Source organism: Amycolatopsis acididurans (genome assembly GCF_012328925.1).
Taxonomy (GTDB): Bacteria; Actinomycetota; Actinomycetes; order Mycobacteriales; family Pseudonocardiaceae; genus Amycolatopsis_E; species Amycolatopsis_E acididurans.
Map to the genome: position 1 here is coordinate 1 of NZ_JAAXLS010000040.1, position 56,042 is coordinate 56,042.

Annotated in this window: 55 protein-coding genes and 2 pseudogenes (1 of these 57 running past the window's edge); 32 read left to right on the plus strand and 25 right to left on the minus strand. The window is 67.9% G+C overall.

Annotated features, from left to right (window positions below; all coding sequences use genetic code 11):
* Positions 1–222 (plus strand): annotated as a pseudogene (locus HFP15_RS32840) (IS110 family transposase); the annotation flags it as partial.
* A 210-nt stretch (positions 223–432) separates the two neighbouring features.
* Positions 433–1,791 (plus strand): MFS transporter, encoded by a 1,359-nt coding sequence (locus HFP15_RS32845; RefSeq protein ID WP_168520754.1) that lies wholly within the window; start codon positions 433–435, stop codon positions 1,789–1,791.
* Positions 1,792–1,802: 11 nt separating this feature from the next.
* Here HFP15_RS32845 and HFP15_RS32850 read toward each other — a convergent pair whose 3' ends face one another.
* From HFP15_RS32850 to leuC, 6 genes are all read right to left on the minus strand, one after another.
* Positions 1,803–2,600 carry an IclR family transcriptional regulator gene (locus tag HFP15_RS32850; protein ID WP_168520756.1) on the minus strand — a complete coding sequence of 266 codons (798 nt, stop codon included), beginning with the start codon at positions 2,598–2,600 and terminating at the stop codon, positions 1,803–1,805.
* Positions 2,601–2,662: 62 nt separating this feature from the next.
* Positions 2,663–3,778, minus strand: a complete 1,116-nt coding sequence (locus HFP15_RS32855) for an NDMA-dependent alcohol dehydrogenase (protein ID WP_168520758.1) — start codon at positions 3,776–3,778, stop codon at positions 2,663–2,665.
* Positions 3,779–3,944: 166 nt separating this feature from the next.
* Positions 3,945–4,796: a GntR family transcriptional regulator gene (locus tag HFP15_RS32860; RefSeq protein WP_168520760.1), complete on the minus strand. Its 852-nt coding sequence runs from the start codon at positions 4,794–4,796 to the stop codon at positions 3,945–3,947.
* On the minus strand, positions 4,793–4,948 hold the full coding sequence (locus HFP15_RS32865; protein WP_168520762.1) for a hypothetical protein: 156 nt from the start codon (positions 4,946–4,948) through the stop codon (positions 4,793–4,795). Before HFP15_RS32865 ends, HFP15_RS32860 begins: the two co-directional genes overlap by 4 nt.
* A gap of 432 nt (positions 4,949–5,380) precedes the next feature.
* Positions 5,381–5,986 (minus strand): 3-isopropylmalate dehydratase small subunit, encoded by a 606-nt coding sequence (gene leuD, locus HFP15_RS32870; protein WP_168520764.1) that lies wholly within the window; start codon positions 5,984–5,986, stop codon positions 5,381–5,383.
* The gene (gene leuC / locus HFP15_RS32875) at positions 5,986–7,389 is read right to left on the minus strand and encodes a 3-isopropylmalate dehydratase large subunit (RefSeq protein WP_168520766.1); all 1,404 of its coding nucleotides are present in this window, start codon (positions 7,387–7,389) and stop codon (positions 5,986–5,988) included. Before leuC ends, leuD begins: the two co-directional genes overlap by 1 nt.
* Before the next feature lie 191 nt (positions 7,390–7,580).
* Between leuC and HFP15_RS32880 the strand changes: the two genes are divergently transcribed.
* The 3 genes from HFP15_RS32880 to HFP15_RS32890 all read left to right on the plus strand — a co-directional run bounded on the left by HFP15_RS32880 (position 7,581) and on the right by HFP15_RS32890 (position 13,272).
* Positions 7,581–8,057 carry an Lrp/AsnC family transcriptional regulator gene (locus tag HFP15_RS32880; RefSeq protein WP_168520768.1) on the plus strand — a complete coding sequence of 159 codons (477 nt, stop codon included), beginning with the start codon at positions 7,581–7,583 and terminating at the stop codon, positions 8,055–8,057.
* A 136-nt stretch (positions 8,058–8,193) separates the two neighbouring features.
* Positions 8,194–11,625 carry an indolepyruvate ferredoxin oxidoreductase family protein gene (locus HFP15_RS32885; RefSeq protein ID WP_246272242.1) on the plus strand — a complete coding sequence of 1,144 codons (3,432 nt, stop codon included), beginning with the start codon at positions 8,194–8,196 and terminating at the stop codon, positions 11,623–11,625.
* A gap of 189 nt (positions 11,626–11,814) precedes the next feature.
* The gene (locus tag HFP15_RS32890; protein WP_312871872.1) at positions 11,815–13,272 is read left to right on the plus strand and encodes an MFS transporter; all 1,458 of its coding nucleotides are present in this window, start codon (positions 11,815–11,817) and stop codon (positions 13,270–13,272) included.
* A 675-nt stretch (positions 13,273–13,947) separates the two neighbouring features.
* On the opposite strand, the pseudogene HFP15_RS32895 reads toward HFP15_RS32890, so the two are convergent.
* From HFP15_RS32895 to HFP15_RS32940, 10 genes and pseudogenes are all read right to left on the minus strand, one after another.
* A pseudogene (locus HFP15_RS32895) lies at positions 13,948–14,211 on the minus strand (transposase); the annotation flags it as partial.
* Between the two features lie 204 nt (positions 14,212–14,415).
* On the minus strand, positions 14,416–15,066 hold the full coding sequence (locus tag HFP15_RS32900; protein WP_168520772.1) for a helix-turn-helix domain-containing protein: 651 nt from the start codon (positions 15,064–15,066) through the stop codon (positions 14,416–14,418).
* Positions 15,067–15,106: 40 nt separating this feature from the next.
* Positions 15,107–16,324 carry an allantoate amidohydrolase gene (locus HFP15_RS32905; protein ID WP_168520773.1) on the minus strand — a complete coding sequence of 406 codons (1,218 nt, stop codon included), beginning with the start codon at positions 16,322–16,324 and terminating at the stop codon, positions 15,107–15,109.
* The gene (locus tag HFP15_RS32910; RefSeq protein ID WP_168520776.1) at positions 16,317–16,766 is read right to left on the minus strand and encodes a HutD/Ves family protein; all 450 of its coding nucleotides are present in this window, start codon (positions 16,764–16,766) and stop codon (positions 16,317–16,319) included. Before HFP15_RS32910 ends, HFP15_RS32905 begins: the two co-directional genes overlap by 8 nt.
* Positions 16,766–17,944, minus strand: coding sequence for an NAD(P)/FAD-dependent oxidoreductase (locus tag HFP15_RS32915; RefSeq protein ID WP_168520778.1), 1,179 nt, complete (start codon positions 17,942–17,944; stop codon positions 16,766–16,768). Before HFP15_RS32915 ends, HFP15_RS32910 begins: the two co-directional genes overlap by 1 nt.
* Positions 17,944–19,290, minus strand: coding sequence for an FMN-binding glutamate synthase family protein (locus HFP15_RS32920; protein WP_168520780.1), 1,347 nt, complete (start codon positions 19,288–19,290; stop codon positions 17,944–17,946). The genes HFP15_RS32915 and HFP15_RS32920 overlap by 1 nt, the downstream gene beginning before the upstream one ends.
* Before the next feature lie 13 nt (positions 19,291–19,303).
* A complete protein-coding gene (locus HFP15_RS32925; protein ID WP_168520781.1) occupies positions 19,304–19,984 on the minus strand; it encodes a GltB/FmdC/FwdC-like GXGXG domain-containing protein in 681 nt (226 codons plus the stop codon).
* Positions 19,981–20,892, minus strand: coding sequence for a class II glutamine amidotransferase domain-containing protein (locus HFP15_RS32930; RefSeq protein ID WP_168520783.1), 912 nt, complete (start codon positions 20,890–20,892; stop codon positions 19,981–19,983). Before HFP15_RS32930 ends, HFP15_RS32925 begins: the two co-directional genes overlap by 4 nt.
* Before the next feature lie 56 nt (positions 20,893–20,948).
* Positions 20,949–22,292, minus strand: a complete 1,344-nt coding sequence (glnT, locus tag HFP15_RS32935) for a type III glutamate--ammonia ligase (RefSeq protein ID WP_168520785.1) — start codon at positions 22,290–22,292, stop codon at positions 20,949–20,951.
* 186 nt (positions 22,293–22,478) lie between these two features.
* Entirely contained in the window at positions 22,479–22,877 is a 399-nt protein-coding gene (locus HFP15_RS32940) for an SRPBCC family protein (RefSeq protein ID WP_168520787.1), read from the minus strand.
* Between the two features lie 194 nt (positions 22,878–23,071).
* Here HFP15_RS32940 and HFP15_RS32945 point away from each other — a divergent pair, with 194 nt between their 5' ends.
* The 14 genes from HFP15_RS32945 (at position 23,072) to HFP15_RS44025 (ending at position 33,983) form a co-directional block, all read left to right on the plus strand.
* Complete coding sequence (locus tag HFP15_RS32945) at positions 23,072–24,091, plus strand: DJ-1/PfpI family protein (protein WP_168520789.1); 1,020 nt, start codon at positions 23,072–23,074, stop codon at positions 24,089–24,091.
* Entirely contained in the window at positions 24,088–24,552 is a 465-nt protein-coding gene (locus HFP15_RS32950; protein WP_312871873.1) for a nuclear transport factor 2 family protein, read from the plus strand. Before HFP15_RS32945 ends, HFP15_RS32950 begins: the two co-directional genes overlap by 4 nt.
* Before the next feature lie 15 nt (positions 24,553–24,567).
* Positions 24,568–25,044, plus strand: a complete 477-nt coding sequence (locus HFP15_RS32955; RefSeq protein ID WP_210718185.1) for a nuclear transport factor 2 family protein — start codon at positions 24,568–24,570, stop codon at positions 25,042–25,044.
* A gap of 18 nt (positions 25,045–25,062) precedes the next feature.
* Positions 25,063–26,586, plus strand: coding sequence for a ferritin family protein (locus HFP15_RS32960; RefSeq protein WP_168520791.1), 1,524 nt, complete (start codon positions 25,063–25,065; stop codon positions 26,584–26,586).
* Entirely contained in the window at positions 26,586–26,891 is a 306-nt protein-coding gene (locus HFP15_RS32965) for a toluene-4-monooxygenase system B family protein (RefSeq protein ID WP_168520793.1), read from the plus strand. The genes HFP15_RS32960 and HFP15_RS32965 overlap by 1 nt, the downstream gene beginning before the upstream one ends.
* The gene (locus HFP15_RS32970; protein ID WP_168520795.1) at positions 26,888–27,205 is read left to right on the plus strand and encodes an MmoB/DmpM family protein; all 318 of its coding nucleotides are present in this window, start codon (positions 26,888–26,890) and stop codon (positions 27,203–27,205) included. The genes HFP15_RS32965 and HFP15_RS32970 overlap by 4 nt, the downstream gene beginning before the upstream one ends.
* Complete coding sequence (locus HFP15_RS32975) at positions 27,202–28,212, plus strand: ferritin family protein (protein ID WP_168520797.1); 1,011 nt, start codon at positions 27,202–27,204, stop codon at positions 28,210–28,212. Before HFP15_RS32970 ends, HFP15_RS32975 begins: the two co-directional genes overlap by 4 nt.
* Positions 28,213–28,217: 5 nt before the next feature.
* Positions 28,218–28,565: a Rieske 2Fe-2S domain-containing protein gene (locus HFP15_RS32980; RefSeq protein ID WP_210718186.1), complete on the plus strand. Its 348-nt coding sequence runs from the start codon at positions 28,218–28,220 to the stop codon at positions 28,563–28,565.
* On the plus strand, positions 28,562–29,806 hold the full coding sequence (locus tag HFP15_RS32985) for an NAD(P)/FAD-dependent oxidoreductase (RefSeq protein WP_168520799.1): 1,245 nt from the start codon (positions 28,562–28,564) through the stop codon (positions 29,804–29,806). The genes HFP15_RS32980 and HFP15_RS32985 overlap by 4 nt, the downstream gene beginning before the upstream one ends.
* Positions 29,803–30,555, plus strand: coding sequence for an iron-sulfur cluster assembly protein (locus tag HFP15_RS32990; protein WP_168520801.1), 753 nt, complete (start codon positions 29,803–29,805; stop codon positions 30,553–30,555). The genes HFP15_RS32985 and HFP15_RS32990 overlap by 4 nt, the downstream gene beginning before the upstream one ends.
* 43 nt (positions 30,556–30,598) lie before the next feature.
* Positions 30,599–30,985, plus strand: coding sequence for a nuclear transport factor 2 family protein (locus tag HFP15_RS32995; RefSeq protein WP_168520802.1), 387 nt, complete (start codon positions 30,599–30,601; stop codon positions 30,983–30,985).
* Between the two features lie 58 nt (positions 30,986–31,043).
* Positions 31,044–32,015 carry an AraC family transcriptional regulator gene (locus tag HFP15_RS33000; RefSeq protein ID WP_168520804.1) on the plus strand — a complete coding sequence of 324 codons (972 nt, stop codon included), beginning with the start codon at positions 31,044–31,046 and terminating at the stop codon, positions 32,013–32,015.
* A 105-nt stretch (positions 32,016–32,120) separates the two neighbouring features.
* Positions 32,121–32,870, plus strand: coding sequence for a type 1 glutamine amidotransferase domain-containing protein (locus HFP15_RS33005; RefSeq protein WP_168520806.1), 750 nt, complete (start codon positions 32,121–32,123; stop codon positions 32,868–32,870).
* Positions 32,871–32,963: 93 nt separating this feature from the next.
* Positions 32,964–33,983 carry a DJ-1/PfpI family protein gene (locus HFP15_RS44025; protein WP_168520808.1) on the plus strand — a complete coding sequence of 340 codons (1,020 nt, stop codon included), beginning with the start codon at positions 32,964–32,966 and terminating at the stop codon, positions 33,981–33,983.
* A 433-nt stretch (positions 33,984–34,416) separates the two neighbouring features.
* Here the strand turns inward: HFP15_RS44025 and HFP15_RS33015 are convergent, their stop codons facing one another.
* Positions 34,417–35,034 (minus strand): TetR/AcrR family transcriptional regulator, encoded by a 618-nt coding sequence (locus tag HFP15_RS33015; RefSeq protein WP_168520810.1) that lies wholly within the window; start codon positions 35,032–35,034, stop codon positions 34,417–34,419.
* A gap of 122 nt (positions 35,035–35,156) precedes the next feature.
* On the opposite strand from HFP15_RS33015, the gene HFP15_RS33020 reads away from it, so the two are divergent.
* Genes HFP15_RS33020 through HFP15_RS33030 form a run of 3 tightly spaced genes read left to right on the plus strand, consistent with a single transcriptional unit; the run spans position 35,157 to position 37,109 of the window.
* Positions 35,157–36,347, plus strand: a complete 1,191-nt coding sequence (locus tag HFP15_RS33020; RefSeq protein WP_168520811.1) for an acyl-CoA dehydrogenase family protein — start codon at positions 35,157–35,159, stop codon at positions 36,345–36,347.
* Between the two features lie 2 nt (positions 36,348–36,349).
* Positions 36,350–36,799, plus strand: a complete 450-nt coding sequence (locus HFP15_RS33025) for a MaoC/PaaZ C-terminal domain-containing protein (RefSeq protein ID WP_246272248.1) — start codon at positions 36,350–36,352, stop codon at positions 36,797–36,799.
* The gene (locus HFP15_RS33030) at positions 36,768–37,109 is read left to right on the plus strand and encodes a hypothetical protein (RefSeq protein WP_168520815.1); all 342 of its coding nucleotides are present in this window, start codon (positions 36,768–36,770) and stop codon (positions 37,107–37,109) included. Before HFP15_RS33025 ends, HFP15_RS33030 begins: the two co-directional genes overlap by 32 nt.
* Before the next feature lie 119 nt (positions 37,110–37,228).
* On the opposite strand, the gene HFP15_RS33035 is transcribed toward HFP15_RS33030, so the two are convergent.
* Positions 37,229–38,140: a LysR substrate-binding domain-containing protein gene (locus HFP15_RS33035; RefSeq protein WP_168520817.1), complete on the minus strand. Its 912-nt coding sequence runs from the start codon at positions 38,138–38,140 to the stop codon at positions 37,229–37,231.
* A 103-nt stretch (positions 38,141–38,243) separates the two neighbouring features.
* Between HFP15_RS33035 and HFP15_RS33040 the strand changes: the two genes are divergently transcribed.
* The 8 genes from HFP15_RS33040 to HFP15_RS33075 are packed head-to-tail and all read left to right on the plus strand — an operon-like array spanning position 38,244 to position 47,770.
* Positions 38,244–39,590, plus strand: a complete 1,347-nt coding sequence (locus HFP15_RS33040) for an MFS transporter (RefSeq protein ID WP_168520819.1) — start codon at positions 38,244–38,246, stop codon at positions 39,588–39,590.
* Positions 39,591–39,606: 16 nt separating this feature from the next.
* Positions 39,607–41,589: an oxidoreductase gene (locus HFP15_RS33045; protein ID WP_168520821.1), complete on the plus strand. Its 1,983-nt coding sequence runs from the start codon at positions 39,607–39,609 to the stop codon at positions 41,587–41,589.
* Positions 41,573–42,490: a 4-hydroxy-tetrahydrodipicolinate synthase gene (gene dapA, locus HFP15_RS33050; RefSeq protein WP_168520823.1), complete on the plus strand. Its 918-nt coding sequence runs from the start codon at positions 41,573–41,575 to the stop codon at positions 42,488–42,490. Before HFP15_RS33045 ends, dapA begins: the two co-directional genes overlap by 17 nt.
* Positions 42,490–43,479, plus strand: coding sequence for a proline racemase family protein (locus HFP15_RS33055; protein WP_168520825.1), 990 nt, complete (start codon positions 42,490–42,492; stop codon positions 43,477–43,479). The genes dapA and HFP15_RS33055 overlap by 1 nt, the downstream gene beginning before the upstream one ends.
* 28 nt (positions 43,480–43,507) lie before the next feature.
* The gene (locus HFP15_RS33060) at positions 43,508–44,635 is read left to right on the plus strand and encodes an NAD(P)/FAD-dependent oxidoreductase (RefSeq protein ID WP_168520827.1); all 1,128 of its coding nucleotides are present in this window, start codon (positions 43,508–43,510) and stop codon (positions 44,633–44,635) included.
* Positions 44,632–44,907 (plus strand): (2Fe-2S)-binding protein, encoded by a 276-nt coding sequence (locus HFP15_RS33065; protein WP_168520828.1) that lies wholly within the window; start codon positions 44,632–44,634, stop codon positions 44,905–44,907. Before HFP15_RS33060 ends, HFP15_RS33065 begins: the two co-directional genes overlap by 4 nt.
* Positions 44,904–46,289, plus strand: a complete 1,386-nt coding sequence (locus tag HFP15_RS33070) for an FAD/NAD(P)-dependent oxidoreductase (RefSeq protein ID WP_168520830.1) — start codon at positions 44,904–44,906, stop codon at positions 46,287–46,289. The genes HFP15_RS33065 and HFP15_RS33070 overlap by 4 nt, the downstream gene beginning before the upstream one ends.
* 38 nt (positions 46,290–46,327) lie before the next feature.
* Complete coding sequence (locus tag HFP15_RS33075) at positions 46,328–47,770, plus strand: aldehyde dehydrogenase family protein (RefSeq protein WP_168520832.1); 1,443 nt, start codon at positions 46,328–46,330, stop codon at positions 47,768–47,770.
* Positions 47,771–47,798: 28 nt separating this feature from the next.
* Here HFP15_RS33075 and HFP15_RS33080 read toward each other — a convergent pair whose 3' ends face one another.
* Together HFP15_RS33080 and HFP15_RS44210 are read right to left on the minus strand one after the other, a co-directional pair.
* Positions 47,799–48,314, minus strand: a complete 516-nt coding sequence (locus HFP15_RS33080) for a LysR family substrate-binding domain-containing protein (RefSeq protein ID WP_210718187.1) — start codon at positions 48,312–48,314, stop codon at positions 47,799–47,801.
* On the minus strand, positions 48,311–48,811 hold the full coding sequence (locus HFP15_RS44210) for a helix-turn-helix domain-containing protein (RefSeq protein ID WP_376768915.1): 501 nt from the start codon (positions 48,809–48,811) through the stop codon (positions 48,311–48,313). The genes HFP15_RS33080 and HFP15_RS44210 overlap by 4 nt, the downstream gene beginning before the upstream one ends.
* On the opposite strand from HFP15_RS44210, the gene HFP15_RS33085 reads away from it, so the two are divergent.
* Complete coding sequence (locus HFP15_RS33085; protein ID WP_312871874.1) at positions 48,699–49,487, plus strand: enoyl-CoA hydratase/isomerase family protein; 789 nt, start codon at positions 48,699–48,701, stop codon at positions 49,485–49,487. The genes HFP15_RS44210 and HFP15_RS33085 overlap by 113 nt on opposite strands.
* Positions 49,484–51,055: an acetate--CoA ligase gene (locus tag HFP15_RS33090; RefSeq protein WP_168520834.1), complete on the plus strand. Its 1,572-nt coding sequence runs from the start codon at positions 49,484–49,486 to the stop codon at positions 51,053–51,055. The genes HFP15_RS33085 and HFP15_RS33090 overlap by 4 nt, the downstream gene beginning before the upstream one ends.
* A 19-nt stretch (positions 51,056–51,074) precedes the next feature.
* Here the strand turns inward: HFP15_RS33090 and HFP15_RS33095 are convergent, their stop codons facing one another.
* From HFP15_RS33095 to HFP15_RS33115, 5 genes are all read right to left on the minus strand, one after another.
* Positions 51,075–51,809: an SDR family oxidoreductase gene (locus HFP15_RS33095; RefSeq protein ID WP_168520836.1), complete on the minus strand. Its 735-nt coding sequence runs from the start codon at positions 51,807–51,809 to the stop codon at positions 51,075–51,077.
* Positions 51,806–52,699 (minus strand): dihydrodipicolinate synthase family protein, encoded by an 894-nt coding sequence (locus HFP15_RS33100; protein WP_168520838.1) that lies wholly within the window; start codon positions 52,697–52,699, stop codon positions 51,806–51,808. Before HFP15_RS33100 ends, HFP15_RS33095 begins: the two co-directional genes overlap by 4 nt.
* Before the next feature lie 38 nt (positions 52,700–52,737).
* Positions 52,738–54,111, minus strand: a complete 1,374-nt coding sequence (locus tag HFP15_RS33105; RefSeq protein WP_168520840.1) for an aldehyde dehydrogenase family protein — start codon at positions 54,109–54,111, stop codon at positions 52,738–52,740.
* A 13-nt stretch (positions 54,112–54,124) separates the two neighbouring features.
* Positions 54,125–55,015: a dihydrodipicolinate synthase family protein gene (locus HFP15_RS33110; RefSeq protein ID WP_168520842.1), complete on the minus strand. Its 891-nt coding sequence runs from the start codon at positions 55,013–55,015 to the stop codon at positions 54,125–54,127.
* A 77-nt stretch (positions 55,016–55,092) separates the two neighbouring features.
* Positions 55,093–56,042: the 3' portion of an aldehyde dehydrogenase gene (locus tag HFP15_RS33115; RefSeq protein WP_168520844.1), read on the minus strand. Its footprint extends 523 nt past the window's final position; only the last 950 of its 1,473 coding nucleotides appear in the window; its start codon lies off the right edge, out of view; its stop codon occupies positions 55,093–55,095.

Genomic DNA, 56,042 nt, shown 5'->3' on the forward strand with positions numbered 1-56,042 from the left:
CTCATCGACGCCCTGATGACCCAGGCATTCTCCGCGCTGCGCACCTCGCCCGGAGCTCGCGCCTACTACGACCGGCAGAAAGCCCGCGGCGCCAACCACAACACCGCCCTGCGCCAACTTGCCAACCACCTCGTGGGCATCCTCCACGGCTGCCTCAAGACCGGCACCCGCTACGACGAGGCGACCGCCTGGTCGCATCACGCCGTGAACGTTACGGCTTGACATTTCAGCTCCTGGGATGTCTTTGCTGAAGAAGGTTGGCAACGGATGGAGGTTCGCCCGCCGCGGTCGCTATCGGAAAGGGCGTTTCTCGGTAGGCGAGAACCGAATCGTCGGAGCACATTGCCCATTAAGTGTGATGCTGCATATATTTTTTGCTCTCGCGCCGGTAACCGGCGCATCCCCCCGCTCTCAAGGTCGAGAGGACACGTCGTGGACGTCATCACCACACTGAGAACCTCACGGATGGGCCTGGCCCGATGGTGCGCGGTCGCCCTGTGCGTCCTGTGCAACACGATCGACGGCCTTGACCTGATGCTCATGTCCTACGCGCTGCCGCATCTGCCGCCGGGGTTCGCGACCGGCACGCAGAAGGGTCTGCTGATCAGCTTCGGCTTCCTGGGGATGGGGCTCGGTGCCACGCTGCTGGCGCCGTTGGCCGACCGGATCGGCCGGAAGCGGATGGTCATGTACGGCCTGCTGCTCTCGGTCCTGGCGCTCGCCGCCACGGCGCTTTCACCATCCATGGAATGGATGCTGGCCGCCCGGATCCTCGCGGGCGCGGGTGCCGGAACCTTGACACCGGTCGCGCTGACGCTGGGCGACGAGTTCTCTTCGGCCAAACGCCGGGGGCTCTGTGTCGGGCTTGTCGCCATCGGCTTCGCCATCGGCTCCACGATCGGCGGGCTCATCGGCCTGTTCATCATCACCACGTTCGGTGGCGCGTGGCAGGCGTTGTTCTGGGGCGGTGCGCTGATCAGCGCCGCGGTACTGGTGCTCGCGGCGGCTTTGCCGGAAAGCCCCGCCTACCTGGTGATCCGGGATACCGCCGAAGCCAGGCAGCGCCTTGCCCGGGTTGTGTCCTGGCTCGGGCTGACCGGTGTCGAACTGGCGGAACAGCCTCTTGCGGAACCCGTCGCCACCGGTCAGAAGGCAGGGGTGCTCACCAAACGTTTCCGGGGCCGGACGCTGCTGCTGTGGCTGGGCTACAGCACAGCAGCCGCGGCCTGGTACTTCACGACCAGCTGGACCCCGCAGCTCGTCTCGACCGTCAGCGGCAGCGCCGAGCGGGGCACGCTGATGGGGACGGTACTGAGCATGGGTTCCCTCGGTGGCGGCGTCGTCTTCATCTTGCTTGCCACCCGGGTGAGCAGCACGGCCGTCGTCTGGGTTTGCACCGCCGCGGGCGCCGTGGCCGCCGGGGGATTCGCGTTGACGATCACTGGCGCCGGCGCGGTCGTGACCGCCGCGGCGATCGGCGTGACCATGCAGGCGGCGCTGTCGGCTTACGTGGCCTCTTGCGCCCGCTTGTATCCGACGGTCATCCGGACCCGAGCCCAAGGCGCGTTGATGGGGGTCAGCCGCGTCGGCACCATTCTCGTCCCGGTCGTGGTTGGTGCGGTCCTGACAGGCTTGTCCGCGCAGACGATGTATTGGGTAGCCACTGTCGTCGTGCTGCTGTCCGCCATTGTCGGCGTCACGCTGTGGTCCCGGACGCGGGCGATCACGCACGCACCGGTCGGCGCCGGGCACCCGGTGGAGCGCCTGGAGGCGGTCCGCGAGCAGACCTGACATGTGGCGTTTCAGGGCTTGTCGGTGGCGAGTCGTATGCGGTGTAACAGGATGGTCAACCGCGGGTCGGCGGGTGCGTTCCCAGCCAGGAATGCTCGCGCGATCCCGCGTGCGGTGGTGTGCAACGCCGGGAGCAGGCTCGACTGCGTGCGTGTGTTCGACGGTGTCGTCACCGACAGCGCGGCCAGCGCGGTGCCGTCGTCGGCGAGTACCGGCACGGCGACCCCGACAGCGTCCGGCGACATCCAGGACCGCGCGATGATATGCCCTGTCCGCCGAACTTCGTGCGCGATACGGACGAGGTCCTGGCGCTCTACAACGGTGTCCGCCGTGAAGCGGGTAATCCGGGCCGTCTCCAGGATGCGATCGCGCACTTCGGGGGAGGCGAAGGCAGTCAGGACGATGCCGGGTGAGGAGGCCAGCGCCGGCAGACGGATTCCCGGTTGGGTCACATTGGTCGCGACCGGGTGGCGTGCGGGAAGTGTTGCCACGTTGAGCACGTCGTCGTGGTCGAGGATGGAGAGCAGCGTCGGCGCGTCCACCACCGAGCGCAGGTCTTCCATGTAGGGCGCCGCGGCCTCGCTCAACGTGAACACGCCGGACGAGCGCGCCACGATCTCCCACAGCTTCATGCCGATCCGCAGCCGGCGGTCGGGGTCCCGGTCCAACACCCCCGTCTCCGTCAGTTCGGCGACGATCCGGTGCGCGGAAGGTCCCGGGATGCCCGCCTGGCGGGCGACCTCCGAAGCCGTGAGCGGGCCCCCGCCGGATTTGAACGCTTCGAGCACACGCGTTACCCGCTCGATCATCGACTCTCCGCGAGGGGGCACCATCGTCTCCGATCCGGAAGGGCTCCGCGGTCGGGGCGTTGTCAGAACTCGTGCACGACGAGGCCGCGCACGGTGGTTCCTTCATACATCGCCGCCCAGCCTTCATTGATCTCGTCGAGGGTGAAGGTCCGGGTGATCAGCTCGTCGAGTTTGAGTTGTCCTGTGCGGTACAGGCCGAGGAGCTGGGGCACAGCGCGAGCCGGTGACATCGCGCCGTAAAGGCAGCCCTGAATGCGCTTCTGGAAGTAGGTGAGGCCGGTGAGCTCCAGTGGGGTCGTCCCGGGATCCTTCGCGGGGACCGCGGTGACGACGACGGTGCCGGCTTTGCGCACTGCGTCGAAGGCCTGGGCGAGGTATTCGCCGCGCAGCACGCTGGTGGTGATGATGGCGACGTCGGCGCCCTGGCCGTTGGTGAGCGAACGGGCGAGATCGGTGGCCTCCTCGATGGATGCGACAGCGTCCGTGGCGCCGAATGAGAGAGCGCTGGTGCGACGGAAGGGCAGCGGGTCGGCCGCGATGATCCGCGAAGCGCCGGCGTGTTTCGCACCTTGCACGGCGTTGGTGCCGAGCCCACCGGTGCCCATCACGATGACGACATCACCGGGGGAGACCCGGCCGGCGTGGACAGCTGAACCCCAGCCGGTGGGGACGCCGCAGCCGAGCAGGGCCGCGGACTGTAGCGGGATGTCGTCGTCGATGCGGATGCAGCAGCGCTCCGGTACCACGCTGAACTGCGAGAAAGTCGCGACGAAACACGCCTGCGCGACGTCGCGGTCGCCGAGGTGCATGCGGAACGTGCCGTCGAGCATGGCGCCGGTGGCCATGTATGCGCCGTTGTCGCAGAGGTTCTGTCTGCCCTCGGTGCAGTCCCGGCACATACCGCAGCCGGGGATGAAAGCAGTGACAACGTGGTCACCCGGCTTCACGAGGCTTACCCCGGGGCCCACCGCCTCGACGATCGCGGCGCCCTCGTGGCCGCCGCAGTAGGGCAGGTGGTCCTGTCCCACGTCGCCGGTCGCGTGGTGCTCGTCGGAGTGGCACAGGCCGGCGGCGACGTTGCGGAGCAGGACCTCGTGCTCGCGGGGCTCATCCACGTCGACGTCGACGACTTCCCATTTTCCTGGAGTCTCAAGCAGTACGGCGGCTCTGGAGCGCATCGCCTTGTCTCCTCACTGACGCCGGTCACCGTTGTCCGGCGTTAGAAAATCTGATCTTCGTGGTCGTGCCGCTCGTTCGGCGAACGGCAGTTGCGCCCGCATCACCGCCCGGTCAGGATTCGGCTCACTGGCAACATTGACACGGTAAGTGCATTATATATGACACTCAACACCTAAATGGTCCATGTTCGTCACCGTCCATCGAAGGATCTTCATGAACACCGGACTGAAGTTCGCGCAAGTCAGCCGCGGCGCACCTCGCGCTCTTCGGTCGTGAATGGGCAGGGTGTGTTGTCGGGTCGGCGCGGATGCGGCGGCGGAGGTACATCGTCGGCACGTTGTGGTCATCGACGTTGACGCCGTCGCGGAGCATGATCGGGCTGCCGGGGGAGAGGTCGAGGAGTTCGGCGTCCTCGCGGGTGGCGAGGGTCGCGGTGAGAGAGCGCCACGAGTGCCGCAGGTGGATGCCGAAGTGGTCGTGCAGGGCCTGGAACAGTGCGACGCGTTCGCCGATGTGTGTGGCGAGGAGGGGGACGCGGCCGGATTCGAGCCAGTAGCTGCACACGAGGAACGGCCGTCCGCCCATGCGGACGAGGGTGCCGACCCGGACGAGGGGTGTGGGCACCTCGAGTGCCTGTGCGGCGCGGGCGTCGGTATCGCTGTCGGTGATGGTCACCAGGGTTTCGGTTTGGTCCTGCCGGGTGTATTCGGCGATGGTGGCTGTGCTGCCCGCGTCGGCGTCGGTGGACGGCACGCGGGGGAGGTCGAGTTCGACGACCATTTGCGGTTCCGCGACGTAGGTTCCGGAGCCTTGCCGGACGGTGACGTGCCCGGCGCGGGCGAGTTCGCCGATGGCGTGGCGGATGGTGAGGCGGTTGATGCCCCATTCGGTGGCGAGTTCTCCTTCGGTGGGCAGTCGCTGGCCGGGGGAGAGCTCGCCGGCGCGGATGCGGCGGAGGAGTTCGCTTTCGACCTGGCGGTAGAGCGGGCCGCCGCTTCTCTTGCGTGTGCTGGTCATCGGAGTCCGGAGCGTACGAAGGCGTTGACGACCTGACGTTGGAGTATCAGGTACACGGCGAGGATGGGCAGGCACAGTGCTCCGGCGGCGGCCATCATCGCACCGTAGTCGGTGCCGGCTTCGGTGATCAGGCTGCGGAGCCCGATCTGCACGACCGATGCGGGGTCGGAGAGTACGAATACGGCGCTTTACCACCAGGCGGTCACCGCATGGCTGGCACGGGCGTTCGGCGGAGAACGTTGACTGTCCGTTGTGGAAGGTGTTCGCGGTGCGCGAAGCCACAGCGGATTCCAGTTGAGGGGCGAAAACGTACCCGGGCTCTGTGCCGGTCGGACCGCGTTCAGGGTTTTGTGCGAACATATGCGGGCCGCGTTGGGCAGGATCCACGCACCGGAACAGGTGCACCTCGTCGAGGAGCTTTCCGTGCGCGCGGTGGGGAAGATCGACAAGAAAGCGCTCAAGCGAATGGGGTGACGCTGCGGCGGCGATGCGTGCCGGCTTCCGGGCACGAGGTGCCAGCAGGTACCCCTGAGGTGGATATACCTGCAGGAGCGCCGCACCATCTGAGCGGGCGCCGCCGATTGCTACCGCCGGGCCATGATCCGTCCCGTCGTGGGAAGGGCCGGGCGGCGTGTGGCCTCGTAGGCTCGGATGGCCTGGTCGTGGTGAAGGGTCAGTTCGATGTCGTCGTGGCCCGCGAGCAGCCGTTCTCGGATGTCCTCGGGGATGTCGAAGGCCGTTTCGAGATCGCGGGCGCGCACCACGCGGTGCTCGAGGTCCACGGTGACCGGTGCGGCCGGTTCCTCGTCGAGGAGGTCCCACAGCCGTTCGACGGTCGCCGCGGGAAGCGCGACCGGGAGCAGGCCGTTCTGGCAGGCGTTTCCGGTGAAGATGTCGCCGAACCGGGGAGCGATGATCGCGCGGAAGCCGTAATCAGTGAGTGCGTAGACGGCACCTTCGCGCGAAGATCCGGTGCCGAAGTCGTTGCCCGCGACCAGAATCGTGGCCTTGTCGTAGGGTGCGCGGTTCAGAACGAAGGCGGGATCGTCGCGCCAGTCGGCGAAGAGTTCCTGACCGTAGCCTGCTTTGGTGAGCCGGGTGAGGAAACGGACGGGGATGATCTGGTCGGTGTCCACGTCGCTGATCCGAAGCGGTGCGGCTTGTCCGGTGTGGACGGTGAACTTCTGCATCAGGAGTCGAGGTCCTTCGGTGCGGTGAGCCTGCCGGTGACGGCGCTGGCGGCGGCGACGGCGGGGGAGACCACGTGGGTGCGTGCGCCTTTGCCTTGGCGGCCTTCGAAATTGCGGTTGTTGGTCGACGCGGCCCGTTGCCCCGGACGCAGCCGGTCTTCGTTGACCGCCGCGCACAGCGAGCAGCCCGAGGTGCGCAGTTGGACGCCCGCCGCGGTGAAGATCTCTTCGAGTCCTTCCTCGACGGCCTGTGCGCGCACGGCGTCGGACCCGGGCACGAGGTAGAACTCCACCCCGGGGGCGACTCGCCTGTCTCGGAGTACTTCGGCCGCGGCGCGCAGGTCTTCGATGCGCCCGTTGGTGCAGGAGCCGATGAAAACGGCGTCGATCGGGACATCGCGCAGGAACGTGCCGGGCGCGAGGTCCATGTAGGCCAGCGCGCGTTCGGCCGCGGCGCGTCGCGCCGGTTCGGGGAACGAGGCCGGGTCGGGTACCGTGGAGTCGAGCGGTACCGCCTGTGCCGGGTTGGTGCCCCAGGTAACGAACGGGCTGATCTTGTCGCCGTCGAGGACGACTTCCCTGTCGAACACGGCGTCCTCGTCGGACCGGAGACTCAGCCAGTACGCGGCTTCGTCATCCCACGCTTGCTCCGTGGGGGCGTGAGGCCGGCCGCGCAGGTAGTCGATCGTCGTCGCGTCGGGTGCGATCAGGCCGGTGCGGGAGCCTGCTTCCACGGTCATGTTGCAGATGGTCATGCGGGCCTCCATCGACAGTGCCTCGATGGCAGACCCCTGGTACTCGATGAGGTACCCCTGGCCGCCCGCGGTCCCGATCTGCGCGATGAGCGCGAGGATGAGGTCTTTGCCGGAGACGCCGGCGCCGAGCTCGCCGGTCACGGTGACACGCATGGTCTTCGGGCGGGTCAGCGACAGGGTCTGGGTGGCAAGGACGTGTTCGACCTGTGAGGTGCCGATCCCGATCGCCAGCGCGCCGAAGGCGCCCATGGTGGTCGTGTGGGAGTCGCAGCAGACCACAGTCATGCCGGGGTGCACGAGCCCCAGTTCCGGGGCGATGACGTGGGCGATCCCGCGCTGCGGATCGCCCCGGCGGTAGATCTCGATGCCGTATTCGGCGCAGTTCTCGGCCAGCAGGGCGGCCTGCCTGCGCATTGCGGGTTCCCGGATGACCCGGAACAGGTCGCCGGTCGGCACGAGGTGGTCCTCGGTGCCCAGTGTGAGATCCGGCCGCCGCACGGCCCGGCCTGCCGCGCGCAGCCCGTCGAACGCGATCGGCGTGTTGATCTCGTGCAGCAGGTGCAGGTCGATGTAGAGGAGGTCGGCGGCGCCGGGCTGCGACCGCACGACGTGGCCGCGCCACACCTTCTCGGCGAGTGTTTCACCCACGGAAGTCCTCCTCGGACAGAAGCGGGCGCGGATGTGGCGCCGAACGACAATGGCCACATGAAGTGTGCACAAGCGCGGCAATCAGATCAACAGATGCCATCTAGAATGGGCCACTGGTAGCTTTTGAACCCGTGAAGCTGGCCTCCGGTCGGCAACTGGCCAAGCCCGGCCCCGTTCGTGAAGGAGATCCCATGGCTGCGCACCTGGAGCGGATGGACCTGGCGGTGCTGCGGCTGATCGCCGAGGAACCCCGGGTCGGCGTGCGTGAGTACGCCCGCCGGCTCGGAGTCGCGCGGGCGACCGTGCAGGCGAGGGTGGACAAGCTGATGCGGCTGGGGGTGCTGGTCAGCTGGCGTCCGCAGTTCGATCCGGCCGCGATGGGCTACTCAGGTCTGGCCTACGTCCGGTTGCTCGTGGCGCAGGGCAAGCTGAACGCCACGCTCGACGGGCTGGCGAAGATCCCGGAGGTGATCGAGGCGAACGCGGTCGCAGGGGATGCGGATCTGCTGTGCCGTGTGGTCGCCCGGGACAACGCCGGTCTGGAAGAGGTCCTGCAGGAGATCATCGCCGTGGACGGGGTGCAGCGGACGTCGACGGAGGTCGTGCTCAGCCGGAGGCTGATGCCGCGGATCTCCCCGCTGATCCGCAAGATGCACGACCAGCTCTGACCGGCCCAACGGACCAGCTATCGGTCCAGGTGTGCGTCCTTTGCTTGGCCATTGGCTCAAGATCTTCCTTCTTGCTTGCACACCTGGATGCCCGGTTCGTACTGTGCGGTGATCCGAGCGGCTGGAAGGGAAACCGATGATGAGCGTGAGCCTGGAAAAGCGGGCGGGATCGGCCCCGTTCTCGCTCGACCACCGGTATCTCTCCGAAGAAGGGCAGGTCTACCTGACCGGGCTGCAGGCGCTGGTGCGCATGCTGCTCGACCGGTCCCGGCACGACGAGCGGAACGGCCACCGCGGCTCTCTCTACGTCACCGGCTACGAGGGTTCGCCACTGGCCGGTTACGACCTGGAAATCGCACGCCGGAGCGATTTGCTCGCACCGCACCGGGTCGTGCACGCGCCCGCCCTGAACGAAGAGCTCGCGGCGACCGCGCTCGGTGGCACCCAACTGGCCGGTGAGGTCTCGAAGCTGAGTACTGACGGAGTCACCGGGTTCTGGTACGGCAAGGCGCCCGGCCTGGACCGGGCGACCGATGCGATCCGGCACGCGGCGATGATGGGCACTTCGCCGAAGGGTGGTGTGGTCGCGCTGGTCGGTGACGATCCGAGCGCGAAGTCCTCCAGCGTGCCGTGCTCGTCGGAGGCCGCGTTCGCCGACCTGCAGCTGCCCACGTTTTCCCCGGCGGATTCGCACGACGTTCTCGAACACGGGATGCACGCGGTGGAACTGTCCCGGGCGAGCGGGTTGTGGACGGCGATCAAGGTGGCGACGAACGTCGCCGACGGGGCGTCGACCGCCACGGTGCGTCCACTGTGGACCCCTCCGGACCTGGACGGTCTTCCGGACGGGTTGCGTGCGTACACGCACGTCCCGCACGCGCGGCTGCTCGGCAAGGACCTGGCCGGACTGGAGCGGAGTTTCCAGCGAGTCCGGTTGCCCATCGCGCTGGAGTATCTGCGCCGCAGCGGGGTCAACCGGATTCTCGGGGCCATCGGCCCGGCCCGGATCGGCATCGTCGCGGCGGGCAAGACCTACCTGGATGTGCGCCAGGCGCTCGATTCGCTCGGCCTCGGCGGGAGCGCGGCCACGCGGCTGGGCATCCGGCTGCTCAAGCTCGGCGCGATCGTGCCCGTGGACCCGTCGATCGTGCGGGAGTTCGCCCGCGGGCTCGACGAGATCATCGTGGTGGAGGACAAGCGCGGGTTCCTGGAGATCGCCGTCCGGGACATCCTCTACGGCGCCCCGGACACGCCGCCGGTGTCCGGTAAGCGGGACCCGCGTGGAGCGCGGCTGTTCAGCGATGTCGGCGAACTCGACCCGGATCTCGTCGCGACGGGCCTGGCCGCGCGGTTGCACGAGCACGGCGGCTTCGGTGACCTGCCCACGTGGGCGCAGCGGCGTCCCCGTGAACGGATCACGCTGCCGCTGGCCGTTCGGTCGCCGTACTTCTGTTCCGGCTGCCCGCACAACTCCTCGACCAAGCCACCGGAAGGCGCGTTGGTCGGTGGCGGAATCGGCTGCCACGCGATGGTCCTGATGATGCCCGAGGAGCAGGTCGGCACGGTGACCGGGCTGAGCCAGATGGGCGGCGAAGGTGCCCAGTGGATCGGGATGGCGCCTTTTGTCGAGGACCGCCACTTCCTGCAGAACCTGGGCGACGGCACATTCGCGCATTCGGGCAGTCTCGCCATCCGCGCCGCGGTCGCGGCGGGTGTGCCGATCACGTTCAAGATCCTTTTCAACGCGACGGTCGCGATGACCGGTGGGCAGGACGCCGTTGGCGGGCACGGTGGGCTCAGCAGGCTGGTCTCGACGGTGCTGGCGGAAGGAGCAAACAGGGTCGTGGTCACCACGGAACAGCCCGCCCACGTTCGGAAGATGTTGCGCCGCAACGATACTCGTCGGGTCGCGGTGCGGCACCGGGACGATCTGCTCGCCGTGCAGACTGAGCTCGCGCGCGAGCCGGGCGTCACGGTACTGGTGCACGACCAGGAATGTGCCGCGGAGAAGCGCCGCAAACGCAAGCGCGGGAGACTACCCACGCCGGTCACCAAAGTGATGATCAACGAGCGGGTCTGCGAAGGGTGTGGCGACTGCGGGCAGAAGTCCAACTGCCTGTCCGTCCGCCCGGTCGACACCGGCTACGGCCGCAAGACCCGCATCCACCAGTCCTCCTGCAATCTCGACTACTCCTGCCTGGACGGCGACTGCCCCTCGTTCCTGACCGTCACCCCAGGGCGCGACAAGCGAGGGCGGCGAGAAGCGCCTGCCGTCGGGGAGCTTCCCGATCCCGTCGTCACGGTTCCGGTGGACGACTACAGCCTGCGCATCACCGGTGTCGGTGGCACCGGTGTCGTCACCGTCGCGCAGGTGCTCGCCACAGCAGCCGCGATCGAAGGCCGGCACGTGCGTGCACTGGACCAGACCGGCTTGGCGCAGAAGGGCGGCGCCGTCGTTTCCGACGTCAAGATCAGCACCACGCCGTCCACCCGGGCGGCGAAACTCGCCGGCGGCGAATGCGACCTCTACCTCGGCTGTGACTCCCTGGTCGCCACCGACCCCGCTCAGCTGATGGTGACCGACCCGGACCGGACCATCGCCATCGTCTCCACCGCCGAGGTGCCCACCGGCCGGATGGTCGTCGATCCCGCCGAGTCCTTCCCCGCGCCGGCGCGGATCCGGTCCACTGTGGACGACCGAGTCGCGGTCGCACGTTACCTGGCTGCGGACGAGGTGTCGGCGGAGCTGTTCGGAGATGAGCAGTTCGCCAACATGCTGCTGGTGGGCGCCGCCTTTCAGGCCGGCGCGATTCCGCTCCCGGCTTCGGCCATCGAGGAGGCGATCCGGCGCAACGGCGCCCGCGTCGAAGCCAACGTGCAGGCCTTCCGGCACGGCCGCCTCCTCGTCGCACGTCCAGAGACTGCGCCCGAGCCCGAACCGGTGAACCTGGACAGACTGGTGGCGGACCGCGCGCGGGAACTGATCGCGTATCAGAATGAGCGCTACGCCAACGCCTTCACCGGATTCGTCGGACGTGTGCGCGTTCGCGAGGCCGAAGCCGTGCCGGGCAGTACCGCGCTGACCGAGGCGGTCGCGCGCAACCTGTTCAAACTCATGGCGTACAAGGACGAATACGAGGTCGCCCGCCTTTCCCTCGACCCCGCGCTCGCGGAATCGGTGCGTGAGCAATGGGGTGATGGGGCGAAGGTGCGATACCGGCTGCACCCGCCAGTGCTGCGCGCGCTCGGGATGAACCGGAAAATCGCACTGGGACCGTGGTTCCGTCCCGTGTTCCGGGTCCTGCGCGGAATGCGGAAGCTGCGTGGCACCCCGTTCGATCCCTTCGGCCACGCGCACGTCCGCGAAGTCGAGCGGGCACTGGTGGGGGAGTACCGCGACGCGGTGGAAAGCGCCGTGGTCCTACTCGACACGAAGACGTTGCCGATTGTCCTGGAGATGGCGGAACTGCCCGACATGGTGCGGGGCTACGAAGAGATCAAACTGGCGTCCGTCGAACGGTACCGGGCGCGGCTCACCGCTTTGCGCCATGAGCTGTCCTCGGAGTGAGCACGCGACCAACCGGACAACGAACACAAGCCAGAACCTGATCAACTGGGCCAGTTGTACAACTTTCGAAGCGTTTGTTGACCGTGTGACCCGAACTACTTAATTTCTCTGTAAGACCGGCAGGCGCGCCAGCCATGCCCACCACCGCGCCGACGTTCCGGCGCCAGTTGCCTCAAGGAGGAGGACACTGTGGAATCGCAAGGTCCCGCACACCCCGGGGTCGGCGAGATCGCCGGCCGGCTGGACCGGCTCCCGGTCTCGCGATGGCATTGGAAACTGACCCTCCTCGTCGGCGCCGCCGCGTTCTTCGACCTCTACGAGGTCTTCATGGGCGGCGTCCTCGGTGGTGTTCTCGGCGAGCAATGGGATCTCGCGCGGAACGTGAAGGCCACGCTGATCGCCGCCCCCTTCGTCGGCATGATCATCGGCGCGATCTTCCTCGGCATGGCCTCCGACCGAGTCGGCCGCCGCCGCATGTTCATGGTCAATCTCGGGATTTACTCGCTGCTGTCGCTGGCCGCCGCGTTCTCCCCGGATGTCGGCGTGCTGATCACGATCCGGTTCCTGTGCGGTGTGTTCATGGGCGCCGAGCTGATCCTCATCGACACCTACCTCAGCGAGTTCATGCCGCGGGTCGCACGCGGCCGCATGATCGCCGTCGCCTACGTGATCGGCTTCTGCGGCAGCCCGGTCGTCGCCCTGCTGGGCGGGTTCTTCGTCGCGCGGTCCCACTTCCTGTGGGAGGGATGGCGCTGGCTCCTGGTCATCGGCGGACTCGGTGCGATGGTCGTGTTCGTCCTGCGCCGCGCCATGCCCGAGTCCGCGCGCTGGCTGGTCGAACACGGGCGTGCCGACGAGGCGGACAAGGTCGTCGCAGCAGTCGAAGAAACCGTCCGCGCCCAGCGGGGACCCCTGCCCGCCGTGGAAATCCCTCCGCAACGGCCGGTACGCCGGGTCGCCTTGGCCGACATGTTCCGCCCGCCGTACCGCAACCGCACGATCATGCTGTGGCTGTTCCAGCTCCTGCAGACCGTCGGCCAGTACGGGTTCTCCTCGCTCGTGCCGGTGGTGCTGCTCGCCAAGGGCTACGACATCGTCGACTCGCTGGGCTACACCGCCATGACGTTCATCGGCGCCCCGGTCGGCGCGGCCATCGCCGTTCCGCTGGTGGAACGGTTCGAGCGCAAGTACCTGATCATCGGCTCCGGACTCGTCACCGCGATCGCCGGGCTCTTCTTCGGCACCGCGACCTCGCCGGTGCTGATCGTCGCGATGGGACTGATCATCACCATGGCGAACAACGTGCTCAGCGGGGCGTACCACATCTACCAGACGGAGCTGTACCCCACGCAGGTCCGCAGCACTGCCATCGGCATCGCGTACTCGCTCTCCCGGCTCTCCGCGGCGATCCTGCCCTTCGCCGGCCTCGCACTGCTCGCCAGCTTCGGCCCGATCGGCGTGTTCGTCGGTTCTGCCGCGCTGCTCGTGCTGATGTGCGTCGTCGTCGGCACGCTGGGGCCGCGCAGCAACGGTCGCAGCCTGGAAGCGGTGGCGGGCGCTGGCGAGCAGACGCGGCAGGGGGAGCCAGGGGCCGTCGGTGTGGCCGACCAGCAGGGCGCGGCTGCGCGTGCCGAACTGGGTGAGTAGTTCCGATGAGAGCGAAACGGTGGAGCGCGCGTTTTGCGTGCTCCACCGCGCGGGGATCAATTCGCGCGAGGGCTGTTCGGTGACATCGCTGGGCGACAGGGCGATGCGGAATTTGGCGTAGACGCCGACTTCGCCGTTTTTTCGCGGTCGGTGCTGCGGTCGTTGAACGCGGAGGCCGGTGCATTCCCCCGGCTACCAAGACCGCGGCTCGGCCCATCCGAGCCGCGGTCGTGTCCGCTCGGCTGGTCAGGCGGGAGGCCGGCGCGGTTTGCCACGACGTGCCGGTAGGCGGTTCAGGCAGTCTCGGCGGAGAACCATTGCAGCAGAGTAGGTTGTCCCAACGGGGTGCCTCTGTCGATCCGGTGGGTGAGCGCGGGCAGGGAAAGCAGGTTCTCGCCGCCGAGGTCGAGCAGCGAAGCCTTCCTTACGGTGAGATCGCGGCGTACGAAGTCGGTGCAGCGCGGGGTCTATCTCACTCGTTTGACAGCGTGTGAGGCCGCTCTGACGTGCGGGCGTAGTGAACGGACAAAATTGGTGTTGGGCTGGGCTGGGTGATGCCGAGGGGCCGTGGTGCCGAACGAGCCCGTTTGACAGCCTGGCGCGGGGATCGTGGGGTTGTGGGGCCTTGCCCCGGAATGTTGGACACGGGGTTATGCGGCTTCGGGAAGGGGTCTGTCAAACGAGCGGCTCTGTCGCTGATCTTGTGATGTTTCTTAGTTGGTAAGGAGAACGCGTTTGCGGTAGGAGGTCGAGTCCGGCTCGGCCGTACATTTGCCGTTTGGTCATTTTGATGCGGTTGACATGCCCTTCGGTGGGGCCGTTGCTGTAGGGCTGGGTGAGTCCGGCGATCACGGCTGCCTTGTCTTTGTCCAGCCCGCGGGTGAATGAGTGCACGTAGGGCAAATCAAAGCTCCGCACTGCCGTGATCCACTCCGCGAGAGCCCCTGCGTCCTCGTCTGCACCGTCGATGACCAGGCGCGACAGCCCCGAGAACACCAGCGTCAGACGTCGATCAGCATTGGACTGGCCTCACACTGGCACGAGGCGCCGCATGCGACAGGCACCGACAGGCACCGACACGCACCGTCACCACCGGATTCGGGCCAGAGCCCCAAGATCGGTGTTGCGGCTACTCCGCCGGTGTCAGGTGGTGCTGTCGGGGAAGGCGATCACGGAGAGGAAGCGGATCGGCACGTCGATCAGTTCGACCGGGCCGTGGGCGCCTTCGCCGTCGAGGGTGAGACTGTCGCCTGGCCTGAGGCGATACACCTTGCGGCCGTGCCCATAGTCCATGGCGCCCTCGAGGATGTAGATGAACTCGGTCCCGGGATGCTGGAACAAGGGATAGGTCTCGCTTTTCGCGGTCAGCGTCACCAGGAGGCATTCGAGCCGTTTGTGTTCGTCGCGGAGGGCGCCGAGCAGTTTGTACTCGTGGCCGACCTGGGTGCCGTTGCGCACGATCGGCGTGCCGCGTCCGGCTTTCACGTACGAGGCAGGCCGTTCGGCGTCGGCGCCACGGAACAGCGAGGTGACCGGAACGTCGAGTCCTTTGGCGAGTAGCGCGAGAGTGCTGAGGCTGCAGGAGGTCTGCGCGTTTTCGATCTTGGAGAGCATCGCCTTGGAGATACCGATCTCGGCTGCCATGTCGGCGATGGAGACCCCATGCTGGCGTCGGAGTTCCCGGACGTTTCGCGCGATCGCCGCCTCGAGTTCGAGGGTCTCGATCGGTTCGTCCGGGCTACGGTCCCTGGCCGTGCCGATGTTGCGCAGCAACTCCTTGGCGTCCTCTACCATGAGTACACCCTAACGGCCTGTTGTCCACTGCCAGTGACCGTCACCGGGTGATGAGGAATTCGAGGCTGTCCGCGAGCGCTGTCGCACCGGCTTCGGCGTCGGGGTCCTCGACATGCTCGCTGGGCGCGTGCGACACGCCCGTCGGGTTGCGCACGAAAAGCATCGCGGTGCGGACGTGATTCTTGAGCACGCCGGCGTCGTGTCCCGCGCCGGTGCCGAGCACGGGGGCACCACCCAGCACCTTCACGAGGTCGTCGCGAAGCCGGGCGTCGAAGTCGACGGTGGGGCTGTAGGACTCCTCAACGACCGACACCTCGCAGCCCTCCTCGGCCGCCAAGGCTGCCGCGGCCTGCCGGATCTGTTCGACGACGGCGTGCACGACCACATCGTCGGGATGGCGGACGTCCACCCACAGGTCCACACGCGAGGCGATGACGTTGGTGCCTCCCGGTGTGGGCTCCAGGCGGCCGACGGTCGCGCGGGCTTCCGGTGTCTCGCGGGCGAGCGCTTGGATCGCGACCAGGAGCTTTCCGGCGGCCACCATCGGATCGCGGCGGTCGGTCATGAGGGTGGCGCCCGCGTGGTTTCCTTCGCCGCGGAGGGTGATCCGCCACCGGCCGTGGCCGAGGATGGAGGAGGCGACCGCGACCGGTTCGCCGAGTTCGATGAGCCCGCGTCCCTGTTCGACGTGGAGTTCAACGAAAGCGCCGATCCTGGCCAGGGATTCGGGGTCGGCACCGACGTGGGCCGGATCGAGCCCGGCCGCCGCGCACGCCTCGGCGAAGGTCGTCCCGTCGCCGTCCTTCAGCGCGAGGGCCCGCTCCGGGTTGACCACCCCGGTCAGCAGCTGGGAGCCGAGGCAGGCGAGACCGAACCGCGAGCCTTCCTCCTCCGGGAACACCGCGATGGCACGCGAACGCCTCGAAACCCCGCGCGTGGTGAGTTCATCGAACGCGACCAACGCGGAGGCGATTCCGAGCGGCCCGTCGAATGCGCCCCCGCCCGGCACCGAATCGAGATGGCTGCCGGTGACTACGGCGTCCGGGCCGGGGGTGCCGTCCCAGGCCCAGATGATGCCGTTGCGGTCGGTTTCCACGTCGAGGCCGCGTTTGGCCGCGTGACCCGTGAACCATTCGCGCAGCTCGTGCTCGGCGTCGGAGTAGACCGGGCGCGAATAGCCGCCGCGGTGCGGGTCGCTCCCGATGTCGGCGATCTCGGCGAGCAGGGCGGAGACGGTGCCGGCTGGTTGGTCAGTCATGGGCCACCTTGGTGAGCGGGGTGACGAGTATGTCGGCGGCGTTTTCGCCGAAGTCGACCGTCGTGACCGTTCCGTGCGTGACGGGTTGCCGTGGTGAGCGGAGCACGACTTGGGCGCGGAAGCTGCCGCGCCGGGTCATGACGTTGAGTGCTCTGGTCGGCCGGGCGGGAGAGACCGTCACCGGCGCCTCGCCAGCGAACCGGATCTGCTCGCCGGGACTGAGTTCGACTGGAGTGCCGTCGATCGTCAGCCGGAGTCGGCCCAGAGCCGTGAAAAGACGCTCCATGCCGGGGAAAGTGGCGAATGGCGCGTCGTGCACGAGCTCAGCGAGGCTGACGCGCCACAGGATGTGTCCCCTCGGATCGGACGTTGTCGCCAGCTCTCTGGTGCTGCCGGCGCCGTTGCGCCAGGGGACCGGTGTGACTCGGGCCGGGTCGAGCATCAGCGCATCTCACCGGCACCCACGTACGGGTGCAAACTCGTGAGCGGTGTGCCTTCGGCGAACCGCTCCAGCCGGAAGTCGGCGGCGGGGATGTCGGGATCGGTGCTGTCGCCCTCGAAAACGAGGTCCGCGACGAGATCGCCGACCGCCGGGCTGATCTTGAAACCGTGGCCGGCGAAACCCGCGCACAAGACGAGCCCGTCGATGCCGCCGACGGGGGCGATGACGGGATTCCAGTCCGGAGGCACGTCGTAGACACCGGCGTAGGTGTGCGTGACCGACGGTTCGGGGAATCCGGGGAAGCGGTGCACGATCTTCTCGGCGTAGCGCTCGATGCTGGCCTCGGCGGCGATGTTGGAATAGTGGTCGGGATTAACGAACTTCCGGTCCGCGTCGGCGTGATCGCTGTTGCCGACCAGGAACTGTCCCGCCCCTTCGAGCCGGCAGTACTGCAGGCTGATCAGGTCGGACACGACCGGGAGATCGGGCAGCGGTTCGCCCGTGTCGACGACGAGGAGTTCGGAGCGGTAGGCGTCGACCGGGAAGTCGATGCCGAGACCTGCCAGCAACTTCGCCGACCACCAGCCCGCGGCGACGACGACCAGATCGGCCTCGACGGGTTCACCGCCGGCGAGTTCGACGCCGGTGATCTTGTCGCCCTCGGTGAGAATGCGAGCGACCGGGGTGTTCTGCCGTATCGTCGCCCCCTTGTCCCGGGCACACCTGCCGTAGTGCAGCGCGAGTTGCGTGGCGTCGGCGAAACCGCCCCTCGGCTCGTAGGACGCGAGCGCCACGTCGTCGACGTTCATCATCGGCCACAGCGCCTGGAGCCGGTCGTTGCTGAGGGGGCCGACGTCGATGCCGAGGCTCTGGTGCATGGCGGTATTGGCCTTGAGCGGTTCGGCGTTCTCCTCGCCGACGATCACCGTGTAGCCGACCTGCCGGAACCCCACCTCCTCGCCGAGGTGCTCGAAAACCGGGAGGCTGCGCCACGCCATCGCGGCGATCGAGGGAACGCCGTAATGTGCGCGGACGATGCCGCTCGACTTGCCCGTGCCGCCGCTGGCGAGCGAATCTCGTTCGAGCACGAGGACGTCGGACAGGCCGCGCTCGGTGAGGGCCCGCGCGATCGATAGGCCGATCAGCCCCCCTCCGACGACGATTGCCTTGGTGGCCATCAGAACGCGCCTCCGTTGGTCAAGCCGGGAATCCACGACGTCCCGGCGAGCGGCACGCGGGCCATGGCGGCCGCCTCGATACTGACGGCGACGAGGTCCTCGGGCTCGAGGTGCCGCAGGTGTGCCTTGCCGCAGGCGCGGGCGATGGTCTGCGCTTCCATGGTCATGACCCGGAGGAAGTTCGCCAGTCGGCGGCCACCCTCGACGGGGTCGAACCGGGCCGCGAGTTCGGGGTCCTGGGTGGAGATTCCGGCGGGGTCCTTGCCGTCCTGGAAGTCGTCGTAGAAACCGGCGGCGCTGCCCAGTTTCTCGTAGTCCGCGGCGTGCCTGGGATCGTTGTCGCCGAGTGCGATGAGCGCGGCGGTGCCGATCGCCACGGCGTCCGCGCCGAGTGCCATCGCCTTGGCCACGTCGGCCCCGGTGCGGATACCGCCGGACACGACGAGTTGCACCTTGCGGTGCAGGCCCAGTTCGGAAAGTGCTTGCACCGCCTGGGGAATCGCCGCGAGCGTCGGAATCCCGACGTGCTCGATGAACACCTCCTGGGTCGCCGCGGTCCCGCCCTGCATCCCGTCGACGACGACCACATCGGCCCCGGCATGGCAGGCCAGCTTCACGTCGTAATACGTGCGGGTGGCGCCTACTTTGACATAGACCGGCTTCTCCCAGTCCGTGATCTCACGCAGCTCGGCGATCTTGATGGTCAGATCATCCGGGCCGGTCCAGTCCGGATGGCGCGACGCCGAGCGCTGGTCGATACCCCGCGGCAAGGTCCGCATGCCCGCGACGCGCTCCGAAATCTTCTGTCCCAGCAGCATCCCACCGCCACCGGGCTTGGCGCCCTGGCCGAGCACCACTTCGATCGCGTCGGCCTTGCGCAGGTCGTCGGGATTCATGCCGTAGCGCGAGGGGAGGTACTGGTAGACGAGATGCTTGGACTGGCCGCGCTCCTCGGGCGTCATGCCCCCGTCGCCGGTCGTGGTTGACGTGCCGACCTCGGACGCGCCGCGTCCCAGGGCCTCCTTCGCCCGGCCGCTCAGCGCGCCGAACGACATGCCGGCGATGGTGACCGGGGTCCGCAGGTGCAGCGGGTACGTCGCGAACCGGTCGCCGAGCACGACGTCGGTGCCGCACTTCTCGCGATAGCCCTCGAGCGGGTAGCGGCTCATCGAGGCGCCGAGAAAGAGCAGGTCGTCGAAGTGCGGCAGCGGCCTTTTCGCGCCCCAGCCGCGGATGTCGTAGACACCGGTCTCGGCGGCGCGCTGGATGGCCGCGATCACGGTCCGGTCGAAGGTGGCCGACTCGCGCAGGCCGAGCCGGGCGCGATCGTCGTCGGAGAAGGTCATGGCGCTCGCCTCTTCAGTACGCGGAGGTGTTGTCGACGTGGAAGTGGTACAGCTCCCGGGCTGAGCCGTAGCGGGTGTAGGAGGCCGGATCGTCATCGCAGAACCCTGCCGACTTGAGCAGCCCGGCGAGTTCTTCGAGGTGTTCGGCGCGCATCTCCTTCGCCACGCAGTCAGCTCCGAGTGAGGCGACGGTGCCGCGCACATAGACGCGGGCCTCATAGATCGAGTCACCGAGGCCGTCGCCGGCGTCGCCGCGGACCACGAGGCGGCCGGCCTGGGCCATGAAGGCGCTGTTGTGCCCGATGCCGCCGCCTACGACGATGTCGGCGCCCTTCATCGAAATCCCGCACCGGGCCGCCGCATCGCCCTCGATCACCAGCAGCCCGCCGTGCGCGGTCGCCCCCGCCGATTGGGACGCGTTTCCTTTGACCACAACCGTTCCGCTCATCATGTTCTCGGCGACGCCGACGCCGGCGTTGCCGTCGATGATGATCTCGGCCTGCTGGTTCATGCCCGCGGCGTAGTAGCCGACGTGACCGTTGACGGTGATCTTGACGGGCGCGTTCACGCCGACTGCCACGGAATGCGCGCCCAACGGCCCGTCGATGACGAACTCGCCCGCGAGCCCGCCCGCGTGCAGCGCGTGGTTGACCTCGCGCAGCGGCGTCCGGCTCAGATCGAAACGGGTGGTCATGCCGATGCCTCCGTACGGGTCCAGGCGTAGACGACCTCGGGTTCGGGCTCCCAGATGCGCGCGGCTTCGACGCCGGGCAGGTGTGCCAGTGCGCGGAACTCCGACGCCACGGCGACCCAGTCGCTCGTCTCGGCGATCACGGCGGGTTTGCAGGCGATGGCGTCCCGCACCACCGCGAAGGAGTCGCGATTGGACACCAGCAGCGTGTAGAACCCGTCGAAGGTCGCGCACAGTTCCTTGAGCGCGCGCTCGACATCGTCGCCGTCGGCGAGCCGTTTGGCGACGAAACGAGCGCCGACCTCGGTGTCGTTCTCACTGTCGAACTCGACGCCGGTCGCGGCCAGTTCGCGCCGGATGGTGGCGTGATTGGCGAACGAGCCGTTGTGCACGAGGCATTGGCCCGGTCCGACGGCGTACGGGTGCGCGCCGCCGGGCGTGACGGCCGATTCGGTGGCCATCCGGGTGTGGCCGACGCCCTGCCATCCCCAAGCGCTGCGCAACCCCCAGCTTCCGGCCAGTTTCTTCGGGCTGCCAACGCCTTTCAGCACGGCGAGGTCGGCGCCGAAGCCGCCCACAGCCACGTGCGGCCAGACGTTCTTGGCGGCCGCGAGCAGCGCTTCGGAGCCGACCAGGCCGGTGACGAGGCAGGTTGTATCGAGGTTGGTCGCTTTCAGTTCGGCGCCGACCTCACCGGCCAGCACCGCCGCCACCTCATCGGCCGGGGCGGGCACGTCGAGGAGGGTGACCGCGCCGTGGCCCACCGGAGTCCACTGTGGATTCCCGTACACCGAGATTCCCGCGGAGTCGGCGCCGCGGCTCTCCATTTCGCAGAGCATCCCGGCGAGCAGTTCGCCCAGTCTCGGGTGAAGATCCGGATTGCGCAGATGCAACCCGACGATTCCGCACATGATGGTTCCTTTCGGTTCGGCAGCGGACCGTTGTGCGCCGGTTTCCCCGAGCTGGGTCAGAAGGCGGTGAGATAGCGGTGGTGTTCCCAGGAACTCACGTCGGAGTGCCAGGTGAAGAACTCCTCCCGCTTCAGCTGGGCGAAGTAGTGCGCGACGCTGGGCACCGCGTCGCCGGCCCATTCGCCCGCCGCGGCGTCAAGCATCCCGGTCACGACCGGATCCGCTTCGAGGGCCTCGACGGCGTGCAGCAGGGTCGGCGGGAGCGAATCGCCAGGGCCGCTGCCCGGTTCGCCGGGGTCGGCGAAGCTCTTCACCCCATCGAGGCCGGCCGCGAGCGCGCCGGCGATCGCGAGATAGGGGTTCGCCGAACCGTCGCCACCGCGCAGTTCGAGCCGGTGCGCATCGGGGATCCGGACGTAACGGGTGCGGTCGTTTCCGCCCCAGGTCGGCGTGTTCGGCGCCCAGCTCGCACCCGAAGCGGTCGCGGTGGCGCCGGTCCGCTTGTAACTGTTGACCGTCGGTGCGAGCACCGCTTGAAGAGCGCGGGCGTGGTCGAGAATTCCGGCGACGAAGGCGTACGCGGTGGCGCTGAGGCCGAGGCCTCTCGCGTCCTCAGTGGAATCGCCGGCGGGAAACACCTCGGCATCGCCGCTGGTCAGCGACAGATGCAGATGCAGCCCCGACCCGGTCTTGCCGGTGAACGGCTTGGGCATGAACGTCGCGATCATCCCGCGTCCGGCCGCCATGACGCTGAGCAAGTACCGCAAGGTGATCACGCGGTCGGCTGTCGTCAGCGCGTCGGCGTAGCGGAAGTTCTGTTCGAACTGCCCGCTGCCGTCCTCGTGGTCGTTGGCGTAGTTGCCCCACCCGAGCTGGTTCATGGCGGAGGAGATCGCGGCGAGGTGATCGTACATGCGGGTCACGCCGCGCGCGTCGTAGCAGGGCCGGGCCGCGGTGTCGTCGTCGTCGGCCGGCACCAGTTCGCCGGCGGCGGACCGCTTGAGCAGGAAGTACTCGACCTCGGCTCCGACCCACGGCTCGAAGCCGGCGTCGGCGGCCTGCTGGACGAGCGCACGCAGGATGTTGCGCGGCGCGAACGGCCACGGCTTACCGAGCACGTGCGGGTCGCAGTGCACGATCGCCAGCCCCTCCTTGACGAAGGGCACCGGTGTGAAGGACGCCGGGTCCGGGATCGCCACCAGATCGGGATCCTTGGGCTCCTGCCCGATGGCGCCGACGGCGTAGCCGGCGAACCCGGCGCCTTCGGCGGAGAGCGTTTCGACGGCCTCGACGGGCACGAGCTTCGCACAGGGCTTGCCGTTGAGGTCGACGAAGAGCGCCAGGACGAACTTCGTGCCGGCCGCCTCACACAGGGCGGCCAAGGAGGGCGGTTCCGACACGTTCGGGTCCCTTCGTGTTGTCCACTGTTATGAACTATCATCTACTGTCAGTAGATTCCTGGAGTATTGCACAGGATAGGCCGATGCGAAACGGATCGGGCTGTGACGCGGACAAGGCGGCCGCCGTTTCCCTGCGTGCCAAGGAAAACCGGCCGCGCCGGCCGTTGAGTCCTCAGTTCTGACGGGCTATCCGCGGCGCGAGAGGAACTCGTTCAGGGCGCCCACGGCCTCACTGATCGCTCCGTCGAAAGCCCGCGCCAGCTCGGCGGGCGCGATGTCGGTGCTGTAGATCAGGATCGACCGCCCGGGGTCGAGTTCGATGACGTCGACCGTACCCAGGTGGTCCGCGATGGGGAGGTCCCCGGCGCGTGCGCGGTACTGGAGACGACGCAGGGAATCGTCGCTCGCGACGATCACCTCCTCGATCACCGACCCGTCGGCAAGAGTGACGCGCCGGAGTGATCCCTCGATGCTCGATCCGGTCATCGCAGGGAACCAGTCGGCGACGTTGCCGGCGTCGCGCACCAGCTTCCAGACCGTGTCGGCGTCGTGATCGAGGACCGCGTGTGTACGAAGAGTAGTCATGGACGGGACCTTAGCCAGCCATCGCGCACTGAGCGGGCGTGCGGAAGGAATGGGCTACAACGCAGCAGCAATCCGCGATCGGGGACTTGTGAGCGGCGGAATTCGATATCCGGCAGCAGGATTCTGCGATGTAACCCCGGCCACTTCGAGCTAGCTTCTTGGGAACCACAACCAGCTTCCCCGAGAGGAACCTCATGCCTCGCATCGCCTACCTCGTGTCCAGCGCACGGGAGATCGACCTGCGCGACAGCAGCGGCCATCCGACCGGTTTCTGGCTGGAGGAGGCGCTGCTCTCGTACGAGCGGTTCGCCGCCGCGGGCGCCGACGTCGTGGTGATCACGCCCGACGGAAGTGCCCCGGTCCCGGACCCCTACGGCCTCGAGCCGATCTTCCACTATCCGGCCGAGGACCGTGACTACTTCGCGTCGGTGTACCGGACCTTCCACCATGATCCGGACGACATCCGCATCACCCTGCACCACACCACGGAGCTGGACCTGGTGGCCTCGCGGCGGATCGCGCTCCGGCTCGGTGCCGCGGGGTGCACGCCCGCGCAGGCCCACGACGTGGTCAGCCGCGCCGCCAAGATCGCCTGGGCACAGGACCGGAAGCTGGTCGACGTCATGCTCGCCGAGGGCCTGGACGGCGGCCTTCCCGAGGCCGCGCTCCGCGACGCGGTCGAGGAGCTGAACGCGGCGAGCCGGGCGGTGCGGGACGACCGGCTGGCCCGGCTGGCCGCCATCGAGGGATTCGCCTCGCCGCAGGCGCTCTCGGCGCTCACCGATGAGCAGCTCGCCGGCTTCGACGCGATGTTCGCGCCGGGAGGCCACGGCCCGATGGTGGACCTGCCGGGCAACGCCGACGTCGCGCGGCTGCTCTCGGTTCTGCACAACAAGAACGCGACGATCGCCGCCCTCTGCCATGCGCCGGCGCTGTTGCTTTCCGCGCCGGAGCGCCTTGACGGCCAGTGGCTGTTCGAAGGGTTCCGCCTCACCGCCTACACGAACGAGGAGGAGGACCAGAATGCCATCGGCCGGCTCGGCATGCCGTGGCTGCTGGCTTCCGCGCTTCAGAACGCGGGCGCCATATTCGACGACGCCGTCTACCCGTGGGCGTCGCATGTGGTCGTCGATCGCAACCTCATCACCGGCCAGAATCCCTACTCCACCGAGGCGACCGCAGACGCTGTCCTGAAGGCGCTGGAGCTCCGGTGAACCGCTACAGCACCCCCGAGGAGTCCATTGTGAGCGCACGCCCCCGTGAGACCGTCGAGGCGTTCCTGAACGCCTTCAAGCTCAAGGACGTCGACGCGGCGATGTCGAACGTCGCGGACGACGCCAAGGTGACCGTCTTCCCGCTCCAGGTCCGCGGCGGCGGTGCGGACGTCGTCCGCACGCTGCTCGAGGACGTCGTCACGTCATTCCCGGACCTGCTGATCACGGTCAAGGACGTGATCGAGGTGGGCCGGGTCGTCGTCGCCGAGTTCAAGATCGAAGGCACCCAGTCCGCCGACTTCCTCGGCGCGATCAACCAGGAGAAGCACCTCGACCTGGACACCGCCTGGCGGTTCACCGTCGAAGGCGATCATCTCGCCGGCATCGACGCCTACTGGTGCCAGAACCAGCTCTACCGCCGTCTCGCGGTGAAGCGACAGGACCACGTGACGATCGTCTGAGAAGGAGACCCGAACATGACGCAGCTGGATACCGCACCCGCGCGGACGAGGAAACCCGCCGACGTGGTCGCCGAGTTCTTCGACCGCTACCGCGAACGCGACGTGGTGGCGATGACCGACCTCTGCAGCGACAACTGCGACTTCTCCTACATCCCGTTCGAGGTGTGGGCCAAGCAGCGCGTGGTCCGCGGAGACGGCAAGGTCCGCACGATCGGCAGGGTGATCTGGAGCGGCTTGATCAACGCTTTCCCCGACCTGGGCAACACGATCCACCACATCGACGGCAACGACGAGGGTGATGTCGTCGTTGCCTGCGACATCACCGGGACGCAGCAGTCGGCGTGGGGCTTCATCGGCTCGCAGGGCCAGTACTTCGCCGAGCCGCACCTCTTCATCATGCACGTCGGGCCGGACGGCCTGATCGACAGCATCAAGGCCTATTGGGACAACGCGGGCGTGAACCGGCAGCTCGGCCACCTCGAAGTCGACTGAGAAAGGACGCAACGAATCATGGCGCTGCTCAAGCGTGAGGAATGGGAGGGCTTCGTCCGCGATGTCGACTGGACGCTGTCCTATGTCGACGACGAGGCCGTGTACCCGGACTGGCTGACCGGCATCGGCAAGGTGCCGCGCGAGGCGTGGGCCAAGTGGGAGGAGGGCTATAAGGTCAGCTACCCGGAGTACGTCTACACCCAGCGGGAGAAGGAGTCGGCGACCTACGCGGTGAAGGCGGCGCTGCAGCGCACGTCGACCTTCGACCACCTCGACGAAGGCTGGAAGTCCTCGACCAAGATGCACTTCGGCGGCGTCGCACAGGTCGAGTACACCGCGATGCTCGCCGAGCTCAAGATGGCCCGGTTCGGGCTGAACGGGGCCTGGCGCAACATGGCGGTCTACGGTCAGCTCGACGAGCTGCGGCACCAGAACCTCACCACGTTCTTCGGCCACGAGCTGGTCGCCAAGGACCCGCAGTTCGACTGGACCCAGAAGACCTACAGCACCAACGACTGGGTGCCGATCGCCCTGCGCACGCTGTTCGACGGCTTCATGACCACCTCGAACGTCGTCGACTGCGCGCTCATGCTGCCGCTGACCTTCGAGACCGGCTTTACCAATCTGCAGTTCGTCGCGCTGTCGGCCGACGCACTGGCGGCCGGGGACGTCAACTTCGCCAGCATGATCTCCTCGATCCAGACCGACGAGGCTCGGCATTCGCAACAGGGCGTGGCCACCCTGGAAATCCTGGTCGAGCACGACCCGGCCCGCGCGCAGTGGGTGATCGACAAGGGTTTCTGGGCCAACGCCCGCGCCTTCGCCGCGCTCACCGGTCCCGCGATGGACTACTACACCCCGCTGGAACACCGGAAACAGTCTTACCGGGAGTTCATGGAGGAGTGGATCGTCGACCAGTTCGTCCGCACGATCGAGGACTACGGGCTGAAGAAGCCGTGGTTCTGGGACGAGTTCATGCGCGGCCTGGACACCTGGCACCACAGCCTGCACATGGGCCTGTGGTGGTGGCGGCCCACCCTGTGGTGGAAGCCGAAGGCGGGCGTATCCAAGGACGAACGCGACTGGCTGCGCGAGAAGTACCCCAGCTGGGAGACGGTCTACGGCGACAAGTGGGACGTCATCATCGACAACATCAACGCCAACAACGTCGAGGCCACCCTGCCCGAGACGCTGCCGTGGCTGTGCTCGACGTGCCACCTGCCGATGTGTAACCCGACACAGTCGCGCGACGGCAAGTGGCGCATCCGCGACCACGCGCTGGACTACAACGGCAAGAAGTACCACTTCTGCAGCCTTGGCTGCCGCCAGATCTGGTGGAAGGACCGGGACAACGTCAACCACCTGACGCTGGTGGACCGGTTCCTCGCCGGCCAGATCCAGCCGATGACGGTGCCCGGGATTCTCGAGTACATGGGCCTCACGCCGGAGGTCATGGGCGATGACCCGGACTACGAGGCCTGGACCCGGGACTACGTCGGCCGCACCGTGAGCGGCCTGATCAAGGCGGGAGCGACGAGCTGATGACCGAACCGCAGACCGAGCTCGGTGTCGAGGACCGGGCGCCGGAACTGGTGCCGCTCAACGCGATCTTCGCGACCGACTTCGTCGCGATCCTGGTCCCGGTGACGACGGCGAACACGATGGACGAGGTGGCGGCCGCGGTCGCGCACCACTCGGAGGGACGCCGCGTCCGCGCCCTGCCTTATCCGAAGGTCGTCATCCACAACGGGCGCAAGCTGCCGGGGCACATGACGGTCGCCGAAGCCTGCATCCAGCCGCTGGACCACGTCGCGGTGGAATACGAGATTCCTGGAGGCGCGTCATGAAAAACCCCGTCGGGCCGGTCCTGCGACACGGCGACGAGGTCGACCAGATCATCGCCGCGCTCGAGGACGACAACCCGGACACCGAGATCGAGGTCATCGACCGCGGCGCCTACATCCGGATCCAGGCCGAGGATCGGCTGGAGCTGACCGAGGCCACGCTGCAGGAGTACCTCGGGGCCGACTACCGCATCCGTTCCCTGGAAGTCGCCATGTCCTCCTTCGCAGGCCGGGTGCGGACCGGCAGCGACCACATCGTCTGGGAGAGCGGGAACGCCGCCAGGCACGCCGCCGAAACGAAAGGAGCGACGGCATGAGCGAGCCCACCAAGAGGAAGCGCAAGCTCCGCACGTTCAGCGCGTTCGGTGACGTCCGCCGGATGCCGAGCGAGTACGAGATCGTCACGCATGCGCAGAACTGGAACACCCGGGCCGGTAAGGCCAGCGTGTTCGAGCAGAACCCGTCCTCGGCGGGCAACCTGTGGTTCCTGACCTACCGGGAGCACTCGCCGTTCCAAGCGGACGACTGGGACGGCTTCCGCGACCCGGACAAGATCGCCTACCGCGCTTACGTCAATCACCAGGCGACGGCCCAGACCAAGCTCGACGGCGTGCTGGAGATGTACGCCGACGCGGACGCGGCTCTGCCACAGGCCCAGGTGGAGCTGCTCGGCTCGGCGTTCACCCCCTCGCGCTACCTGGTGCACGGCTTCCAGCAGGCCGAGGCCTACGTCGGCTACATCGCGCCGAGTTCCTACATCACGAGCGCGGCGGGCTACGCGAACGCCGACTTCCTGCGCCGGGTCAGTGTGGTCGCCTACCGCACGCGGGCCCTGCAGCTGGCCCACCCGGAGTCCGGGATCGGCGAGAACGAGCGGCGGATCTGGGAGCAGTGCGCCGCGTGGCAGCCGGCTCGCAAGGCGATCGAGCGGGCGCTGATCGCCTACGACTGGGGCGAGGCGTTCACCTCGCTCAACCTCGTCCTGTGCCCGACGCTGGATGACGTGCTCATCCGGCAGTTCGGCCAGGTGAGCCGCGCGAACGGTGACGAACAGTCGTGGCTGCTGTCCGGGCTGCTCAACGAGGACGGCCGGCGCCGCAACCGGTGGAGCGCCGCGCTCGGCCGCTACGCCCTCGAACAGCGGGAGACCAACGAAAAGCCGCTGCGCAAGTGGATCGACCGCTGGTCGGCCATGGCCGACGAGGCCGCGGAGGCGCTCGCTCCGTTGCTGGGCCGCCCTGCCTCCGAGGTCGTCGCGGGCGCCCGCGCCGCCCGCGAGGAACTCCATGCCGGCATCTTCGCCGCGGCGGCCGCGGCGAGCTGATCGAAATGAGTGAGACGGTGACCGTGACCGAGAACGTGACCGAGCAGCGATGGCACGAGGTGTCGCATCTCGACGACCTGTGGGAAGGCGAGATGACGTCGGTGGAGGTCGAGGGCAAGTCGGTCCTCCTGGTGAACATGGACGGCGACGTGTTCGCCTACCAGAACCGGTGCCCGCACCAGGACTGGCCCCTCGAGGACGGCGACCTCGACGGGCGGAAGCTCACCTGCGCGCAGCACCTGTGGGAGTTCGATGTGTGCACCGCGAAGGGCATCAACCCGGCCACGAGCCGGCTGGTCGCCTACGACTGCAAGGTCGATGACGACGGTGCGATCTCGGTCCGTGTCCGATGACCAGGTTCGTGCTGGCCGGGGGTGGGGTCGCGGCGGCGGCCACCGCCGCCGGCCTGCGGAGCCGGGGCTACGACGGTCGGCTCGTGCTCGTTTCCGACGAGCTGCACCTTCCCTACGAGCGCCCTCCGCTGTCGAAGGAGTTCCTCTCCGGGAAGTTCGGCATCGGGGATTTCCCGGCCAACCCGCAGGGCTGGTACGCCGACAACGACGTCGAGGTCCTGCTGGGTACCAGAGTCGACGCGATCGACCCGGCGGGCCGGCGTGTCACGCTGTCCGACGGCGGCTCGCTGGCCTACGACGCACTGGTGGTCGCGACCGGCGTACGGGCCAGGACGCTTCCCGGCTTCGCCGGCGACCGGGTTCACTCGCTCCGGTCGATCGCCGACTCCGAACGTCTCGGCTCGCGGCTCACGCCCGGCTCACGCCTGGTGATCCTGGGTGCGGGCTTCATCGGTTGCGAGGTCGCCGCCATCGCGGCGGCCCGGGGCGTGCGAGTCGCGATCTTCGAGCCCGAGCCGGTTCCGCTGGCCCGCGCGCTGGGGCCCCAGTTCGGCGCCGCCATGATCGCCATCCACCGCGAGCACGGTGTCGAGATCCGGGCCGGGCAGCTGGTCACGGAGATGAAGGAGACCGCGGCCGGGCTCGAACTCCGGACCCGCGACGGGGAGACGGTCGAGTGCGACGAACTGCTGGTCGGGGTCGGCTCGGTCCCCAACGCCGAGCTGGCCATCGCGGCCGGGATCACTGTGGACGGCGGCATCGTCACCGACGAGTTCGGCCGCACCAGCGCACCCGGGGTTTACGCGCTCGGGGACGTCGCGTCCCGGCACCATCCGGCATACGGCCGCGCCTTCCGGGTGGAGCACCACGACACCGCGATGCGCCACGGCGGCAACGCTGCGCGAAACCTGCTCGGCGAGGCGGTGCCGTTCAGCGAAGAGCACTACTTCTGGTCGGACCAGTACGACCACAGCATCAAGTCCGTCGGCCACGGCGGCGCCGAGGCGGCCAAGATCCTCCGTGGATCGGTGCCGGAGCGCTCGTTCTCGGTGTTCTCCCTCGAGAACGGGCGCGTCACGTCCGTGGTCACGCTGGACCGGCCGCAGGACTTCATGGCCACGCGCAAGCTCCTGGCGGTGCCCCACCAGGTCACCGCCGACCAGTTGGCCGACCCGGGCTTCGACCTCAGGAGCCTGCTGCCGAGGCGGCCGCGGACACGCCGATCGGAGGCATCGCGATGACAAGCCTGCTCAAAGCCGTCGACATCACTGTGCGGGAGCAGCAGCTCCGGGTCACCCGGGACGACGCCTCGGCGGCGTTGGAGCGGGTGCTGGGGGAGCCGGCCGGACAGGCCCGCGCCCGGCTGCGGTTCGGGCCCGGCCGGACCTGCGAACCGCTGGCGCGGATGCTCGACCGGGCGCTGGCCCAGGCGGAGGAATGCGGCCTGGCGTCGGATGCGCTGGTCCTGGCCGCAGGCTTCGCCGTGCCGGCCGAGGACATCGTCCGGATCCGGCGCAAGGCCCACGGCGTCGCGGACTGGATCAGCAGCCCGACCAGCGACGTCGAGCTCGTGCTGAGACCGAAAGGGCTTGCCGCGGTCCCTCAGGCGGGCCCGGCCGCCGCACCGATGACCGCGCAAGCGGCGCGCGGCGAGCGGGTCCGCGAACGGGCGCCCGACACCGAGGCCGAACGCGCCGTCCGCGAGGCGTTGTACGACGTCATCGACCCCGACCTCGGCGTGAACGTCGTCGATATGGGTTTCGTGCGGCAGGTCCGGATCGACGACGACGGCGTCGCGACCATCACCATGACCTTGACCTCCGCGGCCTGCCCGCTGACCGAGGTGATGGAGCGCAACGTCAAGGCCGTGCTGGCCGAAAGCGGGACCGAGTTCGTTCTCGTCTGGGAATGGCTACCGAGCTGGCGGCCCGGCGACATCAGCGCAGACGGCCGCGAACAGCTCCGGGCGATCGGGTTCTCCGCGTTCTGAACCGGGCGGCAGCCCGGAAGACCACCTCACGAAGGAATGCGCAATGACTGTTCAGCAAGACACGGTGTCCCTCGAGACCCTGAACGCGATCATGGACGCGTTCAACGCCCATGACCTCGACGCGATCATGGCGTTCTTCGCGGACGACTGCACGTTCGACACGTCGCGCGGCCCCGACCCCTGGGGCCTGCGGCTGGTCGGCAAGCAGGCGGTGCGCGACGGGCTGGCGGCGCGGTTCGCCGGCATTCCGGACGTCCGGTACGACGCCGACCGGCACTGGGTACACGGCAACCTGGGCGTGTCCGAATGGCTGGTCACCGGTACCACGACCGACGGCAAGCCGGTTTGTGCCCGCGGTTGCGATCTGTGGGAGTTCCGGGGCGGGAAGATCGTCCGCAAGGACTCCTACTGGAAGACCGTCGACGCCTGACCGGAGTGTGTCCGGCGACACGCCGGCGTAAAGTCAGTCCGAAGCGCTGGAGGCCGTGATGACCGAAATCATGAACCCGCTCGAGTTCCGGATCAGCTCCGGCGACCTGGTCGCCGAGCTGAAGTCGCACGCCCACCAGCCCGGGACCAACAACCGGCTGTGGCCGGGCCTGACCATCTACCGGTTCGACGAGCCGGCCGCGCCCCTGTGGGAAGAGGTCCGGGAGCTGCACCTCTGCGTGATCGCGCAAGGCCGCAAACGGGTTACCCAGGACGGGGTCGCGCACTACTACGACCCGTTCACCTACCTGGCGATCAGCGGCAATTCGCCGTTTCTGACCGAAATCGTCGAAGCGAGCCCGGAGAAACCGTTCCTGTCGTTCGGGCTGCAGCTCGACAACGAGCTCGTGCGCGAGGTGTCCTCGGACATCATCATGGAGCGCCAGACCACGGCGTTCACCACCACGCGCCCGGTGAAGGACGCGGCGCCCGCCTCGTTCGTCTCGGCGCTGGACCGCGACATGATGGATGCCATCCTGCGCTTCCTGCGGTCCCTCTCGACCGGGGCGGACCGACGCGTTCTCGCGCCGACGTACCTCAAGGAGATCGTCTACCGGGCCCTGCAGGCCGAGCAGTACGGCCGCCTGGTGGAACGGGCCGCGCTCGAGAGCGCGAGCAACCCGGTCAGCGCGATCATCGCCTACGTTCGCGACCACATCGCCGAGCCGCTGACCGTGAGCGAGATGGCCGAGCACGCCTTCATGAGCCCGTCCGCGTTCTCGCACCTGTTCCGCGACGTCACCGGCAAGTCGCCATACCAGTTCGTCAAGGAGATGCGGTTGAACCGCGCCCGTGAACTGCTGGTCGGGGACGAAACCAGCGTCACGCAGATTTCCAAGGCCGTCGGCTACCGCAGCACGTCGCATTTCATCAACGAGTTCCGAGACCGGTTCGGCGTGACACCCCGCGCCTTCGCCGATGCGCTGACCGGCGGCGAGCTTCCGCCGGTCGGACGGGTCCGGCAAGCCTGACGCCGGTCCGTACCGGAATATCCGCACCTCCGTCGCGAGGTTGCTTTGTCCTGCGCGATCGGACACCACACGATTCGCGCCCACCGATGTGAGAAGGAAGCATTCATGACGCGCGCCCTCATTGCCGTCACCGGCGTCGACTACTGGACGCTCGCCGACGGCACCCGGCGTCCCAGCGGCTACTGGCCGGAGGAGCTGAGCACGCCCTGTCAGGTGTTCACCGACGCCGGGTTCGACATCACGGTCGCGACCCCCGGCGGCGTCGAGCCCACGGCCGACCCCGCCGGATTCAACCCGGAGTACCACGGCGGAAGCGCCGGCGAGGCCCAGCGGATGAAGGAGCACCTGGAGTCCATACCGGCACTGCGCGCGCCGAAGATCCTCGAAGAGGTCGACGTCGCCGACTACGACTTCGTGTTCGTGCCGGGCGGCTGGGGGCCGATGGAGGACCTCGCCGTGTCCGAGTCGTTCGGACGGCTGGTGCGCCGGTTCACCGACGCCGGGAAGCCGGTCGCTGCGGTGTGCCACGGTCCTGCGGCACTGCTCCCGGCACGCGACGACGAGGGCGAATGGCTGTTCGCGGGGCGCCAGGTCACCGGCTTCAGCAACGTTGAGGAGTACGCGGTTGGGTTCGCGCCGCACGCGAAGTGGCTGCTCGAGGACCGGCTCAAGGAGGAGGGTGGGCTCTACGGGGCGGCACCGGAGGGCTGGGCGGAGTTCGTCGTCGCGGACGGGAACCTCTACACAGGACAGAACCCCGCGTCCGCCGCACGGCTCGCCGAGCGGTTGGTTCTCGATCTGACCGCAGCGCATCTCGGCCGGCCGGAGGCGTACCTGACACGCCCGGTGAGCTGATATCGAGGGCAGATGCTTCCTGGACAGTGCGCTTCTGCGATGTAATTCCCGCTACGCGGCCGGACTCAGGCTGCCGCAGTGGGGAGGTGACGCGTGCCGCGCATCGCCTTTGTCGTGTCCAGCGCTCGGGAGATCGACCTCCGGGACAGTAGCAAGCGTCCGACCGGCTACTGGGCCGAGCAGGCACTGACGTCGTACGAACTGTTCGCCGCCGCGGGCGCCGACGTCGTCGTGATCACGCCCGACGGCAATGCCCCCGTCGTGGATCCGTACAGCCTCGAGCCGATCTTCCACTACCCGGAAGAAGACCGCGGCTACTTCGCCTCGGTGTACCGAACGTTCCGCCGCGACCCCGAGGACATCCGCATCACCCTGCAACACCTGACCGACCCCGAACTGGTCGCGTCCCGCCGGATCGCGCGCCGCCTCGAGGTCGCGGGCAAGACCGCCGCCGAGGCGCGCGAGCTCGTCAGCCGGGCCGCCAAGGCGGCCTGGCAACATAACCGGCGGCTGATCGAGGTGATGCTCGCCGAAGGGCTCGACCGTGGCCTCGCCGAGGCGTCGCTCCGAGGTGCGGTCGAGGACCTGACCACGGTGGCCTGCGCACTGTCGCAGGACCGGAAGGCTCAGCTGGAGGATATCGACGGCTTTCGTTTCCCCGTGGCGCTGTCGGAGCTCTCCGGCGAGCAGCTCGGCGAATTCGACGCGCTGTTCGCACCGGGTGGCTACGCGTCCATGGTGGACTTGCCGGGCAACCCGGACCTCGCCCGCCTGGTGAGTATCCTGCATGCCAAGGGCGCGCCGGTCTCGGCGCTGTCCCATGGACCGGCGCTCCTGCTCGCCGCGCCCGAGCGGATCGACGGCCAGTGGCTTTTCGAAGGCTTCCGCGTGACCTGCTGCACGAACGAGGAAGAGGATCAGAATGCTTTCGGCAGGCTCGGGATGCCGTGGTACCTCGCCTCGGCCCTGCAGAACGCGGGGGCAATCCTCGATGATGCGCCTTACCCGTGGACGTCGCACGTCGTCGTGGACCGTAATCTGATCACCGGCCAGAACCTGTTTTCGACCGCGGCGACAGCCGGTGCCGTGCTGAAGGCGTTAGGACTGCGTTGACTCTGCCGATCTGAGGTCGAGCTGGGAGAGCTCGAACCCTTCGCGGCACCTGAAGATGTCCTCGCGAGGAAGCGAGGCCGAACCATTGCCATGCGGGAAACGCGGGACCGAACCACCGGCTCCAGGCCGGGGAACAACTCCGCTCGCGGGTACCAGGATGGGCAACGCCGCGGAGACCCTGGACACCGGGTAAGCCGAGGCGAACGATCGTGCCGCTGTGCGTGGCAAGCCGGATTTCGTGGAGCGCCCGAGGGTGGACTCCACGATGTGCCCGCCTCCGCTGCGAGGCGTCACGGCCCTCGGACTAATTCTCGGACCTCTCTGTACAGCGATGATCTCTCCGGCTATTGTTACCTGAACGATCGTTCGTCCACAGGCGCTGCGCGCTCTGTGCGCGCTCGAGATGGACCGGAACATGCCGCCGGCCTGATCGTCAGTCCAAGGGTGCTTCCAGCAATGCCAGTGCGTAGCGTGCGTGCTGGCCGCCCAGCTCCTCGGCGTTGAGGCGGCCGCCCGCGCGATACCACGTGGAAATGGCCGACACCATGGACACGATGTTCCGTGCGGCGTCATCGGGATACGGGGTAAGGAAATCTCCCGCCGCGGCGCCCTCGGCGACGAGCTCCTCGTAGATGCCCTGCGTGCTGTCCCGCGCCGCGACCACGCGTTTGCGCACCGCCCCGGTGAGGTACCGGATCTCGCTCAGCGCGACCAGTGAGGCCACCTGGTGCTCCACCACGAAACGGACATGCGCCCGCACGGCCGCGCTCATCCGGTCGGCGGGCCGCTTGCCGGCGGCGCCCACGGCTTCCTGGATGCGATTGAGCAGCTCGTCGTTGGCCATCCGCAGCAGCGCTGCCAGCAGATCCGACTTCGCCGGGAAGTAGTTGTACAGATTGGACAGGCTCGTCTTCGCACCGCGAGCGACGTCCCGCATCGACGCTCCGTAGAACCCCTTCTCCCCGAAGGCTTCGAGCGCGGCGTTGAGAATGGCCGCTTCGCTGCCGCGGGCGGTCTCTGGGATGAGCGTCGTCGCAGAACGTTCGTTCATGTCAGAAGGTTGGGGGACGACGCCGTGCTGGTCAATTTCGCTGTGGCACAGGGATCTTGACGGCTGATGCGGCCTTGCGTTTCGGTAAGAACGTTCGTTCGTTCTTAGTGTGTGGAGATGACATGACGCACCGGCCCGAGGGGCCCGCCAAAGCAGCCGCCCGGTACCTCACCGAGGAGCGGGTGGGGATCCAGAAGCTGGCGAGGGACTTCGCGATGAAGGAGGTTCTGCCCGTCGCCAACGAGTTGGACCCCGTGCAGGGCACCATCCCGGATCGGCTGCGCGAGCAGATGGCCGAGATGGGCTTCTTCGGCCTGCTCATTCCGGAAGAGCATGGTGGGCTGGGAGTGGGGGTGTTCGAATACTGCCTCGTCGCCGAAGAACTGGCCAGGGCGTGGCTGAGTGTGTCGGGCCTGCTTGCGCGGGGCAACGGCATGGGCGGGGGATTCACGCCCGAGCAGCGGGCCGAGATGCTGCCGAAGGTCGCGCGAGGCGAGTACCTGGGCGCGTACGCCTTGTCGGAAGCCGAAGCCGGATCCGACGTCGCGAACCTGTCGTGCCGTGCCCGTCGTGACGGAGACGAGTGGGTGATCGACGGCACGAAGATGTGGTGCACCTACGCCGATCAGTCCGACTACCTTGTGCTGTTCGCCAGGACCGCGCCGGACAAGGACCCGGCCAAGCCGCACCGCGGCATCAGCGCGTTCCTGATCGAAAAGGAGCGTGGCGGTTTCCCGGCGGGAATCACCGGAACCAAGGTGCGCAAGATCGGCTACCATGGCTGGCACACCTGGGAACTGGCCTTTGACGGCTTCCGCGTGCCGGCCTCGGCGCTGCTCGGTGAGGAAGGCAAGGGGTTCTATCTCGCGGTGAGCGGGCTGGAAGTCGGGCGCGCGCACACGGCGGCCCGTGCGATCGGGCTCGCGAGGGCCGCACTGGAGGATTCGATCGCCTACGTCCAGCAGCGCGTCCAGTTCGGCAGGCCCATCGGCGACTTCCAGTCGATCCGCTTCAAGATCGCCGAGATGGCGGCCGAGATCGAGGCGGCACGGCAGCTGATGTACTCCGTCGCCACCGAGATCGACCTCGGTGGTTGCTGCTCCGGCGAGGCCGCCATGGCGAAGTTCGTCGCGAGCGAGATGGCGGAGCGGGTGACGAGCGCGGCGGTGCAGATTCACGGCGGCGCGGGATACACCACCGATTTCGCCGTCGAACGCCATTGGCGTGACGCGCGGCTGACGAGGATTTTCGAGGGCACGTCGGAAATCCAGCTCCGCGTGATCTCGGATGAGCCGCTGGGTAAGGCGCCGTGACGATGTTTTTCGAGGACTTCATTGTGGGTCAACGGTTTCACAGCGGCACGCGGGAGGTGACCGACCAAGACCTCAAGGCGTTCACCGAACTGAGCGGGGACCGCCATCCGCTGCATACGCGAGGTGCGGGCCGCTTCGGCCGACCCGTGTTGCACGGCCCCTTCGGGCTCGCGGTGTTCCTGGGCTTGTTGCACGAGATGGGCATCGTGGCCGAATCGGTGGTCGCGTTGCTCGACACGCGATGGCGCTATCGTGCGCCGATCCACGTCGGGGACACGCTGCGCTTCGAACTCACCGTCACGCGCTGCCGACGCACGTCCAAGAGCGACGAGGGTGTCGTGAACCGGCACGTCACGTTGCTCAACCAGGACGGAGTCACCGTGCAGGAGGGGACCACCGCGATGCTGGTCCGTGCGCGTGATGCCGGCCCGGATCCGGTGGGACGCGCGTGAAGACTTCGCCCTGGCAGCGGGACACTGGGGCGGCACGATCGGGCTGCGCTGCGGTGCAGACGAGGTGCACCTGCGGATCAACCGCGGCGGGGCGGTGGAAGTGGATCGGCACGCGCCGCTGGGCTCCACGTTCACGCTCGGCGCGTCCGAACTCACCTGGACCGAGCTGATCACGGGAGAGCACAACGACTTCGTGCTTCGCCTGGAGCGTGGCGAGTTCGAGGTGAGCGGCAACCGCTGCGAGTACCGGCGCTGGAGGGAGGCACCCGCCGGGATCGTCGACACCGCACGGGACGTGGCGAGGCGATAGGTCCGGGCCGTGGGCGCCCCGGCCGCCACCTTGTATGTGCAGACGGTAGCGGCGGGGCATTTTGAGCCGCGGCGGCCGTCGAGCACGGCCGAGTCCATAAACGATATCGTGCTTTCGTCCTATGACGCCGCGGTCACGAGCTGGTGGCCGGTTGAGGTGAAGCCAGCGAGGATGGCTGCGGCGAACGCCTCGATGGTCTCGTCGCGGCGTGAGGGCACCCAGGCGGCCGAGGTGACCCAGGACAGGGGTTCGTCCACGAGCGGGCGCCACACCAAGCCGGCCTGCAGCCGGTACGTGGGGCGCTCGTTGAGGTGTACACCCATGCCGGCGAGCACGAGACCGTAGATGAAGTAGGGATTGCGCGCGTGCCGGAACGTTCCGGGCATGAAGCCGCGGTCGCGGCACACCGACAGCATGTGATCGTACAGCTGCGACGCCATCTTTCGCGGGAATATCACCAACGACGAGCCGTTCAGATCGCGTAGCCGGATTTGCCTGCGACTTCCGAGCGCGTGGTCTTTGCGCAAGATGACACCGAACGGACGCTGGAACGCCACACCGCAGTCCAGTCCGACCGTGTCACACGGATGGCGCAGTACGCCGATGTCGAGTTCACCGCTGCGTAAGGCCCTGAGCTGCTCGTTGGTGGTCAGTTCACGCAGTTCGACCAGCACGTCGGGCCGGTGAGCGTGGAACTCGTCCATGATCGCCTGGATCGTCGCAGGCATGGTGTCGGGCAGGCAACCGACCCGTAACGCCGTCGCGCCCCCGGCCTTGATCCGGCCCATCGCCTGACGTGCGGCGTCGACGTCGTCGAGCACGCGGCGCGCGTGTTCCAGCAGGAGTGCGCCGGCCTCGGTGAGCCGCACCTGCCGGGTGTTCCGATCGAACAGCCGCACACCGAGGTCACGTTCGAGATCGCGAATTCGTTGCGAGAGCGGGGGTTGTGCCATATGTAACCGATGGGCGGCACGTCCGAAGTGGAGTTCCTCGGCCACGACGACGAAGTACCTGAGGTATCGGACGTCCATGGGTTTGGATCATATCTTCGCGGTATCAGTCTTTGTCCAGGTTTGATCCTTCCTGCCCGGCGGTCGGCTGGGTTAGGTTCAGATCAACCGGAAGTAGGTGACAATGATGACACCGAATACACCAGGAAGCGCTTCACCTGACCGATCGCGCGTCCGAACACTGACCACTGCCATCATCGGTACCTTCGTCGAGTACTACGACTTCGCGGTCTACGGCCTGCTCGCGCCGACGATCGCCGCTCGCTTCTTTCCCGCCGACGACCCGACGGCCGGGCTGCTCGCGACCTTCGGCGTCTTCGCCGTCGGTTTCGCCGGGCGGCCGCTGGGCGGAGTGGTCTTCGGGCACTTCGGGGACCGGCTCGGCCGCCGGAACGTGCTGTCCGTCGCGATCATCATGATGACCACCTGCACCGTCCTCGTCGGACTGCTGCCGACGTACGACACCATCGGTGTCGCGGCACCGCTGTTGCTGGTGATTCTGCGGCTGGTGCAGAACTTCTCGGTGGGTGGTGAGTTCTCCGGCGCGTCCTCCTTCGTGGTCGAGCACGCGCCACCGGGCCGCCGGGGCTTTCACGGAGCCTCGCTCAACATTTCCTCTGTCCTACCGTTCGTGGTCGCGATCCTGTTCGTGCTGCCCTTCTCCGCCCTGCTGTCTAAGGCGCAATTCGACTCGTGGGGCTGGCGTATCCCGTTCCTGATCGCAGGCCCGCTCGGGCTGATCGGCCTGTACCTGAGGTTGCGGGGTGAGGAGAGCCCTGCCTACGAAGCGGTCAAACGAGCGGGCGACGTGCAGCGACTGCCCGTCGTGAGCGCGCTCCGTACGCAGTTGCCGAGGATCCTGCTGCTGTTCACGACCGCGGCGGTGTCCGGAATCGCGTTCTACATGCTCAGTTCATACATGGTCACGCACCTCACGGCCGAGCTGAAGTTCTCCCGGACCACCGCGTTGGTGATCAACGCCCTTGCCATTCTGGTCTTCTGCGTGACCGGTCTGCTCATGGCGAGGTTGTCCGACCGGATCGGCAGGAAACCGGTGCTGCTGTCGAGTCAGGCCGCGTTGCTGGTACTCGGTATCCCGTCGTTCATGCTCATGGCGACCGGCAGCACCGTCGCCGCGACTGTGGGACAGTGCCTGTTCGCCTTATCGCTGGCGGGGCTTTCGGTGATGACGACGGTGCTGTCCGTGGAGTTGTTCCCCGCCAAGGTGCGCTACAGCAGCAATGCGCTCGGATACCAAGGCGCCTACATGGTTTTCGCCGGCACGGCACCGTTCGTCGCGACCTGGCTCGTCTCGGCGACCGGGAGCACGCTCGCACCGGCGGTGTACGCGTCAGGGGCCGCCCTCATCGCGCTGTGCATCCTCGGCCTCTGGTTGCCCGAGATGGCACGGGCACCACTGTGGACGGAACAGAACACCGAGCAGGCCGCGAACTCCCCGGCCAAGCCCTGAAAGGTTGGAGACCACCGTGGATTTTCCGCACCTCTTCACGCCGTTGCGGGTCGGACGAGCCGAACTGCCCAGCCGGCTGTACGTGCCGGCACACCAGGAGATGTTCGCCGAGAACGGGCTGCCCAGTGCCCGGCAGGCCGACTACTACCGCCTGCGGGCACGCGCCGGCGCGGCCATGCAGATTACCGGCAACACCGCGGTGACGTTGTCGCAGCGCGAGGAGATGGGGCCGGCGCGGCTGGCCAATGTGGACGAGACGATCGTGCCCGGCTACCGGATGCTGGCCAGGGCGGTGCACGACGAGGGCGGCCGCCTGCTGGCCCAGCTTTCCCATTCGGGTCTGCTGACGCGTTCGGCCAACATGCACGTGCTCGCGGCGAGCGAGTACCGGCCCGAGCGCACCAGGGAGACCGCTTCCCCGATCAGCGCAGACGCCATCGCCGAGGTCGTCGAGGCCTACCGGCTGGCCGCGGACAGGGCCGTGCGCGGTGATCTCGACGGGGTCGAGCTGTTGATGGCACGCGGATCGCTGCTGGCCACGTTCCTGTCCCCGGAGTTCAACCGCCGCGACGACGAATGGGGCGGGGCCATCGAGAACCGGATGCGGTTCCCGCTGGCCGTGCTCGCTTCCGTCCGCGCCGCACTCGGCCCGGAGCCCCTGCTGGGCGTGCGCATCAGCGCGGACGAGTACATCGCGGGCGGTATGACGGCCGAGCACGCCTGCGAGGTAGTGCGGCATCTGGAGAAATCGGGAATGGTCGACTACATCTCCGTCACCGGTGGCACGCCCACCCACAGGGTCTCGTTCACCTACGGCTATCCGGCGACGCCTACGCCGCACGCGATCTTCCGGCACCTGGCGGCGGCGGTGAAGCAGGCGACCACGCTGCCCGTGGCGTGTGTCGGCAGGGTGACCGATCCCGCGCTCGCCGAAGAAATCGTCGCCTCGGGTGACGCCGACCTCGTGGGCGTCGTGCGCGCCCAGATCGCCGATCCCGGATTCTTCAGCAAGGCGCGCCGGGGCCGTGCCGCCGAGATCCGCCCGTGCGTCGGTGCGAACGTGTGCGCCAACTTTCACCTGACCGGCGCGGGGGTGCGGTGTATCGGCAATCCGCACGTCGGCAGGGAGGACATCGAGCTTCTTCCCCCGTCGAGGACCAAGCGCTACGTCGTCGTCGGCGCGGGGCCGGCGGGCCTGGAGGCCGCCAGGAGCCTTGCGACGCAGGGGCACAGCGTCACCGTCTTCGAACGCGATGACGCGGTCGGCGGCCAGCTCCGGCGCTGGACCGGTTCGACGTCCCGGCGGGAGTTCCGGCGGCTGCTCGACTGGTGGCGGCGTGAACTGGACCGGCTCGACGTGCGTGTCGAACTCGGGATCTCCGCGGACCTCGAACGCATTCGCGCCGAACGAGCCGATCACGTCATCGTGGCCACCGGTTCCGTCCCCCTGGCCAGCCCATTGCACCGGCCGGACTTCGGCATCGAGGCGGTGCCGGTGTTCGAGGCACTCGCGGGCCCGGTCTCCGGGCAGGTCGTCGTGGTCGACCAGATGGGACGGGCCGACGCCGCACTGGTGGCGGAACATCTCGCCGAGCGTGGCGCCGAGGTCACGGTCGTGACGAGCTGCCTCCACCTCGCCGAGGGCGAGGGAGATCCCACGCTGTACCCGCTTCTGCTGCGCATGAACGAACTCGGCGTCCGGGTGCTCGAACGGGCGCGGGTGACGGCGGAAGCAGACGGCCTGCGGGTAACCGACGTTTTCGGCGACCGGCACCGCGAAACCCTGAGCACCACCACCGTGGTGCACTGGCTGGGGGCGAGCCCGTGCGGCGAACTCGCCGCCGAGCTGGCCGCCGCGGGTATTTCATTCTCCACTATCGGCGACGCCATCCAGCCGCGTCGCGTGCACGACGCCGTAGCCGAGGCCGCGGCCTGCGCACACGCTCTCGACTCCATCCGCACGCCAACCAACGAGGAGCAATATGTCCAGCAAGCCTGAGTGGGGCGGGGTTCTCAGCGTCCTGGTCACCCCCTTCCGCGAGGACGCCTCCGTCGATATCCCGTCGTTCCGCCGGAACATCGACAAGGCGATCGAAGACCGGGCAACCGGTATCGTCGTCGCGGGATCGACCGGCGAGTTCTACAGCCTCAGCGACGCCGAGCGGCTCGAACTGTTCTCGGTGGCGACAGGGCAAGCCGGCGGCAGGGTACCGGTCATCGGCTGTGTCAACTCGACGAGCACGGCTACGTCGGCGACAGTGGAGCTGGCGGATGAGGCCCGCACGACCGGCCTCGACGGGGTCATGCTGCTCCCTCCGCTGTACGTGCGGCCGACCTGGCCGGAGGCGCTGCGGTTCTTCCAGGACGTGACGGCCGCGTGTGACCTGCCGATCCTCGCCTACAACAACCCGTCGAGGACCGGTATCGACCTGACCGTAGACATGATCGAGGAACTGGCGGCGAAGACCGGCGTCGTCGCAGTGAAGGACAGTTCCGGCGACGTCACCAAGATGGGCCAGCTCGCTCGCAGGGTCGGCGATCGCGTCCGGCTGCTCGTCGGCCTCGACACGCTGATGCTGCCGTGCCTCGCGCAGGGCGCGCACGGCATCGTCAGCGTCGTGCACCAGGCGCTGCCCGAGCTGATCAACGCGCTCTACGAGCACACCCGCGCTGGCAGGACCGCCGAGGCCGCGGTGCTCCAGGCCGGACTGTCCGAGTTCTGCGAGCTGCTCTACAAACGCGGCACGAACCCGTTCAGCGCGCTGAAGCTCGCGATGAACCACCGCGGCTACGGCGGGGGCCATTCGCGCCTTCCCATCCTGCCGCCCGAAGGCGGGATCCGGGGCGAGATCGAGACCTTGGCCGGGACCCTCGCCGAAGCGGGGTGTGTGAATTCCTGATGGCACAGAGCAGAACCGTGCACACGATCGACTCCCACACCTGCGGTCACCCGACCCGGCTGGTCGTCGACGGAATTCCGGAGCTGCCGGGGACGACCGTGCGGGACAAGCAGGAGTACTTCGCGGCCAACCACGACCGACTGCGGACCAGCCTGCTGTATGAGCCTCGCGGTCATGCCGGGATGTTCGCCGCGATCGTGGTGCGGCCGGTGGACCCCGCGGCGGACATCGGCCTGATGTTCCTCTCGATCCACAAGTACTTGTCCATGTGCGGGCACGGGACCATCGGTGCGGTGACCTCGCTGCTGGAGTCGGGCCGGCTGCCCTGCCGGTCTCCCGTGACCTCCCTGAACATCGAGACACCGTCCGGGCTCGTCCCCGTCGAGGCGCGCACGCGGGACGGCCGGGTGACGGACGTGTCGTTCACCAACGTGCCGTCCTATGTCCGGCAGCCGCGGCTGAGCGTCGAACTCGATGGCATCGGGGCGGTGCCGGTCGATCTCGGCTACGGCGGCGAGTGGTATGCGATGGTCGACGTCGCGCGGTTGGGCACGTCGTTCTCGGCGGACAACCTCCCCGAGCTGCTGCGCCTCGGTGCCAGGATCAAACGCTCGCTCAAGGACAGTGGCGGCGGGCTGCCGCTCGTCAGCGGTGCGCTCCTCTACGATCTGTCGAGTCCACAAGGGACTTCGCGGGGCATCGTCGTCTTCTCCGACACCAGGTACGACCGGTCGCCGTGCGGCACCGGAACCAGCGCGCTGACCGCGTTGCTGGTCGAACGAGGAGTGCTGGGCAAGGGCGACACCCTGCTCAACTCCAGCATCATCGGCACGACGTTCGAGGCTTCCGTCGAGGACGTCATCGAGCACGATGGCGAACGCAAGACTGTTCCGCGAGTACGCGGCAGTGCCCACATCACGGGTTTCAACCAGCTGGTCATCGCCGACGACGATCCGCTGTCGGAAGGCTTTCTGCTCAATGTCGACTAGACCCGGCGACGCGCGGCGGGCTTACGACGTGATCGTGCTCGGTGCGGGGCTGGTCGGGACATCGATCGCCTATGCGCTGGCGCAGCGCGGCGCTGACGTCGCGGTCATCGAGCGCGACGAGGTCGGCGCGGGAACTTCCGGTCGCTGCGACGGCAACATATTAGTCCAGACCAAAGGCGAGGAACTGTCGGCGCGGCTGACGATGGCCAGTATCGAGTTGTACGAGCGGTGGCACGAGCAGTTGCCGGTGTCATTCCACTTTCAGCGTTGCGGAAGCCTGATGGTCGCCGAGACGGAACGTGAGCTGGAAATGCTGCGCCGGCAGGTGAAATGGCTGCGGGACATGGATGTTCCGGTCCGGCTGCTCGAGCCCGGAGAGCTGACGGAAAGGGAACCGGCACTGGCGAAAGATCTCGCCGGCGGTTCGGAGTGCATGGCGGACGCCTCGGTGTACCCACTGGAGGCGGTGCACGCCATCGCGGCGGGTGCCACGGAATGCGGAGCGACGATCATCACCGGATGTGCCGCGCGCCGGATCCTGCGGAACGATCGCGGCGAGGTTCGCGGGGTCGGCACGTCGGCGGGGGTGTTCGCCAGTCCGGTGGTCGTGAACGCGCTGGGGGTGTGGGCACCCGCCCTTTCGGACACTGTGGACGTGCCGTTGCCGATCCGGCCTCGCCGGGGCACGCTCGTGGTCACCGAGGCCGTCACCTCGGTGATCACCAATAAGATCACCGAGATCGGGTACGTCGCCCAGCGCTACGAAGACGATGGCGAGCCGGAGCGCGAAGATGTCACACTCGTGGCCGAACCGACGCCGAACGGGAATCTGTTGCTGGGCAGCAGTCGTGAGTTCAGTGACTTCGACGTCTCGGTCTCGTCCGACATGGTGCGCGCGATCGTGCGCCGGGCGGTGCGCTTCATCCCACGGCTGGAGAGGATCAAGATCATCCGGAGCTTCAGCGGCCTGCGCCCGTACACGCCCGGCGGGAAACCGATCATCAGCCGAATCGAGCAGGTGCCAGGATACTTCGTCGCGGCTGGGCATGAGGGCGAGGGCGTCGGTATGGCCCCGATCACCGGTGAGCTGACGGCGGATCTGGTGTGTGGCCGGGAACCGCGATTTTCCCTGTCCGGAATGGGGGTGAACCGATGAGCGGCGACCGGCTGACGTTCACGGTCGATGGCCAGGCCATCGAGGCCCGCCGGGGACAGACCGTGGCGGGCGCGTTGCTGGCTGCGGGCCGGAAGATGACGCGTCGTACGGCCGGACACGGCGCGGCCCGCGGTGTGTTCTGCGGCATGGGCGTCTGTCAGGAGTGTCTCGTCGCTGTTGTGGGAGGGGAGCCGATCCGTAGCTGCACGACACCGGTGACCGAGGGCCTCGTCGTGGAGACCGGAAGCGAAGGAGGTGTCACGCCATCGTGAGCGAAGAACTTCTCGTGGTCGGCGCCGGCCCGGCGGGGATGGCGGCCGCCCTTGCCGCGCATCGGCTCGGCGCGACGGTCACCGTGCTCGACGAGAATACGCGGCCGGGCGGCCAGATCTACCGCCAGCCGCTCACAGCGGAAGCGTTGTCCGCCAGAGGTTCGGACCCTAAGGCCCGTGCCGGTCAGGCAATGGTTGACGCGTTCACCGAGGCCGGAATCCGTTACGTGCCCGAAACGGTCTGCTGGGGCGCGTCGCCGCCACGCAGGGTCCAGGTCTTCACCGAGGGGCCGGGCACCCGGGACATCCACGCGCGGTCGGTCATCCTCGCCACCGGCGCCTACGAGCGGCCCGTGCCGTTTCCCGGCTGGACGCTCCCCGGCGTGATGACGGCTGGGGGAGCGCAGGTTTTCCTCAAGTCGCAGGGAATCGTCCCGGGAAGGCGCTTCCTGCTCGCGGGATCGGGACCACTGCAGTTCGCGCTGGCGGCGCAACTCGTCAAAGCGGGCGCGCGGGTCGAAGCGGTCGTCGACGTCACGAGACCGTGGAGCAGGCAAACCCTGGCCGGGCTGCCGGGGCTGGCAGCCTACCCGGCCGTCATCCGCGAAGCCGCGGGGCTGATCAAGACGTTGACGCGCGCTCGGGTCCCGGTCATCTGGGGCGCGGGAATGCGCCGTGCTCTCGGAACGACACAGGTTGAGGTGGCCGAGATCGGAGGTGTCGACGGCGACTGGAGACCCACTGGAGACCGGGTCCGGCGATTCACCGTGGACACGGTATGCCTGGGCTACGGGTTTGTCCCGTCCACGGAATTGGCCACCCTGCTGAGATGTGAACTGCGCCACGACCTGTTCGCCGGAGGCTGGGTCCCGTCGAAGGCCGAGACCATGGAGACGAGCCAGGAACTGGTCTACGCCGCCGGTGACGGTAGTGGTATCGGTGGTTCCGTCGTCGCCGAACTGGAAGGCGAGATCGCCGGGATCAGCGCTGCCCTGCGGCTCGGGTATGGCCGCGGCGACGAGGAAGTCTTGCTGCGACGCGCGAAGTTGCAGGCGACGCTGCGCCGCATGCGCCGCTTCACACGAGCGCTCGGGCGGGTCATGACGCCCAAAGAGGGTGTCGGCGAATGGCTCACCGGAGAAACCGTGGTCTGCCGTTGTGAGGAGGTCCGCGATTCCGATATCCGCGCGGCGATCGATCAAGGTGCCTGCGGGCTGCGCGGGGTGAAACTGCGAACCAGGGCGGGAATGGGGCTGTGCCAGGCAAGGATGTGCGCGCCCGCGATCGCGGCCGCCTACGGCGAAGCTTTCGGTGGCGGTCCTGCTGCCCCGCCACGTCCCCAAATTCCGATCAAACCGGTCGGCGGCCACGTACTGCTGTGACGCCGGGCTGGATCGAGTGAAAAGGAGAATGACCGAGTATGGGTTCGGCCGAAACCTACCAGGCGATCATCGGCGGGAAGCACGTTTCCCCGGGTGAGGCGACCTTCGAGGACATCGACCCGGCGACCGGGCAACCCTTCGCGACCGTCGCCCGATGCGGGGCGGACGAGATCGACGCCGCGGTGGCGGCTGCGCGCGACACCCAGGAAAACGTCTGGCGGCACACCCGGCCGGTCGAGCGGGCACGCATCCTGCACGAGATCTCGCGGCTGCTGGAACGAGACCGGGAACAGCTGGCTTTGCTGGAGAGCCAGGACACCGGTAAGCCGCTCAAACAGGCGAGGTCGGACGCGACAGCAGCGGCCCGGTACTTCGAGTTCTACGCGAACACCATCGAGTCGTTGTTCGGGAACACGATTCCGGCGCTGTCCGACACGTTCGTCTACACGACCCGGGAACCATACGGTGTGACCGGGCACATCGTGCCCTGGAACTATCCACTCCAGATCAGCTCCCGCACGGTCGCGCCGTCTCTGGCGGCGGGCAACTGCGCGGTGCTGAAACCGGCCGAGGACGCCCCACTCACCGCGATCAAGCTGGGCGAGCTGGCGCTCGAGGCCGGCCTGCCGCCGGGTGCGCTGAACGTCGTTCCCGGATTCGGCGAGGAGGCCGGCTTCGCTCTCGCCACGCATCAGGGCATCGACCACCTGGCGTTCACCGGCTCACCGGGTGTGGGGCGCATCGTGGGTAAGGCCGCCGCGGACAATCTCCTGCCGGTGGCCCTCGAACTCGGCGGCAAGTCGCCCAACATCGTACTGGCCGACGCGGATCTGGACACCGCTGTGCCGTCCATTGTGAACGCGATCATCCAGAACGCGGGCCAGACGTGCTCCGCGGGTTCGCGGCTGCTGGTGCACAGTGCGGTTCACGACCAGGTGGTCGAGGCCGTGGCCGAACGATTCAAGGCCGTGGTGCTCGGCGCCGGTGTCGACGACCCGGATCTGGGGCCGATCATTTCGCGCAAGCAGCACGACCGGGTCAAAGGCTATGTCGAGCAGGCCCGGAGTGAGGCCGAACTCGTCGTGGGCGGGCGGGTGCCCGACGACGACCGGTTGCGCGGTGGGTACTTCATCGAACCGACACTGTTCGACCGAGTGGCCCCGGATTCCCGCATATCCCAGGAGGAGGTGTTCGGCCCGGTACTGGCGACCACGACGTTCGACGATTTCGACGAGGCGGTCGCGATCGCCAACGGTACCGAGTATGGTCTCATCGCCGCGGTCTGGACGAGCGACGTGAGCAACGCCCACAAGCTTGCCAGGGAGCTTCGAGTCGGCCAGGTCTTCGTCAACACCTATGGCGCGGGCGGTGGCGTCGAGCTTCCCTTCGGCGGGGTCAAGAAGAGCGGCCACGGCCGTGAAAAGGGCTACGAGGCGCTCTACGAGTACAGCCAGGTGAAGACCGTGGCGCTCAAATACTAGGCCCCGGCTTCGTGGCCACGAGTTCTCGCTACGCGCAGGGCTCGTGGCCACATGCTGTCAGACCTTCGTGTACTGCCTCGGTCAGATCCGCGAGCACAGGGCTGTGCTGGGAGGAACTCCATACCGTCGAGGTGACCCAGGCGAGTGGCTCCCCGTGGATCGGCCGCCAGACCAGGCCGGCGGGCAGTTTCTGGGCCGGTGCCTCATTGAGGTGGATACCCAGCCCCGCGAGCACGAGGCCATGGATGAAGTTCGGGTTACGCGCATGCCGGATGGTGCCGGGCATGAAGCCGTGGTCCCGGCACACCGTCAGCACATGGTCATACAGGCGGGAGGCCATGTGCCGCGGGAAGACCACGAGGGGTGAATCGTTGAAATCGGCAAGGTAAACCGCGGGTTCACCGGCGAGGTCGGGGTGCTGGGCATGAGCACCCGGAGCGGGCGGCGCATGCCGGCGCTGCTTTCCAAACCGACCGCATCGCACCGATGACGCACGACTCCGAGATCCAATGTCCGGGGGCACGCCGACCCGCAGCGCGCTCATGCCGCCCGAGCGGACCCTGCCCGTGACCTGGTTGACGGCGTCGACGTCGTCCAGGACGCGGCGAGCGTATTCGAGCAGCAGTGCCCGGCTTCAGTCAGCCGGACCCGGCGTGGATTCCGGTCGAACAGCCGCACGGCGAGCTCACGTTCAAGGTCACGGATCCGCTGGGACAACGGTGGTTGCGCCATGTGCAGCCGGTGCGCCGCGCGGCCGAAAGCAATTCCTCGGCGACCACGATGAAATAGCGAAGGTGACGGAGTTCCACTTGCCGACCATATCAGGAGGATATGGCTCTGGGCCGGAAGTTGGTCTTTCACCTTTCGCCGGATCGTGTTGCAGGATTTCCTGTGAGACCAGTGGAATATGGACAGCAATGGAGACTTCGTGACAGTGGGAAACACGGCCCCGGAAGCACTTGTCCAGTGTGAGATGGATGGCCGGATCGGGGTAATCCGGCTGAACCGGCCGAAGAAGCTGAACGCGTGGGACATGAGCATGCGCGCGGAACTCACCCGGCATATCACCGATCTGGCAACCGACGATGCCTGCGGGGCGATCGTGCTCGCCGGTGCGGGCGGGAATTTCTGCGCGGGGCAGGACCTCAATGAGACCGCCGGGTTCGCACCGGAGGACGGCGAAAGCGCCGAGGCCTGGATTGCCAGCTTCGATTCCGTCTACGCCGCCACCCGCAACAGCCCCAAGCCCGTGGTCGCGGCCGTCGAGGGCGTCGCGGCGGGTTCGGGTTTCCAGTGGGTGCTGCTCGCTGATATCCGGGTCGGCCATGCCGCGACGCGGATGGGGCAGCCGGAAGTGCTTTCAGGTATCCCGAGTATCACCGGTGTGTGGGCGATGTGGAGCGTGCTGGGGCGGGCGAAAGCGACCGAGTTCGCGCTGACCGGGCGCTTGGTGGACGGCCAGGAGGCACACCGGCTCGGGCTCCTCACTCGCGTCGTGGAACAGGACCAGGTGTTCGAGACGGCGATGGCCGAGGCCAAGCGGCTGGCCGGCTTGCCGGCGGTCGCGGTCCGGACGACGAAGGACTGGATCCGCCGCCTCGAGCAGCCCGCCTACGAGGAAGCGGTCGCCTGGGCCAAGGCCGTGCACCGCGAGTCGAACGCGACGGGCGAGCCACAACAGGAAATGCGGCGTTTTCTCGCAGGAGCGCGCCGATGACGAGAACTTACCGCGAGCTGTGCGCCGCGCATCGCTGGGAAATCCCTGCGGAGTACAACATGGCGGTCGACGTGGCCGACCACCACGACCGCGATGCCCTGGCACTGATCTACGAGGACTATACCGGTGCCCACATCGAGGTCACCTGGGCGGAAGTTCAGGACCGTTCCCGTCAAGTAGCGGCGCTCCTGCGCGATCTGGGCGTACGAAAAGGAGATCGCGTCGCGGTCCTGCTTCCGCAGCGCCCGGATACGCCCGCGGTCTACCTCGGCGTGCTGCGGACCGGGGCGATCATGGTCACCCTGTCCCTGCTCTGGGCCGACGGCCCGATCCGCGAACGGGTCGCCGACTGCAGTCCGGCGATCATCCTCGCCGACCGCGACGGACTGAGCCGTCTGCGGGGTATCGGCGGAGCCTGTGTGATCGACGTCGACGATCCCTCTTTCGACAGCACCGAACCGGTGTTCGACGCCGAACCGACGAGCCCGCACGACCCCGCGCTGATCTTCTACACCTCGGGAACCACCGGCGCGGCCAAAGGTATCGTGCACGCTCACCGGAGCCTGTTGGGGCACAACGAATTCAGCTACTGCCACGACCTCGGACCAGGTGACGTTTTTCATGGCGTGGGGGACTGGGCGTGGTCGATGGCGAAGCTGCTGGGCCCGTTGCGCGCCGGGGCGGTTCATTTGGTGTACCGCGCCGAGCGCGGGCTTGATCCGCCGGGGCTGCTCGACGCGATGAGCCGCAACAGGGTGACGCACGGTCTGGTGAATCCCACTTTCCTGCGCAAGATCCGGCTGGCGGTGCCGGACGCGGGCACCCGGTTTCCGCAGCGGTTCGTCACGATCTGTTGTGCGAACGAGCCACTGCGTCCGGAGCTGATCTCCTGGTTCGAGGAGCAGTTCGGTACCTGGCTGCTCGACTACTACGGTTCCACCGAGTCGTATCCGTTGCTGGGGAATTTTCCCGGTCTTGAGGTGCGGCTGGGGTCGGTCGGCCGCCCGTTGCCGGGTTGGGAGGTCGCGTTGCTGGGTCCGGACGAGAATCCGGTCCCGCCTGGCCAGCCGGGCGAGATCTGTCTGCGCGCCGGCAGTAATCCCCAGTACCCGCTCGGTTATTGGAACCGGCCGGAGGAGTCCGCGCGTGATTTCGGTGGGAAATGGTTTCACACCAAGGACGAAGCGATCGTTGACGACGACGGTTTCTACTGGGTGCGTGGCCGGGTCGACGACGTCATCAAGTCCTCGGGCTATCGGATCGGTCCCGACGAGATCGAGGATGTGGTGCGGCGGCTGGACTTCGTGAACGAGGTGGGTGTCGTCGGTGTTGCTGATGCGGTGAAGGGGCAGGCGCTCGAGGTCTGGGTCGAGCTGAAGCAGGACGAAGCGGGACGCGATGAGCTCGCGGCCCTGATCGCGACGCGCATCCGTGCCGAGTATTCGAAGTTCGCCCAGCCGCGGGCTGTCCGATTCGTCGAGACGCTGCCCCGGTCCGCGACCGGCAAGGTGCGCCGCGCCCAGTTGCGGGAATGGAGCGGAACCGCGAACGCAGTGGAAGTCGTATGACCGCGGGAGTCTTGGTGCTTCACGCTCCTTGTGACGTGGGAAGCAGGGTCAGCTCGCTGACCGACACGCTCGCCGGTTGGCTGAGCAGCCAGGTGACGGCTCGTGCCACGTCGCCGGGGGAGAGGGGAGTCACGTCGTGCAGCTCGGGAGTGCGGGCTGTCATGCGTGCCAGCGTGGCGGGCGAGTTGGCGGCGCGGAGTCCGGTGGCGGTGAGTCCGGGTTCGATAAGGCTCACGCGGATTCCGGTGGACGCCAGTTCCTGGCGGAGGCTGTCGGTGAAGGCGCGCAGGCCGGCTTTGGTGGCCGCGTAGACGGCCCGCCCGGGTGTGGGGCGCCGGCCGGAGATCGAGCCGATCACGACGATGTCGGCGCAGCCGCGTGGCCCTTCCGACGCCTTGAGCAGGTGCGGTAGGGCGGCTCGGACGCTCTCGGTGGTGCCGGTGAGGTTCACCGAGGTCATCGTTTCCCAGTCCGCGGGGGTGGCGTCGGTGACGTCGTCGATCAGCATGGTTCCCGCCGACGCGACGAGAACGTCCAGTCGCCCGAGCATCGCGGCGGCGCGGGTCACCGCGTCCTCGCAGCCGCTGGGGCGGGCGAGGTCGGCCCGCAGGGGCCGCACCCGCCCGCTGGTCTCCTGGTCGCGGCGAGCGGCGCTGATCACGTCCGCGCCGGCTCCGGCCAGGGACTGGGCGATCGCCCGGCCGATGCCGGACGACCCGCCCGTCACCAGGACGCCGGCCCCGCGGACCGTCATGCGAAGTAGGACGGGTCGAGGGCGGCGATGTGGCGCTCCAGGTCCTTGCGACCCTCGGCGCTGATCGAGGGAAGCGGTGCGCGGACCGGGCCGACCTCGTGTCCGAGCAGCTCGCATGCGGTTTTCACCGCGCTGGTGTACGGGTTCGAGGCCAGGCACACCACCAGGGGCAGCGTTTCGCGGGTCAGCCTGGCGAGGGTGGCCTCGTCACCGGTGCGCGCGGCCCTGATCATCTGTGCGTAGACCGGCATCATGAAGCTGAAGCTGCCCGTCACCAGCCCCAGCGCGCCGATGGTCAGCGCGGTGCCGACGAGCACGTCCTCGCCGCAGAACGTGCCGATCTCACCGGCATGCTCGGTGACGAGCGCGCTCAGCAGTAGTGCGTCGCCGCTGGAGTCCTTGACATAACGGATGTTGTCGTGGTCGCGGGCCAGGCTGGTGATCAGGTCGGTGTCCATCACCAGGCCGGTGCCGTTGGGGTAGTTGTAGAGCATGATCGGCAGTTGGGTGGAGGACGCGACGTCACCGAAGTACTCCTCGGCCGCGGTGTGCGACAGCGCCTCGTAGAACGGCGGCGCGACCATCACGCCGCTCGCCCCGGCGGACGCGGCGTGCTCGGTGTGCCTGATGGCTTCGGCGGTCGAGAGTCCGCCGGTCTGCGCGAACACCGGCACCCGGCCCGCGGCCTGGTCGGTCACGACGGTCACGACCTGCCGCCGTTCCTCGGGGGACAGCGCGATGAACTCGCCGGTTCCACCACAGGGAATGATGCCGTCCGCACCACCGGCGATGACGCGGTCGACCAGATCCCGCAACGGTTTCTCGGCGACCGCGGATCCGTCGGAGGTGAAGGGGGTGACGATCGCGGCGAATGCGCCCTGGATGCTCATGTCCTGCCTTTCGAGGTTTCTGTCTTGATTTTCGGGGCTCACGCGGCGGGCGGCGGCGCGAAGGTGACGGTACGGACCGACGAGTAGAAGTCCACTGCGGCCAGTCCCTGCTCACGGGGCCCGGCGCTGGAGTCCTTCTCGCCGCCGAAGGGAGCGTGGAAGTCGACACCCGTGGTCGGGGCGTTGACCTTGATCATCCCGGTGTCCAGTTCGCGGGTGACCGCGAGCAGAGGGCCGAGATCGCGCCCGTGCACGGAGGTGACGAGACCCTGGCTCACGCCGTTGGCGATCCGGACCGCCTCCTCGACGGAGGCCGCGGGCAGGATGGAGGTGATCGGGCCGAATGTCTCTTCCTGGTTCACGACGTGCTCGGCGGGCACGCCGCGCACCACCGTGGGTGCGGCGAAGCTGCCCTCGGCCGGTACGGACCAGCCGGTCAGGACCTCGCCGCCGGCCTCGTGCACCTTCGCGGCGGCGGCGCGCACACCGGCCACCGCGTCGTCCCCGATCACCGGACCGACCACAGTGGACAGCTCAGCCGGGTCGCCGACCTTCAGTTCTCGCACGGCCGCGAGCAACGCTTCGGTCAGTGGCGCGGGATCGCCGACCACGATGACCCGCCGGGTCGCCGTGCACTTCTGCCCGGCGTATCCCATCGCCGCGCCGGCGAGGACGCCGGCGGTGTGTTCCACAGGCGCGTCGGGCAGGACGATGGCGGCGTTCTGGCCACCCATTTCGGCCTGCGCCGGGATTCCTCGTGCGCTCGCCCGCGCCGACACCTGCCTTCCGACCAGTGTCGAACCGGTGAACGAGACCACGTCGGCCGCGTCGATGAGCGCGGTCGCGGTTTCCCGGCCGCCCGGTACGAGCTGGAACAGGCCGGCGGGCAGGGCGGCGGCGAGCACCGACTCCAGCAGGCGGGCGCAGGCCAGTGCCGGAGTGGCCGGCTTCAGGAGCACGGCGTTGCCCGCGGCCAGCGCGGGCAACGCCTTCCACAGCGGGATCGCCGCTGGGAAGTTCCATGGTGTGATCAGGCCGGCCACGCCGTGGGGACGGCGTTCGGTGTAGAGCAGGCCCGCTCCACCGGGCGGCAGAACGTCACCGGTGCGCAGCAGTGCGACCTGCGCGTAGTAGTCCACAATGGATCGGGAACGGGCGACCTCGCCGCGGGCTTCGGCGCGTGGCTTACCGACTTCCCGGACGATCAGGTCCTCGAGTTCCCCTGCCACCTCGGCGAGTCCGCGTGCGGCCGCGTTGAGGGCGGCGGCACGGGCAAATGCCCCCTGCGACCACCATTCCCGTGCCGCCGCGCGAGCGCGGCGCGTGGCCGCTGCCACGGCCGCGGGCTCGGTCGCCGGTTCCTTCGTCACCACGTCGCCCGGTTGTTGCGGGCTTCGACTTACCAGTGTCACGGCGGGAGATCTTTCAGTTCGTGGCGGACAACGCGGCGAAGGCCTGCTCGAAGTCCTTGCGAGCGCGGGCTTCGGATTCCGGGTCCAGCGGCAGCCGCGGCAGCCGGACGGGACCGCCGTAGCGCCCTGCCATGTCCATCGCGAGCTTGATGGCCTGGATGAAGGTGTGCCGCGAGTCCCAGGCGAACGCGTCGTGGACCTGCCGGTACAGCGGCAGCGCCTCGGCGAGGTTGCCCGCGACGGCGAGATCGTAGAGTTTGCGGCACTCCCGCGGGAACACGTTGGAAAAGCCGCCGATCCAGCCGACGGCGCCCACGAGGATCAGTTCCAGCAGCACGTCGTCCGCGCCGGCGAGCACGTCGATCTGCGGCGCGAGGCTGCGGATCTGGTGCGCCCGGCGGACGTCGCCGGAGAACTCCTTGACGGCCACGATGTTGTCGAACTCGCCGATGCGCGCGATCAGTTCGGGGGTGAGATCGACGTTGGTGTCGAACGGGTTGTTGTAAGCGATGACAGGCAGACCGACCTTCGAGATCTCGCGGTAGTGCGCGACAACCTCCTCCTCACCGGCCCGGTATGCCGACGGCGGCAGGGAAAGCACCCCGTGTGCGCCGGCTTCCTGTGCCTGTTCGGCCCAGCGGCGGGACTCGTCGGCGCCGTACGCGCCCGTGCCGGGAATGACCGAGAAGCCTTCGGGCGCTGCTTCCACTGCGGCGCGCACGACGTCGGCGCGCTCGGCCGGGGTGAGCACCTGGTACTCGCCGAGCGAGCCGTTCGGGCTGACGCCATCGCAACCGTTCGCGGCGAGCCACGCCACATGCTCCTGGACCTTGTCGAAGTTGATCGACAAATCGTCGTTGAGCGGCAGCGCCGCGGCGACCACGATTCCATGCCATACGGCCATGAGTTTCTCCATATCCAAAGGTGATCGGTAACGTGTTACCGAAGCTGACAGTGCGGCGCTGCACTCTCGCGGGCTGGTCAGCGGAGTGCGAACCAGGTGGTCTTCATTTCGGTGTACTGGTCGAAGGCTTCGATGCCCTTGTCGTATCCACCGAAGCCGGACGTCTTGTAACCGCCGAAGGGGGTCGTGATGTCGCCTTCGCTGTAGCAGTTGACCGAGACCGTCCCCGCCTGCAGTGCACGGGATACGCGGTGCGCTGCGTTGATGTCGTCGGTGAAGACCGACGCCGCCAAGCCGTAGGGCGAGTCGTTGGCGATGCGGATCGCCTCCTCCTCGGTGTCGAACGCGATCACCGACAGCACCGGGCCGAAGATCTCCTCGCGCGCGATCGACATCTCGGGGGTGACCTCGGTGAAGATCGTGGGTTCCACGAACCAGCCGCCGCTTTCCTGCCGGACCTGGCTCCCGCCGGTGGCCACGCGGGCGCCCGCGGCGACACCCGCCTCGATGTAGCCCATCACCTTGCGCAGATGGGCTTCCTCGATCATCGCGCCGACCTTGGTGTCCGGATCCTGCGGATCGCCGATGGTCCACGACGCGACCTGGGTGACCAGTTCGGACACCAGCTCGTCGCGCAGGCTGCGGTGGACGAGGATCCTGGAGCCGCAGGTGCAGTTCTCGCCCATGTTCCAGAACGCCGCCGAGGCCAGTTCCTCGGCGATCGAGGGCAGCCGGTGCCGCTGGTCGGCGAGTACGAGTTGCGGGCTCTTCCCACCGCACTCCAGCACGACCTTCTTGAGGTTGCTGTCGGCCGAGTAGCGCAGGAAGTGCCGGCCCACCTCGGTCGATCCCGTGAAGGTGACGACATCGACGTCCGGGTGCAGGCCCAAAGCCTTGCCCGTGACATGGCCCAGGCCCGGCACGACGTTGAAGACGCCGGCGGGAAGACCGGCTTCCGCCGCGAGTTCCGCCGTGCGCAGGGTGGAGAACGGCGACAGTTCCGCCGGTTTGATGACCACCGAATTGC

Bases quoted from the DNA above. Each gene is read 5' to 3' on its own strand.
- HFP15_RS33025 (WP_246272248.1), top strand. From the start codon at position 36,350: ATGTTTTTCGAGGACTTCATTGTGGGTCAACGGTTTCACAGCGGCACG.
- HFP15_RS33075 (WP_168520832.1), top strand. From the start codon at position 46,328: ATGGGTTCGGCCGAAACCTACCAGGCGATCATCGGCGGGAAGCACGTT.
- HFP15_RS32900 (WP_168520772.1), bottom strand. From the start codon at position 15,066: ATGGTAGAGGACGCCAAGGAGTTGCTGCGCAACATCGGCACGGCCAGG.
- HFP15_RS33035 (WP_168520817.1), bottom strand. From the start codon at position 38,140: ATGGACGTCCGATACCTCAGGTACTTCGTCGTCGTGGCCGAGGAACTC.
- HFP15_RS33090 (WP_168520834.1), top strand. From the start codon at position 49,484: ATGACGAGAACTTACCGCGAGCTGTGCGCCGCGCATCGCTGGGAAATC.
- HFP15_RS32980 (WP_210718186.1), top strand. From the start codon at position 28,218: ATGAGTGAGACGGTGACCGTGACCGAGAACGTGACCGAGCAGCGATGG.
- HFP15_RS32885 (WP_246272242.1), top strand. From the start codon at position 8,194: ATGATGAGCGTGAGCCTGGAAAAGCGGGCGGGATCGGCCCCGTTCTCG.
- HFP15_RS33015 (WP_168520810.1), bottom strand. From the start codon at position 35,034: ATGAACGAACGTTCTGCGACGACGCTCATCCCAGAGACCGCCCGCGGC.
- HFP15_RS33065 (WP_168520828.1), top strand. From the start codon at position 44,632: ATGAGCGGCGACCGGCTGACGTTCACGGTCGATGGCCAGGCCATCGAG.
- HFP15_RS32990 (WP_168520801.1), top strand. From the start codon at position 29,803: ATGACAAGCCTGCTCAAAGCCGTCGACATCACTGTGCGGGAGCAGCAG.
- HFP15_RS32855 (WP_168520758.1), bottom strand. From the start codon at position 3,778: ATGCGCTCCAGAGCCGCCGTACTGCTTGAGACTCCAGGAAAATGGGAA.
- HFP15_RS33020 (WP_168520811.1), top strand. From the start codon at position 35,157: ATGACGCACCGGCCCGAGGGGCCCGCCAAAGCAGCCGCCCGGTACCTC.
- HFP15_RS32970 (WP_168520795.1), top strand. From the start codon at position 26,888: ATGAAAAACCCCGTCGGGCCGGTCCTGCGACACGGCGACGAGGTCGAC.
- HFP15_RS33030 (WP_168520815.1), top strand. From the start codon at position 36,768: ATGCCGGCCCGGATCCGGTGGGACGCGCGTGAAGACTTCGCCCTGGCA.
- HFP15_RS32965 (WP_168520793.1), top strand. From the start codon at position 26,586: ATGACCGAACCGCAGACCGAGCTCGGTGTCGAGGACCGGGCGCCGGAA.
- HFP15_RS32975 (WP_168520797.1), top strand. From the start codon at position 27,202: ATGAGCGAGCCCACCAAGAGGAAGCGCAAGCTCCGCACGTTCAGCGCG.
- HFP15_RS32915 (WP_168520778.1), bottom strand. From the start codon at position 17,944: ATGGCCACCAAGGCAATCGTCGTCGGAGGGGGGCTGATCGGCCTATCG.
- HFP15_RS32995 (WP_168520802.1), top strand. From the start codon at position 30,599: ATGACTGTTCAGCAAGACACGGTGTCCCTCGAGACCCTGAACGCGATC.
- HFP15_RS32955 (WP_210718185.1), top strand. From the start codon at position 24,568: ATGACGCAGCTGGATACCGCACCCGCGCGGACGAGGAAACCCGCCGAC.
- HFP15_RS32860 (WP_168520760.1), bottom strand. From the start codon at position 4,796: ATGACCAGCACACGCAAGAGAAGCGGCGGCCCGCTCTACCGCCAGGTC.
- HFP15_RS32945 (WP_168520789.1), top strand. From the start codon at position 23,072: ATGCCTCGCATCGCCTACCTCGTGTCCAGCGCACGGGAGATCGACCTG.
- HFP15_RS33080 (WP_210718187.1), bottom strand. From the start codon at position 48,314: ATGAGCGCGCTGCGGGTCGGCGTGCCCCCGGACATTGGATCTCGGAGT.
- HFP15_RS33055 (WP_168520825.1), top strand. From the start codon at position 42,490: ATGGCACAGAGCAGAACCGTGCACACGATCGACTCCCACACCTGCGGT.
- HFP15_RS32880 (WP_168520768.1), top strand. From the start codon at position 7,581: ATGGCTGCGCACCTGGAGCGGATGGACCTGGCGGTGCTGCGGCTGATC.
- HFP15_RS32910 (WP_168520776.1), bottom strand. From the start codon at position 16,766: ATGCTCGACCCGGCCCGAGTCACACCGGTCCCCTGGCGCAACGGCGCC.
- leuD (WP_168520764.1), bottom strand. From the start codon at position 5,986: ATGCAGAAGTTCACCGTCCACACCGGACAAGCCGCACCGCTTCGGATC.
- HFP15_RS44210 (WP_376768915.1), bottom strand. From the start codon at position 48,811: ATGCTCATGTCCCACGCGTTCAGCTTCTTCGGCCGGTTCAGCCGGATT.
- HFP15_RS32925 (WP_168520781.1), bottom strand. From the start codon at position 19,984: ATGACCACCCGTTTCGATCTGAGCCGGACGCCGCTGCGCGAGGTCAAC.
- HFP15_RS33000 (WP_168520804.1), top strand. From the start codon at position 31,044: ATGACCGAAATCATGAACCCGCTCGAGTTCCGGATCAGCTCCGGCGAC.
- dapA (WP_168520823.1), top strand. From the start codon at position 41,573: ATGTCCAGCAAGCCTGAGTGGGGCGGGGTTCTCAGCGTCCTGGTCACC.
- HFP15_RS33100 (WP_168520838.1), bottom strand. From the start codon at position 52,699: ATGAGCATCCAGGGCGCATTCGCCGCGATCGTCACCCCCTTCACCTCC.
- HFP15_RS33095 (WP_168520836.1), bottom strand. From the start codon at position 51,809: ATGACGGTCCGCGGGGCCGGCGTCCTGGTGACGGGCGGGTCGTCCGGC.
- HFP15_RS32930 (WP_168520783.1), bottom strand. From the start codon at position 20,892: ATGTGCGGAATCGTCGGGTTGCATCTGCGCAATCCGGATCTTCACCCG.
- HFP15_RS32985 (WP_168520799.1), top strand. From the start codon at position 28,562: ATGACCAGGTTCGTGCTGGCCGGGGGTGGGGTCGCGGCGGCGGCCACC.
- HFP15_RS32920 (WP_168520780.1), bottom strand. From the start codon at position 19,290: ATGACCTTCTCCGACGACGATCGCGCCCGGCTCGGCCTGCGCGAGTCG.
- HFP15_RS32960 (WP_168520791.1), top strand. From the start codon at position 25,063: ATGGCGCTGCTCAAGCGTGAGGAATGGGAGGGCTTCGTCCGCGATGTC.
- HFP15_RS33005 (WP_168520806.1), top strand. From the start codon at position 32,121: ATGACGCGCGCCCTCATTGCCGTCACCGGCGTCGACTACTGGACGCTC.
- HFP15_RS33110 (WP_168520842.1), bottom strand. From the start codon at position 55,015: ATGGCCGTATGGCATGGAATCGTGGTCGCCGCGGCGCTGCCGCTCAAC.
- HFP15_RS32850 (WP_168520756.1), bottom strand. From the start codon at position 2,600: ATGATCGAGCGGGTAACGCGTGTGCTCGAAGCGTTCAAATCCGGCGGG.
- HFP15_RS32940 (WP_168520787.1), bottom strand. From the start codon at position 22,877: ATGACTACTCTTCGTACACACGCGGTCCTCGATCACGACGCCGACACG.
- HFP15_RS32905 (WP_168520773.1), bottom strand. From the start codon at position 16,324: ATGACTGACCAACCAGCCGGCACCGTCTCCGCCCTGCTCGCCGAGATC.
- HFP15_RS33040 (WP_168520819.1), top strand. From the start codon at position 38,244: ATGATGACACCGAATACACCAGGAAGCGCTTCACCTGACCGATCGCGC.